This window comes from Paraburkholderia sp. 40, from assembly GCF_050434105.1.
In the GTDB taxonomy this organism is placed as follows: Bacteria; Pseudomonadota; Gammaproteobacteria; order Burkholderiales; family Burkholderiaceae; genus Paraburkholderia; species Paraburkholderia tuberum.
On record NZ_JBNPVY010000004.1, the window covers coordinates 1959391 to 2016931 of the forward strand.

Annotated in this window: 49 protein-coding genes, 1 other RNA gene, 3 pseudogenes and 1 riboswitch (2 of these 54 running past the window's edge); of the genes and pseudogenes, 25 read left to right on the forward strand and 28 right to left on the reverse strand. The window is 66.2% G+C overall.

Translation table 11 applies throughout. From position 1 onward, the window contains the following. On the reverse strand, positions 1-575 hold the start of the coding sequence (gene gyrA / locus OKW28_RS30730) for a DNA gyrase subunit A (protein ID WP_429451167.1). 2056 nt of this gene lie to the left of the window's left edge; the window shows 575 of its 2631 coding nt (coding positions 1-575); the start codon lies at positions 573-575; its stop codon lies beyond the left edge, outside the window. A 475-nt stretch (positions 576-1050) separates the two neighbouring features. Between gyrA and ompA the strand changes: the two genes are divergently transcribed. The 9 genes and pseudogenes from ompA (at position 1051) to OKW28_RS30775 (ending at position 8755) form a co-directional block, all read left to right on the forward strand. After that, positions 1051-1698: an outer membrane protein OmpA gene (gene ompA, locus OKW28_RS30735; RefSeq protein ID WP_026225971.1), complete on the forward strand. Its 648-nt coding sequence runs from the start codon at positions 1051-1053 to the stop codon at positions 1696-1698. Between the two features lie 232 nt (positions 1699-1930). Beyond that, positions 1931-2629 carry a bifunctional 2-polyprenyl-6-hydroxyphenol methylase/3-demethylubiquinol 3-O-methyltransferase UbiG gene (gene ubiG, locus OKW28_RS30740; RefSeq protein WP_429451170.1) on the forward strand — a complete coding sequence of 233 codons (699 nt, stop codon included), beginning with the start codon at positions 1931-1933 and terminating at the stop codon, positions 2627-2629. Positions 2630-2670: 41 nt separating this feature from the next. Beyond that, positions 2671-3384 (forward strand): HAD family hydrolase, encoded by a 714-nt coding sequence (locus OKW28_RS30745; protein ID WP_429451171.1) that lies wholly within the window; start codon positions 2671-2673, stop codon positions 3382-3384. 144 nt (positions 3385-3528) lie between these two features. Then, positions 3529-3898: a transfer-messenger RNA gene (ssrA, locus tag OKW28_RS30750) on the forward strand. 167 nt (positions 3899-4065) lie between these two features. Beyond that, positions 4066-4212, forward strand: a pseudogene (locus tag OKW28_RS30755) (Arm DNA-binding domain-containing protein); the annotation flags it as partial. 224 nt (positions 4213-4436) lie between these two features. After that, positions 4437-5445, forward strand: a pseudogene (locus OKW28_RS30760) (glycosyltransferase). 37 nt (positions 5446-5482) lie between these two features. Next, positions 5483-5842 carry a GtrA family protein gene (locus tag OKW28_RS30765; RefSeq protein WP_429454508.1) on the forward strand — a complete coding sequence of 120 codons (360 nt, stop codon included), beginning with the start codon at positions 5483-5485 and terminating at the stop codon, positions 5840-5842. 89 nt (positions 5843-5931) lie between these two features. Continuing rightward, positions 5932-7713, forward strand: a complete 1782-nt coding sequence (locus OKW28_RS30770) for a hypothetical protein (RefSeq protein ID WP_429454510.1) — start codon at positions 5932-5934, stop codon at positions 7711-7713. Between the two features lie 673 nt (positions 7714-8386). Then, positions 8387-8755 carry a COG4315 family predicted lipoprotein gene (locus OKW28_RS30775; RefSeq protein ID WP_429451173.1) on the forward strand — a complete coding sequence of 123 codons (369 nt, stop codon included), beginning with the start codon at positions 8387-8389 and terminating at the stop codon, positions 8753-8755. A 115-nt stretch (positions 8756-8870) separates the two neighbouring features. Here OKW28_RS30775 and OKW28_RS30780 read toward each other — a convergent pair whose 3' ends face one another. Both OKW28_RS30780 and OKW28_RS30785 read right to left on the reverse strand, forming a co-directional pair. Beyond that, positions 8871-9137, reverse strand: coding sequence for a hypothetical protein (locus OKW28_RS30780; protein WP_429451175.1), 267 nt, complete (start codon positions 9135-9137; stop codon positions 8871-8873). Between the two features lie 130 nt (positions 9138-9267). Continuing rightward, positions 9268-10347 (reverse strand): substrate-binding domain-containing protein, encoded by a 1080-nt coding sequence (locus tag OKW28_RS30785; RefSeq protein ID WP_429451177.1) that lies wholly within the window; start codon positions 10345-10347, stop codon positions 9268-9270. A 133-nt stretch (positions 10348-10480) separates the two neighbouring features. On the opposite strand from OKW28_RS30785, the gene OKW28_RS30790 reads away from it, so the two are divergent. Genes OKW28_RS30790 through OKW28_RS30805 form a run of 4 tightly spaced genes read left to right on the forward strand, consistent with a single transcriptional unit; the run spans position 10481 to position 15794 of the window. Further along, positions 10481-10966, forward strand: a complete 486-nt coding sequence (locus tag OKW28_RS30790) for an NAD(P)H-dependent oxidoreductase subunit E (RefSeq protein WP_184011028.1) — start codon at positions 10481-10483, stop codon at positions 10964-10966. After that, positions 10963-12537 carry a formate dehydrogenase beta subunit gene (locus OKW28_RS30795; protein WP_429451179.1) on the forward strand — a complete coding sequence of 525 codons (1575 nt, stop codon included), beginning with the start codon at positions 10963-10965 and terminating at the stop codon, positions 12535-12537. The genes OKW28_RS30790 and OKW28_RS30795 overlap by 4 nt, the downstream gene beginning before the upstream one ends. Positions 12538-12552: 15 nt before the next feature. Then, positions 12553-15525, forward strand: coding sequence for a formate dehydrogenase subunit alpha (fdhF, locus tag OKW28_RS30800; RefSeq protein WP_429451180.1), 2973 nt, complete (start codon positions 12553-12555; stop codon positions 15523-15525). Between the two features lie 8 nt (positions 15526-15533). Then, positions 15534-15794 (forward strand): formate dehydrogenase subunit delta, encoded by a 261-nt coding sequence (locus tag OKW28_RS30805; protein ID WP_018421400.1) that lies wholly within the window; start codon positions 15534-15536, stop codon positions 15792-15794. An 88-nt stretch (positions 15795-15882) separates the two neighbouring features. Here the strand turns inward: OKW28_RS30805 and OKW28_RS30810 are convergent, their stop codons facing one another. Continuing rightward, a complete protein-coding gene (locus OKW28_RS30810) occupies positions 15883-17607 on the reverse strand; it encodes an FAD-dependent monooxygenase (RefSeq protein ID WP_429451182.1) in 1725 nt (574 codons plus the stop codon). Between the two features lie 211 nt (positions 17608-17818). Between OKW28_RS30810 and OKW28_RS30815 the strand changes: the two genes are divergently transcribed. Beyond that, complete coding sequence (locus OKW28_RS30815; protein ID WP_429451184.1) at positions 17819-19666, forward strand: tetratricopeptide repeat protein; 1848 nt, start codon at positions 17819-17821, stop codon at positions 19664-19666. Between the two features lie 74 nt (positions 19667-19740). Here OKW28_RS30815 and OKW28_RS30820 read toward each other — a convergent pair whose 3' ends face one another. Continuing rightward, the gene (locus OKW28_RS30820) at positions 19741-21042 is read right to left on the reverse strand and encodes an MFS transporter (RefSeq protein WP_184027616.1); all 1302 of its coding nucleotides are present in this window, start codon (positions 21040-21042) and stop codon (positions 19741-19743) included. 322 nt (positions 21043-21364) lie between these two features. Here OKW28_RS30820 and OKW28_RS30825 point away from each other — a divergent pair, with 322 nt between their 5' ends. Continuing rightward, positions 21365-21889, forward strand: a complete 525-nt coding sequence (locus tag OKW28_RS30825) for a GNAT family N-acetyltransferase (protein ID WP_018421404.1) — start codon at positions 21365-21367, stop codon at positions 21887-21889. A 200-nt stretch (positions 21890-22089) separates the two neighbouring features. Next, a complete protein-coding gene (locus OKW28_RS30830) occupies positions 22090-23127 on the forward strand; it encodes a hypothetical protein (RefSeq protein ID WP_429451186.1) in 1038 nt (345 codons plus the stop codon). A gap of 9 nt (positions 23128-23136) precedes the next feature. Here the strand turns inward: OKW28_RS30830 and OKW28_RS30835 are convergent, their stop codons facing one another. The 3 genes from OKW28_RS30835 to OKW28_RS30845 all read right to left on the reverse strand — a co-directional run bounded on the left by OKW28_RS30835 (position 23137) and on the right by OKW28_RS30845 (position 27534). Next, a complete protein-coding gene (locus OKW28_RS30835) occupies positions 23137-23850 on the reverse strand; it encodes a DUF2968 domain-containing protein (RefSeq protein ID WP_429451188.1) in 714 nt (237 codons plus the stop codon). A gap of 346 nt (positions 23851-24196) precedes the next feature. Continuing rightward, positions 24197-25648, reverse strand: a complete 1452-nt coding sequence (locus OKW28_RS30840; RefSeq protein WP_429451189.1) for a gamma-glutamyl-gamma-aminobutyrate hydrolase family protein — start codon at positions 25646-25648, stop codon at positions 24197-24199. Between the two features lie 128 nt (positions 25649-25776). Further along, a complete protein-coding gene (locus OKW28_RS30845) occupies positions 25777-27534 on the reverse strand; it encodes a cation:proton antiporter (RefSeq protein ID WP_429451190.1) in 1758 nt (585 codons plus the stop codon). 209 nt (positions 27535-27743) lie between these two features. Here OKW28_RS30845 and OKW28_RS30850 point away from each other — a divergent pair, with 209 nt between their 5' ends. From OKW28_RS30850 to guaD, 7 genes are all read left to right on the forward strand, one after another. Further along, positions 27744-29123, forward strand: coding sequence for an amidase (locus OKW28_RS30850; protein WP_429451192.1), 1380 nt, complete (start codon positions 27744-27746; stop codon positions 29121-29123). A gap of 90 nt (positions 29124-29213) precedes the next feature. Then, positions 29214-29726 (forward strand): disulfide bond formation protein B, encoded by a 513-nt coding sequence (locus OKW28_RS30855; protein WP_429451194.1) that lies wholly within the window; start codon positions 29214-29216, stop codon positions 29724-29726. A 385-nt stretch (positions 29727-30111) separates the two neighbouring features. Next, positions 30112-31650 (forward strand): xanthine dehydrogenase small subunit, encoded by a 1539-nt coding sequence (gene xdhA, locus OKW28_RS30860; RefSeq protein WP_429451196.1) that lies wholly within the window; start codon positions 30112-30114, stop codon positions 31648-31650. Continuing rightward, positions 31650-34139: a xanthine dehydrogenase molybdopterin binding subunit gene (gene xdhB, locus OKW28_RS30865; protein WP_429451198.1), complete on the forward strand. Its 2490-nt coding sequence runs from the start codon at positions 31650-31652 to the stop codon at positions 34137-34139. The genes xdhA and xdhB overlap by 1 nt, the downstream gene beginning before the upstream one ends. Further along, positions 34120-35136 carry a xanthine dehydrogenase accessory protein XdhC gene (xdhC, locus tag OKW28_RS30870; protein WP_429451200.1) on the forward strand — a complete coding sequence of 339 codons (1017 nt, stop codon included), beginning with the start codon at positions 34120-34122 and terminating at the stop codon, positions 35134-35136. Before xdhB ends, xdhC begins: the two co-directional genes overlap by 20 nt. Before the next feature lie 47 nt (positions 35137-35183). Next, positions 35184-36233 (forward strand): adenosine deaminase, encoded by a 1050-nt coding sequence (locus OKW28_RS30875; RefSeq protein WP_429451202.1) that lies wholly within the window; start codon positions 35184-35186, stop codon positions 36231-36233. A gap of 158 nt (positions 36234-36391) precedes the next feature. Then, entirely contained in the window at positions 36392-37756 is a 1365-nt protein-coding gene (guaD, locus tag OKW28_RS30880; protein WP_429451204.1) for a guanine deaminase, read from the forward strand. A gap of 78 nt (positions 37757-37834) precedes the next feature. On the opposite strand, the gene OKW28_RS30885 is transcribed toward guaD, so the two are convergent. From OKW28_RS30885 to OKW28_RS30975, 19 genes and pseudogenes are all read right to left on the reverse strand, one after another. After that, positions 37835-38209 (reverse strand): hypothetical protein, encoded by a 375-nt coding sequence (locus tag OKW28_RS30885; RefSeq protein ID WP_429451206.1) that lies wholly within the window; start codon positions 38207-38209, stop codon positions 37835-37837. Positions 38210-38220: 11 nt separating this feature from the next. Then, a complete protein-coding gene (locus OKW28_RS30890; protein ID WP_429451208.1) occupies positions 38221-38745 on the reverse strand; it encodes a hypothetical protein in 525 nt (174 codons plus the stop codon). Positions 38746-39181: 436 nt separating this feature from the next. Further along, positions 39182-40426, reverse strand: a complete 1245-nt coding sequence (locus tag OKW28_RS30895; protein WP_429451210.1) for an NAD(P)/FAD-dependent oxidoreductase — start codon at positions 40424-40426, stop codon at positions 39182-39184. Next, the gene (locus OKW28_RS30900) at positions 40423-41703 is read right to left on the reverse strand and encodes a beta-ketoacyl-[acyl-carrier-protein] synthase family protein (protein WP_429451212.1); all 1281 of its coding nucleotides are present in this window, start codon (positions 41701-41703) and stop codon (positions 40423-40425) included. The genes OKW28_RS30895 and OKW28_RS30900 overlap by 4 nt, the downstream gene beginning before the upstream one ends. Next, positions 41700-42926, reverse strand: a complete 1227-nt coding sequence (locus OKW28_RS30905) for a beta-ketoacyl-ACP synthase (RefSeq protein WP_429451213.1) — start codon at positions 42924-42926, stop codon at positions 41700-41702. The genes OKW28_RS30900 and OKW28_RS30905 overlap by 4 nt, the downstream gene beginning before the upstream one ends. Continuing rightward, entirely contained in the window at positions 42926-43651 is a 726-nt protein-coding gene (locus OKW28_RS30910; RefSeq protein ID WP_429451215.1) for a 3-ketoacyl-ACP reductase FabG2, read from the reverse strand. Before OKW28_RS30910 ends, OKW28_RS30905 begins: the two co-directional genes overlap by 1 nt. After that, positions 43648-44136 carry a hotdog family protein gene (locus OKW28_RS30915; RefSeq protein ID WP_429451216.1) on the reverse strand — a complete coding sequence of 163 codons (489 nt, stop codon included), beginning with the start codon at positions 44134-44136 and terminating at the stop codon, positions 43648-43650. The genes OKW28_RS30910 and OKW28_RS30915 overlap by 4 nt, the downstream gene beginning before the upstream one ends. Positions 44137-44141: 5 nt before the next feature. Then, positions 44142-45326, reverse strand: a complete 1185-nt coding sequence (locus OKW28_RS30920) for a beta-ketoacyl-[acyl-carrier-protein] synthase family protein (RefSeq protein ID WP_429451218.1) — start codon at positions 45324-45326, stop codon at positions 44142-44144. Then, complete coding sequence (locus tag OKW28_RS30925; protein ID WP_429451220.1) at positions 45323-47782, reverse strand: MMPL family transporter; 2460 nt, start codon at positions 47780-47782, stop codon at positions 45323-45325. Before OKW28_RS30925 ends, OKW28_RS30920 begins: the two co-directional genes overlap by 4 nt. Then, positions 47782-48492: an outer membrane lipoprotein carrier protein LolA gene (locus OKW28_RS30930; protein WP_429451221.1), complete on the reverse strand. Its 711-nt coding sequence runs from the start codon at positions 48490-48492 to the stop codon at positions 47782-47784. The genes OKW28_RS30925 and OKW28_RS30930 overlap by 1 nt, the downstream gene beginning before the upstream one ends. Next, a complete protein-coding gene (locus OKW28_RS30935) occupies positions 48480-48920 on the reverse strand; it encodes an acyl-CoA thioesterase (protein ID WP_429451223.1) in 441 nt (146 codons plus the stop codon). The genes OKW28_RS30930 and OKW28_RS30935 overlap by 13 nt, the downstream gene beginning before the upstream one ends. Positions 48921-48937: 17 nt before the next feature. Then, positions 48938-49117 (reverse strand): annotated as a pseudogene (locus OKW28_RS30940) (histidine ammonia-lyase); the annotation flags it as partial. After that, positions 49104-50828, reverse strand: a complete 1725-nt coding sequence (locus OKW28_RS30945; protein ID WP_429451224.1) for a glycosyltransferase family 2 protein — start codon at positions 50826-50828, stop codon at positions 49104-49106. The pseudogene OKW28_RS30940 and the gene OKW28_RS30945, both read right to left, overlap by 14 nt. Next, the gene (locus tag OKW28_RS30950; protein WP_429451225.1) at positions 50828-52522 is read right to left on the reverse strand and encodes an AMP-binding protein; all 1695 of its coding nucleotides are present in this window, start codon (positions 52520-52522) and stop codon (positions 50828-50830) included. Before OKW28_RS30950 ends, OKW28_RS30945 begins: the two co-directional genes overlap by 1 nt. Continuing rightward, the gene (locus OKW28_RS30955) at positions 52522-53190 is read right to left on the reverse strand and encodes a hypothetical protein (RefSeq protein ID WP_429451227.1); all 669 of its coding nucleotides are present in this window, start codon (positions 53188-53190) and stop codon (positions 52522-52524) included. Before OKW28_RS30955 ends, OKW28_RS30950 begins: the two co-directional genes overlap by 1 nt. After that, the gene (locus OKW28_RS30960) at positions 53190-53441 is read right to left on the reverse strand and encodes an acyl carrier protein (protein WP_013090186.1); all 252 of its coding nucleotides are present in this window, start codon (positions 53439-53441) and stop codon (positions 53190-53192) included. Before OKW28_RS30960 ends, OKW28_RS30955 begins: the two co-directional genes overlap by 1 nt. Positions 53442-53443: 2 nt before the next feature. Further along, on the reverse strand, positions 53444-53743 hold the full coding sequence (locus OKW28_RS30965) for a phosphopantetheine-binding protein (protein ID WP_429451228.1): 300 nt from the start codon (positions 53741-53743) through the stop codon (positions 53444-53446). Then, on the reverse strand, positions 53718-54512 hold the full coding sequence (locus tag OKW28_RS30970) for a lysophospholipid acyltransferase family protein (RefSeq protein ID WP_429451230.1): 795 nt from the start codon (positions 54510-54512) through the stop codon (positions 53718-53720). Before OKW28_RS30970 ends, OKW28_RS30965 begins: the two co-directional genes overlap by 26 nt. Further along, positions 54496-55221, reverse strand: a complete 726-nt coding sequence (locus tag OKW28_RS30975) for a beta-ketoacyl synthase chain length factor (RefSeq protein WP_429451231.1) — start codon at positions 55219-55221, stop codon at positions 54496-54498. The genes OKW28_RS30970 and OKW28_RS30975 overlap by 17 nt, the downstream gene beginning before the upstream one ends. Before the next feature lie 494 nt (positions 55222-55715). After that, positions 55716-55929: riboswitch (yybP-ykoY riboswitch) on the forward strand. 10 nt (positions 55930-55939) lie between these two features. Here OKW28_RS30975 and OKW28_RS30980 point away from each other — a divergent pair. Further along, a complete protein-coding gene (locus OKW28_RS30980; protein ID WP_429451232.1) occupies positions 55940-56512 on the forward strand; it encodes a TMEM165/GDT1 family protein in 573 nt (190 codons plus the stop codon). Position 56513: 1 nt separating this feature from the next. Here OKW28_RS30980 and OKW28_RS30985 read toward each other — a convergent pair whose 3' ends face one another. Further along, complete coding sequence (locus OKW28_RS30985; protein ID WP_429451234.1) at positions 56514-57212, reverse strand: DUF4136 domain-containing protein; 699 nt, start codon at positions 57210-57212, stop codon at positions 56514-56516. Between the two features lie 326 nt (positions 57213-57538). Here OKW28_RS30985 and pepN point away from each other — a divergent pair, with 326 nt between their 5' ends. Further along, positions 57539-57541, forward strand: partial view of an aminopeptidase N gene (gene pepN, locus OKW28_RS30990; RefSeq protein ID WP_429451236.1) — the beginning only. It continues 2697 nt past the right edge of the window; 3 of the gene's 2700 nt are visible here — the first part of the coding sequence; it begins with the start codon at positions 57539-57541; the stop codon falls past the right edge of the window.

Consider the following 57541-nt stretch of genomic DNA (forward strand, 5'->3'; position numbering starts at 1 on the left):
TCGACGACTTCATTGAGGTTGTGCGGCGGGATATTGGTCGCCATGCCGACCGCGATGCCGGACGAGCCATTGATCAGCAGATTAGGGATGCGCGCGGGCAGGATGGCCGGCTCGTTCTCGCTGCCGTCGTAGTTCGGCACGAAGTCGACCGTTTCCTTGTCGATGTCGGCCAGCAGTTCGTGGCCGATCTTCGCCATGCGGATTTCGGTGTAACGCATCGCCGCGGCGTTGTCGCCGTCGACGGAACCGAAGTTCCCCTGGCCGTCGACGAGCATGTAGCGCAGCGAGAAGTCCTGCGCCATCCGTACGATCGTGTCGTAGACAGCGGTGTCGCCGTGCGGATGGTATTTACCGATGACGTCGCCGACGATACGCGCCGACTTCTTGTAGGCGCGGTTCCAGTCGTTGTTCAGCTCGTGCATCGCGTACAGCACGCGCCGGTGCACCGGCTTCAGGCCATCGCGGACATCGGGAAGCGCTCGCCCTACGATCACGCTCATCGCGTAATCGAGATACGAACGGCGCATTTCCTCCTCAAGGGAGATTGGCAGAGTCTCTTTGGCGAATTGATCCATTATCCGTATCTTTTACGTGCGAAGGCGGGGTTTCGCCGCTTCTTCGCGTAAGCATTGCAGGCGCAACGCATCACACGATTCTAACATGCCACGAATCCACGCCCGACGAAGGTACGTATACATATAGAGGGGCACCCGCCAACACTTCGCCGATCGCACAATTTCGGTCTCCTCAGGCTCGATTCCTGCAGGGGACCGATTCGCCGCTCAGCCAGAGCCGGCGGACCGCTCAGACGAAAACACCTGTTGCGCATGCACCACAATTGGAGGGGGATTTGATCGGGGACGGATTTTTTTTTCGTCGGAAGGGAACGATATGGCAAAATGCCAACGCACAAAGAGTCGAGACGCTGCTCGAAGTCTACACAGACGGTTTTTGTTCCTCACCAATGTTATACTTCGAGCAATGTATGACTGGTCTTCGTCAACAGGCTCGCAGTAAACCTGCGGTAATCTCAATTTCGAGAGGAGAAATATGAATAAACTTTCAAAGCTCGCGTTCATTGCAGCTACCGCAGTTATGGCTGCATCCGCCATGGCGCAGTCGGTGCCGGCATCGCGACAAGCTACCAACGACAACTGGGTGAATGGTACTGGCGAATACGTGTGGATGAACGGCACGAACGAGCTTTGCTGGCGCGATGCATTCTGGACGCCCGCAACGGCTAACGCCAAGTGCGACGGCGCTCTGGTTGCTCAGGCTCCGACCCCGCCGGCACCGGTCGCTCCGGCTCCGGCTATCTCCAGCGAAAAGATTACGTATCAAGCTGATGCGCTGTTCGACTTCGACAAGGCAATCCTGAAGCCGGCCGGCAAGGAACGTCTGAGCGAACTGGCATCGAAGATCCAGGGCATCAACCTCGAAGTCGTCGTTGCTACGGGCCACACCGACCGTATCGGTTCCGTCGCCTACAACGACCGTCTGTCGCTGCGTCGTGCTCAAGCTGTGAAGGCCTTCCTGGTCAGCAAGGGCGTCGAAGCCAACCGTATCTACACGGAAGGCAAGGGTCCGCGCAACCCGGTTACCACCGGTTGCAACCAGAAGAACCGCAAGCAACTCATCGCCTGCCTCGCACCGGACCGCCGCGTGGAAGTCGAAGTTGTCGGTACGCCGAAGCAGTAAGCTGGAAAATTACCGCAGTATCGAAAGCCCCGCTTCGGCGGGGCTTTTTTTATGTGCGGGTGCCGCGACCTGACGTGATGCGCGACGCAGGAGCGTCCCGTTCCGCCACCAGCGGCTCGCAGCTTGCATCAGCGCCCGCTGCCCGACGCGCTTTTGCCGCTCTTTCTCTCGCCCTATATACTGACGGTTTATCCTCGAGCGTCCGCTCACCGCTTTCATCGAGGCAGCCTTCATGACCAACGCCGATCCCCACGAACTACAGAAATTCAGCGACCTCGCGCATCGTTGGTGGGACCCGAACGCGGAATTCAAGCCGCTGCACGAACTGAATCCGATTCGTCTAAGCTGGATCGACGCCCACGCCCATCTCGCCGGCAAAAAGGTGCTCGATATCGGCTGCGGCGGCGGCATCCTGTCGGAATCGATGGCAGGTTTGGGCGCTCATGTGAAGGGCATCGATCTGTCGACGCAGGCACTCGGTGTCGCCGATCTTCACGGTCTCGAAAGCGGTGTAACCGTCGATTACGAAGAAATCGCGGCTGAGGCGCTGGCCGCACGCGAACCGGGCACCTATGACGTGGTCACCTGCATGGAAATGCTCGAGCACGTGCCCAGGCCGGACGCGATCGTCGAGGCCTGCAAGAATCTCGTGAAGCCGGGCGGCTGGGTGTTTTTCTCCACGCTGAACCGCAATGTCAAGTCGTATCTGTTCGCGGTGATCGGCGCCGAATACATCGCGCGAATGCTGCCGATGGGCACGCACGACTACGCGCGCTTCATCCGCCCGTCGGAGCTCGCCGGCTTCGTGCGCGCCGCCCAGTTGCGCACGGCGGACATCAAGGGCATCGTGTACAACCCGCTCAGCAAACATTTCGCGCTGTCGTCCGACACGAGCGTCAACTATATGCTCGCCTGTCGCCGCGACGCCTGAATTACCCGAACCGCCCCGATCCGCCGTATCCGAAACGAACAATGAGCGACCCGACTCCCCTGCCGCAACGCGAAGACAACGACGACACGCTCGGCTTTTGCCTCGCCGTGCTTTTCGACCTCGACGGCACGCTTGCCGACACGGCGCCCGACCTCGCGGCCGCCGTCAACAAGATGCGCCACGACCGGGGGCTCGAGATGGTGCCGCTCGAGAAGCTGCGCCCGCTGGCTTCAGCCGGAGCGCGCGGACTGATCTGCGGGGCGTTCGGCATCGGGCCCGATCATCACGAATTCGCATCGATGCGCGAGGAGTTTCTCGCGAACTACGAAGCAGATCTGTGCATCGAGACGACGCTCTTTCCGGGTATCGCGGAAGTGCTCGACGAACTCGACGCGCGCGACGTGCGCTGGGGCATTGTCACGAATAAGGTCGCGCGGCTTACCGAGCCGCTCGTCGCGCAACTCGGGCTAGAGGAGCGCGCCGGCTGCGTGGTGAGCGGCGACACGACCCCGCATTCGAAGCCGCACCCCGCGCCGTTGCTGCACGCGGCGCGTGAGCTGGACATCGCGCCGGAGCGCGTTGTCTATATCGGCGACGATCTGCGCGACGTGCAGGCCGGTTTTGCCGCCGGCATGAAGACCGTCGCCGCGGCGTACGGCTATTGCGGCAACGACATTCCGCCGACACGGTGGCACGCGCAACACGTCGTAGAATCGACGGCCGAGTTGCAAACCCTGCTGCGCGACATCGGCTGACAAAGTCAGGCTGATCGCCTGAAGGGCCCGTCCCGCACTCTTGTTAACCATGTTGCACCATTCAGCAGCCACCAAAGACGCACGACGCGGCCCTCGATCTATTGTAAAATCTCCTTTGGCTCACATATGTGAGCAACGAACCGCGGGGGCGACCTGGTTTCGACAGGGGTTGCGAAGCGGCTAGGGCATGTCGAGGACCCGTCACCTCGTTAATCAATGGGAAAAACGTAACTGCAAACGACGATACGTTCGCACTGGCAGCCTAAGGGCCGCCGTCCTCTGCCTAGTTCACTGACGGGCTAGTGTCGCAAGACCGGTAGCAATACCGACAGAGGTCATATACGTCAGTTAAGCCTTGGCGGCGTCACGACGTCCGGGTCGAAAATTTAGTGAATCGCCGTAGCGCAGCGTGTTCGTCCGCGTCGCTGCGGTTAAATCAAAAGACAGAACTAAACATGTAGAACTGGTCGTAGAGGACTTCTGGACGCGGGTTCGATTCCCGCCGCCTCCACCATTATTTGTTCCAGCGGTGCCCAACGCCGCCAAAAAACCCGCTAGAGCCTAGGCTTGGCGGGTTTTTTCTTGCCAGCAACCTCCAACGCCCCCCATTGACACCCAGTAGCATCGAGGGGCATTTTACGGAGCACCGCCACTGCGCCAGCCGCCCGTGCCCCTCGCATCATGCCCCTGACCGATATCGTCATTCGCAACACGACGCCCCGCGTCAAACCGTACCGTCTGTTCGACGGCGGCGGCCTGTACATCGAGGTGTCGCCGACCGGTAGCCGCCTCTGGCGCATGAAGCACCGGTTTGAGGGCCGCAAGAAACGGCTCGCGCTGGGCAAGTATCCAACGATAACCCTGGCCGAGGCCCGCCGTCGCCGCGCGCCCACGAATCCGGCGACCTACGCGGGCGCAAATGGGCGACAGCGCTCGCTCTGTTTGCGGGCACGCCGTACGTTTACAACCGGACTGGCGCTGCCTTCGTTGTGCAGGAGCTGCAGGCCCATGCGACTGCCCTATAATCGCGCCAACAATGAACAGGGAAAAACATGGGCCGGTCATCCAGCGCACCGTCGAAACAATCGGAAGGGGTTTTGCGCTCAGTCGGGCAGGCGTCTGCCGATCAACGCATTGCAGTGCTGGTGCCCTGCCATAACGAGGCTGCGACGATCACTGCCGTCGTGCGCGATTTCCAGCGGGCGTTGCCGGAATCAGCGATATACGTGTTCGACAACAACTCGTCCGACGGCACCGCTGCTGTTGCCCGCGAAGCTGGCGCGCTCGTTCGCACGGTATCTGACCAGGGCAAAGGCAACGTGATCCGCCGCATGTTCGCCGACATTGAGGCGGACGTCTACGTGCTGGTCGACGGCGACGGCACGTACGACGCAAAGGCGGCGCCGCAACTTGTACAGACGCTCCTCGCCGGCGGGCTGGACATGGTTGTCGGCACGCGCGTTTCAGACGAGCGTGAGGCATACCGGCGCGGCCACCGGTTCGGCAACCGGATGCTCACGCGATGCGTGGCAACGCTGTTTGGCCGGACGTTCACTGACATGCTGTCCGGCTACCGGGCGTTTTCGCGCCGCTTCGTGAAGTCGTTCCCTGCCCATGCGGCGGGCTTTGAAACCGAAACGGAGCTTACCGTGCATGCGCTGGAGTTGCGTATGCCCGTGGCCGAGCTGGCCACCGCATACGGCGCCCGGCCGGAAGGCTCGGCAAGCAAGCTGAATACGTGGGGCCGATGGCCTGCGGATCCTGCTGATGATCGTGAGGCTCTTCAAGGCGGAGAGGCCATTGCTGTTTTTTTCAGCCGGTTTTTTTGCCTGCACGCTCCTGTCCCTGTTGCTGGCCATCCCGGTGTTCGATGATTACCTGCGCACCGGGCTTGTGCCGCGGCTGCCTACGGCGTTGTTATGCGCTGCGATTATGTTGTTTGGTGCAATCCTGCTCACATGCGGGATCGTGCTGGACACCGTGACGCGTGGACGTGCCGAAATGAAACGCTTCGCTTACCTGTCACTGGCTGCGCCGCGCCCTTCAGCGGAGCAACGCTGACGTGCGCGCCCAGGTCTTGCGTTTCGCTGTCGCCGGCGTGGCCGGCTTTGTCGTCGACGCCGGCGTATTGTGGATCGCGCTGCGGCTGGGGCTAGGGTACTTCGCGGGGCGCGCGGTGTCGTTCCTGATGGCCGTCTGGGTTACCTGGCAGGTCAACCGGCGTTTCACGTTTCCTGACCGCCGCGCGGGCTCAGCGTGGCATGAATGGTGGCGGTATCTCGCCGCCATGTCCGCCGGCGGAGGCGTCAACTACGCGGTTTACAGCGCGGCGGTGCTGACACTGCCCCGCAGTATTTTCCTGCCTTTTTGCGGCGTCGCGCTGGGTTCGCTAGCGGGCCTGGTCGTGAATTTCGCGTCCGCGAGATGGTGGGTGTTTCGTCACCGATCACAACGATAATCATGTCGAGCACTGAACCTGTTTCTCCTTCGACGTCGCCGCATTCGCGAGCGCGCGGGATCAACCTGAACACGCCGCGCGCGCTGGCCATGGCTCGCATACTCGTGCCGCTATGCTTCGGTCTGTACTCGCTCTGGCTCGGGGCCGACTCGAACTTCGACCTGTACAACTACCACATGTACAACCCGTTCGCGTGGCTGCACGGCAAGCTGCAGACCGATCTCGCGCCGCCGGGTATCCAGTCCTACTTCAACCCGCTGCTCGATCTGCTCTTCTACCTGGCTAACACGCATCTGCCGTCGCGGGTGGTCGGTTTCGCGATGGGCGCGCTGCATGGTCTGAGTTTCGTTTTCATTCTGGCCATCGTGCAAAAGGCGCTCCCGGTGCTGCCTGAAGGTGATCGTTATCGCGTTCCGCTGCTTCTCGCGCTGGCCGGTTGCCTGACCGGAAACTTTCTGTCCGGGCTTGGGAATTCGATGGGTGACGACACGACCGCGTTGTTCACTCTGGCGAGTCTGCTCATGCTTCTTTCCGGTTGGGAACGGCTGGGCCTTTGGGCAGGCCGCGCAGTGATCGTTACCATCGCCAGTGGCTTTGTCATGGGCCTCGGCGCCGGTCTGAAGCTGACCAATTCCGTCTACGCGGTCGCGCTGTGCGCAGCGCTGCTGAGTTATCCCGACCGCGCCGTTGTCAGGTTGCGCCTGAGCGTGTTGTTCGGCATCGGCGTGCTGCTGGGCCTTGCCACGACAGGTGGCTACTGGCTGTTCCACATGTGGAAGACATTCGGTAATCCGTTGTATCCACAGTTCGGCATGTACTTTCCGAATCCGCTTGCCCGGACCGACGCAGTTGGGGATGCACGATGGCGGCCGCACGGCTGGTTCGACACCGCGTTCTGGCCGTTCATCTTTACGGCGAATTCGCAGCGCGTCGGCGAGACGCCGATCCGTCAGATCATCTGGCCGATCGCCTATGTTCTCTTCTGGCTGTGGCTCGCGACCAGCGCTATCCGGATGACGATGCGCCGCAAGACCGGGGCGCTCGATCCGCGCGCGCGCTTCGTCGTGCTGTTCGTGGCAATCGGCTATGTCATGTGGATGAAGATGTTCAGCATCTACCGCTATATCGTCGCGGTCGAGGTGCTTGCGCCGTTTGTCATCTGGATGTTGCTGCATCAGTTGTTGCCGTACCGTCCAGCGCGGCGTGCCGCTGGCTCGCTGATTGTGATCGCGACTGCGGTCGTGGTGACCGGCGGCGCCCGCACATGGGGTCACGAAGGGTGGGCCGACCCGCTCTATCATGCAGAGGTTCCGGCCATTGCTCAGCCGGAACGCACGAGCGTCATTATTGCAACGACCCGATACCGGGCATGGCCATGGCTGGCGACGCTGTTTCCTGAAAAGGTCGCATTCATGCAGCTGGAGAGCAGTTTTCCCCGGACGCCGGCGTTCGACGACCGCCTGCGGGAAATCGTCCGGGAACGTAGCGGACCAGCCTTTGCGATTATCGACGGCGAATACAACTGGCGGATCGACAACATCACGGCCATGAACGGACTCGTGGATGGCGCCGGGCTGACGCGCACTCAACGGGGTTGCGATGCCATGCGCTGGACGATCACGCGACTACATCTGCACGCCTCGGTGGTGCCTGTTGCGAGCGGTACCAGACAGTGCAAACTGGGCCTGCGTGCCGACGACATGAGGGATACTGCCGCGGAGAACCGCGCGGATCGTGAGTCGGCGATTCCGATGTTTGAGCGCAACGGTTTCGCGCTGGATCCCGCCTCTTGTGTTCCGTATCCGGCAGGGATCGGCAAGGGGGTGCTCGTCTATCAGTGGTGCCGCGTATCGCTTCGTGACGGACATTGAACGCCGGCATATCGCCCGCCGCATGGCAGCACGTCGGCTGACACGAAGGCTCGGGTGACCGTTGCACCCTTGGAAGCTGCCATTGAAGTGGCGCTGTATGCAGTGGCCGGATCGGGGCCGCTAGCAGGCATTCGCAACTACACTACCGAGCCAGGCTGGAGCGCCGATCGAATCGCGCTCCGCAGCTTAACGTACGTAAAAACCCCCCAATCTTGACGGCCCCCTGTGAGCGCAGACGAGGTTTTTCCAACCTTCCATGGGGGTCGGGTTTCACTGGAAATACGACCCGCCGGAACACCTTTTGCGGAGTGCATCATGGCACGACCGAGATTCGAGCCAACCTCTGAGGGCCGCGCTGCGGTCCGGGCGCTGCTCATCTGCGGCGTGCCGATCGGCCGCTGCCTGGCGCACGTCGTCAATCCGCAGACCCACCGGCCACCAAATACCTGGAACGTTCGCGATGAACAGCCCCGAAAAACCCCGGTAGCGTAACGCTGCCGGGGTTTTTTATTTTCGGCACCGTCCGCGACGCTTTACGGGCCGGCCACACGTCTCCCCTTCACTCAGCGGGGACGCACAACACGCCCCGGTAAATCCGCGGCCGCTGCCTATACTCGTAGCTCGAAACGAGTCGTCACTCGTCAACCACGTCGCCAAAACAGGAGCCTGCGTCATGCGCAAGACCATCGCTCTGCTGGCCCCGCTCGCACTCGCCGTGCTACACGCCGGCGCCTTCGCCGATCCGCCCAAACTGTCCGACGGCCGCTTCGTCACCGCTGACGGCATGACGCTCTACACGTTCGACAAGGACACCACGCCCGGCGTCAGCGCCTGCACCGGCGGCTGCATGAGCAACTGGCCGGCGGCCACGGCGGCGCCGACCGACAAGCCGTCGGGCGACCGGACGCCGATCCCGAGCGCAGACGGTAAGCAACAATGGACGTACAAGGGTCATCCGCTGTATCACTACGCGGCCGACAAGCAGGCGGGCGATGCAAAGGGGGACGGCTTCAAGGAAATCTGGCACATCGCCAGGCCATAAGAAGCCACTCCGGCCGGCAACTGGGGCGCCATCGCCCCCGCCACAAAGCACAACGCCGACCCAAGGGCCGGCGTTGCGTCAAACCTCGAAGCTCGAGCGAAGCCCGAGCCAATTCTTATTCGTCTTTCGGGCACTGCAGATTGCAGCCATTCGGATCGCCGATGTCGCCGCGCTTGCGCGCCTGCGAACGTTGGCCGTGCTGATACTTGTCCGACGGGGCGGACGCGGCGAATGGCATCTGCGGATGCTCGTTAATGCGGAATTCGTCGGTCAGGATGCCACCCGGCACGCCAGGCGAATTTTGCGCGTAAGCGACGGAGACGGTGGCACAGAGCACACCAGCCGCGGCAGCGGCGGCACATGCATGGAGAAGAGCTTTCATGTCGATTCAGCGCAGCTTGGCGCGCGGTAAAGGCGGATACGAAGCCAAGAGAGTAGCCGAAACCGGCGCGCTGCGCAGCCGCGCACGCCGAGCGCCACCGCTTTTCTGGTTACAGGCTCTTACTCCGCCGTTACGCGAGCGCCCCGCCGAGCCCCTCGTCCAGATCGACGAGCCTGCCGCAGTCGCACGGATCGTAGCCGGCGAGTTGCTCGACGCGTTGGTGAAACGCGCTGCCGCGCAACAGGTTGATCACCGTCGCGAGCGGCGCGCGAGAGAGGTGCGCGCGATCGCACGCGAAGTAATAGTCCTCGTCGACGATCGGAATGAAGTCGAGCCCGAAATGATGCGCGGCCGGTTCGACGCCGAAGCCTATGTCCGCCATGCCGCTCGCGACGAACGCCGCGATCGCCGAGTGCGTCAGCTCGGTCGACGCATAGCCGTTGACGCGGTCCGGGTCCACACCGACCTGTCGCAGCGCGAGATCGAGCAGCATCCGCGTACCCGAGCCGGGCTGGCGGTTGACGAAACGGATGTCGTCGCGCGCCAGATCGCCAAGCCCGCCGATCCGCTTCGGATTGCCCTTGCCGATGAACAGGCCCTGCTTGCGTCGGGTCAGATGCACGAGCACATGGCGTTGCGGATCGAGCCAGCGCCGGTAGGTATCGGCGCACACCGCGCGGAACTCGCCGAGCGGCAGATGAAAGCCCGCCAGATCGCACTCGCCGCGCGCGAGCGCACTGACCGCCTCGGCGCTGTCGCGGTACTTGATCTCGACCGGCAGATCGTTGGCGACCAGCGCCGTAACGAGCGCGGCCACCGCGTAACCGTGCGACGCGTGGATGCGCACGTCATCGGCGGGAGGCGCAAGCCAGCGGTTCAGATCGCTCGCCACTTCGCTCGCGAGGGCCTGCAAATTGCCGTCGAGCCGCTCGCCGCAGAGCCGCTGCCCGCGCAGCACCGCGTGACCGAGCTCGGACAACGCCGAGCCGCGCCCACGCTCTTTCGCGATCAGAGGACCACCAAGCCGCTCCTCGATGCTGCGCAGCAAGCCCCATGCGTGCCGATAGGACAAACCCTTAAGCGCCGCGGCCTGCGCAATGCTGCCAGATACATCGACGAGCGCGAGCAGCGGCACCACGTCAGACAGGCTGGCCTCGCGGCCGTCCGCGCCCTTGACCACCAGATCGACCTGACATTCGATCCTGACCATATATGTTTGACTGTTTCCTATTGCGCGCGCCGGTCGGCGCGCCTATCTTTCGGCTATACCATATCGAATAAGCGAAGCATACGTGCATGCATTATGAATAACAAGTGCATATATCGCTTTGGAGGAGCCCCCTTTGGACGATTCTCTCGCCACGGCGCCGGATCAGCTCGTGCAACGTCACGCGCAGCCGGGCCGCACACTCATCACGATCCTGCACGCGATCCAGGACGAACTCGGCTTTGTGCCACCCGCGGCGGTCGGACCGCTCGCCCGCGCGCTGAACCTGTCGCGAGCGGAAGTGCACGGCGTCATCACTTACTACCATCACTTTCGCACCTCACCGGCCGCGCCCGTCACGGTGCAGCTGTGCCGCGCCGAAGCGTGCCGCAGCATGGGCACCGAGGCGCTTGCCCAGCACATCGAGGCGCACACCGGTTGCCGCTTCGACGCCGGTCACCATGACGGCGCAACGGTGGAGCTCGAATCGGTGTACTGCCTCGGCCAATGCGCGCTGTCGCCGGCGATGATGCTCAACGGCACGCTGCACGCGCGCGTGTCGCCGCAAAAATTCGACGCGCTGTTCGCCGCTGCCCGCAAATGCGTGGAGGTGCCGGCATGACGCGCATCTATGTTCCGCGAGATTCGTCGGCGCTCGCGCTCGGCGCCGATGCGCTGGCCGAAGCCATTGCCAGCGAAGCCGCGCGCCGCGGCATTGCGATCGAACTGATCCGCAACGGTTCGCGCGGGTTGCTGTGGCTCGAACCGCTCGTCGAAGTTGCGACGCCCGAAGGCCGCATCGGCTATGCGAATGTCGACGTGGAAGACGTCGCCGCGTTGTTCGACGCGGGCTTCGTCGAGGGCGGCGAGCATGCGCGGCGCGTCGGCGTGGTCGACGAGATTCCGTATCTGAAGAAGCAGCAGCGCCTGACCTTCGCGCGGATCGGCATCACCGACCCGCTGTCCATCGACGATTACGTCGCGCACGGCGGCCTCGAAGGCCTACGCAACGCCCTGCAAACCGACGGCGATGCCGCCTGCGAAGCGCTGATCGAATCCGGTCTGCGCGGCCGCGGCGGCGCGGCCTTCCCGGCCGGCATCAAGTGGCGCACGGTGCGCGGCGCGAAGGCCCCGCAGAAGTACGTCGTCTGCAATGCCGACGAAGGCGATTCCGGCACCTTCTCCGATCGTCTCGTGATGGAAAGCGATCCGTACGTGCTCATCGAAGGCATGATCATCGCCGGCGTCGTGACCGGCGCGAGCGTCGGCTACATCTATGTGCGCAGCGAATACCCGCACTCGATCGCGACGCTTGAAGCTGCCATCGCCCGTGCGCGCACAGCCGGCTGGCTCGGCGACAGCGTGCTCTCGAGCGGGCAGCGTTTCGAGCTGTTCGTGGCGAAAGGCGCGGGCTCGTATGTGTGCGGCGAGGAAACCGCGATGCTGGAATCGCTCGAAGGCAAGCGCGGCATCGTCCGCGCAAAGCCGCCGGTGCCCGCACTCGTGGGTCTTTATGGCCAGCCCACCGTGATCAACAACGCGATCACGCTCGCCACCGTGCCGATCATCTTCGCGCGCGGCGCCGCGTTCTATAAAGACTTCGGCATGGGCCGCTCGCGTGGCACGCTGCCGTTCCAACTGGCCGGCAACATCAAGCGAGGCGGTCTCGTCGAACTCGCGTTCGGCGTGACATTGCGCCAACTGCTCGACGACTTCGGCGGCGGCACCGCGAGCGGCCGGCCGGCGCGCGCGGTGCAGGTCGGCGGTCCGCTCGGCACCTATCTGCCGCCAAGCCAGTGGGACATTCCGATGGACTATGAAGCCTATGCGGCGGTCGGCGCGGTGATCGGCCACGGCGGTCTGGTCGTGCATGACGACACGTCGAACCTTGCCGAACTCGCGCAATACGCGATGCACTTCTGCGCACTCGAATCGTGCGGCAAATGCACGCCGTGCCGGATCGGCTCGACGCGCGGCGTCGAGGTGATCGCGCGGATTCGCAGCGGCGACACGTCGACGCGTCAGGTGCAATTGCTGCGCGATCTGTGCGACACGATGGTAGCCGGCTCGCTGTGCGCGATGGGCGGCATGACGCCCTATCCGGTGCTGTCCGCGCTCGATCATTTCCCTGAAGACTTCGGTCTCGCCGCCGATCCCACTGCCGACCACGCCACCAAAGCGGCCGCGGCCTGACTCCAGGAGTTCACCATGTCCGACCAGTTCAACTCCCCCGCCGGCGCCCCGAAGGAAGTCCCCCTGGGGGGCGGCTGCGGCTCAGGCAACTGCGCATGCAAGTCGCAAGCCCTGGCACGCGCCGCCAGCGCCTTCTCCGACGAGACCGACTACGGCACCCCCGCCCGTAACTCGGACGTCGACGTGACGCTCGAAATCGACGGGCAGGCGGTGACCGTACCGGCGGGCACGTCGGTGATGCGCGCGGCGGCTGAAGCTGGCGTCAACGTGCCGAAGCTGTGCGCGACCGATTCGCTCGAACCGTTCGGCTCATGCCGTCTCTGTCTGGTCGAGATCGAAGGACGGCGCGGCTATCCGGCTTCGTGCACGACACCGGTCGAAGCCGGCATGAAGGTGCGCACGCAGACCGACCGTCTGCAGTCGCTGCGTCGCAACGTGATGGAACTGTACATCTCCGACCATCCGCTCGATTGCCTGACCTGCCCCGCCAACGGCGACTGCGAACTGCAGGACATGGCGGGCGTGACCGGCCTGCGCGAAGTGCGCTACGGCTTCGACGGCGCGAATCATCTGAAGGACAAAAAGGACGAATCGAATCCGTACTTCACGTACGACCCGGCGAAGTGCATCGTCTGCAATCGCTGCGTGCGCGCGTGCGAGGAAACCCAGGGCACGTTCGCGCTGACGATCACCGGACGCGGCTTCGAATCTCGCGTCGCGGCCAGCGAGAACCAGCCGTTCATGGAATCGGAGTGCGTGTCGTGCGGCGCCTGCGTGGCCGCGTGCCCGACCGCGACCTTGCAGGAAAAGTCCGTCGTGATGCTCGGCCAGCCCGAGCACTCGGTCGTCACCACCTGTGCCTATTGCGGCGTCGGTTGCTCGTTGAAGGCAGAGATGAAGGGCAACCAGGTCGTGCGGATGGTGCCGCACAAGAACGGCCAGGCCAACGAAGGCCATGCGTGCGTAAAGGGTCGCTTCGCATGGGGCTACGCGACGCACAAGGACCGCATCACGAAGCCGATGATCCGCGCGACGATCACCGACCCGTGGCGCGAAGTCAGCTGGGACGAAGCGATCTCGTACGCGGCATCGGAATTCCGTCGCATCCAGGCGAAGCATGGGCGCGATTCGATCGGCGGCATCACGTCGTCGCGCTGCACGAACGAAGAGACGTACCTCGTACAGAAGCTCGTGCGCGCCGCGTTCGGCAACAACAACGTCGACACCTGCGCGCGCGTCTGCCATTCGCCGACCGGCTACGGTCTGAAAACCACGATCGGCGAATCGGCGGGCACCCAGACGTTCGCATCGGTCGATAAGGCCGACGTCATCATGGTGATCGGCGCGAATCCGACCGACGGCCACCCGGTGTTCGCCTCGCGTCTGAAGCGGCGCGTGCGCGAGGGTGCGAAGCTGATCGTCGTCGATCCGCGCCGGATCGACATCGTCGATACGCCGCACGTGAAGGCGTCGCATCATCTGCAATTGCGGCCCGGCACCAACGTCGCGATCGTCAACGCGCTCGCGCACGTGATCGTCACCGAGGGCCTGCTCGACGAAGCGTTCGTCGCCGAGCGCTGCGAAACCCGCGCGTTCGAACAGTGGCGCGATTTCGTCGCGCTGCCGGAGAACTCGCCGGAAGCGACCGAAGCGGCGACCGGCGTGCCCGCGCAACAGGTACGCGAAGCCGCGCGCATCTACGCGAGCGCCGGCAACGCCGCGATCTACTACGGCCTCGGCGTTACCGAACACGCGCAAGGCTCGACGATGGTGATCGGCATCGCGAACCTGGCGATGGCGACCGGCAACATCGGCCGCGAAGGTGTCGGCGTGAATCCGCTGCGCGGCCAGAACAACGTGCAGGGTTCGTGCGACATGGGCTCGTTCCCGCACGAGCTGCCCGGCTATCGTCACATCGGCGATCCGCTCGTGCGCACGCAGTTCGAAAACGCCTGGGCCGTCACACTGCAACCGGAACCTGGCCTGCGCATTCCGAACATGTTCGACGCCGCGCTGCACGGCAGTTTCAAGGGTCTGTACTGCCAGGGCGAGGACATCGTGCAGTCGGACCCGAACACGCATCATGTGGCGGCGGCGCTGTCGTCGATGGAATGCATCGTCGTGCAGGACATCTTCCTGAACGAGACCGCCAAGTATGCACACGTGCTGCTGCCCGGCTCGTCGTTCCTCGAAAAGGACGGCACGTTCACCAATGCCGAGCGCCGCATCTCGCGCGTGCGCAAGGTGATGCCGCCGCTCGGCGGCTACGCGGACTGGGAAGTCACGCAGTTGCTGTCGCGCGCGCTCGGCTACGAGATGGACTACACGCATCCGTCCGAGATCATGGACGAAATCGCGCGGCTCACACCGACCTTCCACGGCGTGTCGTACCAGAAGATCGACGAAATGGGCAGCATCCAGTGGCCATGCAACGAGGACGCTCCCGACGGCACGCCGACGATGCACGTCGACACCTTCGTGCGCGGCAAGGGCAGGTTCGTGATCACGAAGTTCATCGCATCGCCGGAGAAGGTCACGCGCAAGTATCCGTTGCTGCTGACGACCGGGCGCATTCTGTCGCAGTACAACGTCGGCGCGCAGACGCGCCGCACCGAGAACTCGCGCTGGCATGACGAAGACCGGCTCGAACTGCATCCGCACGATGCCGAGGAACGCGGCATCAAAACCGGCGACTGGGTCGGCATCGAATCGCGCGCGGGGCAGACCGTGTTGCGCGCGAAGGTGACGGAGCGGATGCAGCCGGGCGTCGTCTATACGACGTTCCACTTCCCCGAATCGGGCGCGAACGTGATCACGACCGACAGCTCCGACTGGGCGACCAACTGCCCCGAATACAAGGTGACCGCGGTGCAGGTGATGCCGGTCGAGCAGCCGTCGCAATGGCAGAAGGACTATTCGCGCTTCAATAGCGAACAGCTCGAACTGCTGAAGCAGCGCGAGCTGGCCAGCACGACGTCGGGCAAGTGAGGCGAGCGATGGACAATCGGAATCTGATCGACATGGCGAACCGGATCGGCGACTTCTTCGAGTCGATGCCCGACCACGAGGAAGCGCTGACCGGCGTCGCCGAACACATCCGCCGCTTCTGGGAGCCGCGCATGCGGCGCGCGCTGCTCGCGACGCTCGACGAAGCGCCGGACACGTATGACATCGCGCTATCGGACTTCACGCGCGAGGCGATCGTCAGGTATCGCGAGAAGTTGACGCCGGCGCAGGCCCAGGCGCCGGCGGCTTAGGCTCGGGCCGTTTCCCCCCAATCAACCAGGCACGGCGGCGCGATCCGCAGCCGCGTGCGTGCCCATGCCAGGCAACAGGCGGCGCCAATCACAACGTCGCCTGTTCCGATATCTCTCCCCCAACCGTAAACCACGCTTCGCAGTGCCGTACGAGACCGTGCAGGGCCGAGCCGGTGCGTCCGCGCGCGCTGATGTAGCCGTCGGGCCGCACCAGATAAAACGACGGCCGCGTGCGCCCATACGATTCGGACAATGCCGGGCCGCCGTCGCCGCTCGTATCGGTGACGCGCCAGATCCGCACCGCGTTCGGCAGCAGCCGCTCGACCTCGGCGGCGAGCTTTTCTACTTCGGGGTCCGGCGGCGGTGCATGTTTCGCGGCGGGATCGAGCGGCGTGCCATCGACGGGCAGCGGCGGCAACAGCAGAAACAGCGAGAAGAACGCCGGATCGTGCAGATCGAAAATGCAGCCGACGCCCGGCGCGCGCCCGAGCGGACCGTCGACGACGTGCACGAGCGCATCGGGTGCGCGCTCGCCCGCGCGCGGGCCGCCGTCGAGCACGCGTTCGAGCGTCAGCGGACTGCGCCGGTATTGGATCGACAGCTCGCTGATCGTCGCGCGTGCGGCATCGCGCAGCGGACCGAGCGTGGCCAGCACCGGCATCACGCGCTCGCGCAGCAGCTTCATCGGTCCATGATCGGCCTCGGCCATCTGCGTGATGAAACCGGTCTGCCGCAGCACCTCGCGCTCGATCGGATGTCGCTCGGCGTGATACGTGTCGAGCAGACGATCCGGCGCCGCGCCGCCGATCACGCGCGCGAGCTTCCAGCCGAGATTGAGCGCTTCCTGGATGCCGGTGTTCATGCCCTGTGCGGCCGCGGGGCTGTGTACGTGCGCGGCATCGCCGGCGAGGAAGATGCGGCCCACGCGCAGCCGATCGACCATCCGGCTGTTCACGTGGAAGTACGCCGACCACGCCAGATCCGACACGTCGACGCGCTCGCGCACGCGTCGCGCGATCAGCGCCTTGCATTGTTCGAGCGACGGCGCCGGCGCCCGCTCCAGCGGCGGCTCGCCGAGCACCGCGGGGGCCGGCGGTGCGGCGCTGCCCGACGGCTCGACCGCATGATCGGCGATCAGACGATGGCGGCCGTGGCCCATCGGAAACAGCGCGACGAGACCGTCGCCCGACGCGAAAATGTGGAACTCGTCGTCGGGCCAGTCGGTTTCGGCGTGCAGGTCGGCGAGCAGAAAGGTCTGGTCGAAGGTCTTGCCCTCGAAGTTCAGGTCGAGGCGATGGCGAATCGAACTGTGCGCGCCATCGGCCGCGATCAGATACGACGGGCGCATGGCTTCCGTGCGGCCGTCCGCGCGGCGCAAGGTCGCCTGAACGCTCGCGGAGCCTTGCATGAACGCCACGAGCTCGACGCCGCGCTCGACCTTCACGCCGAGCGTCGCCAGATGCTCGGTCAGGAGCCGCTCGGTCACCGACTGATCGAGAAACAGCAGATAGGGATAGCGCGTGTGCAACGGGTCGAAATCGAGCTGCGCAAGCCGCATGCCGTTCGAAAACAGATTCGCCACGCGCGCGCGATGGCCGAGCTCGAGAAACGGTTCGACCAGCCGATGCTGCTCGAGCAGTTCGAGCGTACGTGCCTGAATGCCGATCGCGCGCGAGTAAGGCTTCGGCTGCGGTGCCTTGTCGATCAGGCGCACGGGGATGTGGGCGCGCGCGAGACTCATCGCTGCGGCAAGTCCGGTGGGACCGGCCCCGACGATCAGCACCGGCGACGCGTCGTAGGCGGCAGCGTCCATGCGGAACTCCGGAGGCAACAATGCGTTCTAGTGTACGCCGCCGCTCTTGCGCACACGGGTGCGCTGCATCAATCGCGCGTCGGCAAGACGGGTCGCGCGGGGGTTCCATCCGTCGTTGCCCATGAACTCACGCTCCGCGCAAATCCGGGCCGCTTGCGCAAGTATGGGAAAATGCGCCCTCAGTCTGATTGATCCAAATGCCCTCCCCGTCATGCAACCTGTATTTGACCGCGCATTCGCGGCGCATCGTGACGGCCGCCTCGACGACGCCGAACGCGGCTACCGCGCCACGCTCGACCACGACCCCAGCCACGTCGACGCGCTGCATCTGCTCGGCGTGCTGCGCCACCAGCAGGGCCAGCACGCCGAAGCGGCGGCGCTGGTGCGGCGCGCGGTCGATCTGCGCCCCGAAGACGCGGCGCTGCAGCTGAACCTCGGCAATGCGCTGAAGGCGCTCGGCCAGATCGACGCCGCGATCGAGCAGTTCCGCAACGCGCTGACGCTCGCGCCGAGCTTCCCGATGGCGCACTACAACCTCGGCAACGCGTACGCGTCGCTAGGCCGTCACGAAGACGCCGCCGATGCGTTCGAACGTTCGCTGCGCCTGCAGCCGAACGACGCGTCGTCGCACAACAATCTCGGCAACGCGCTGCACGCGCTCGGCCGTCACGCGGACGCGATCGAGTCGTTCCGGCGCGCGCTCGAGCTGCGCCCCGGTCACGCGGGCGCGCTGAACAACATGGGCATGTCGCTGAACGCGCTCGATCGGCCGAACGAGGCGGTGCCCTGCTTCGAGGCCGCGCTCGCCGCCGAGCCGCGCTTCGTCGCCGCGCACTTCAATCTCGCGAATACGTTCGATGCGACCGGCCGCCATGCGCAGGCAGTCGCGTCATTTGAAGCGGCGCTGCGTCTGCAGCCGAACCTGCCGCCCGCGATCTATGGCATAGGCAACGCGCTCGCGGCGCTCGGCTGTGCCGAACAGGCGCTGCCGTATCTGGAGCGCGCGGTCGGGCTCGATCCGCAATTCGCGCTCGCGTGGCTTGCGCTCGGCACCGCGCACCAGGCGCTCGGCGCGCACACGGCCGCGGTGCGCGCGCTCGATCAGGCGTTGCGGCTGCGCCCGGATCTCGCGTCCGCGCATATGAACCGCGCGCTCGCGTGGCTCGCGATGCGCGACTTCGAGCGCGGGTTGCCCGAATACGAATGGCGCTTGCAAACCGTCGCGCAACCGGTGATCCAGACGTTGCCGCGCTGGCACGGCGAGTCGATCGAAAAATACACGCTGCTGATCCATGCCGAACAGGGTTTCGGCGACACGCTGCAGTTCGTGCGCTTCGTACCGCGCGCAGCGCTTCGCGCCGCGCGCGTCGTGCTGGAAGTGCAGCCGCACTTGGTGCCGCTCTTCGCGCCCGTCGCGCAGGAATGGCGCGTCTCGCTGATCGCGCAGGGCCAGCCGCGCCCCGCCGCCGATCTGCAGATTCCGCTCTTGAGCCTGCCGCTAGCGCTCGGCACGCGCTACGACACGATTGACGCGCGCACGCCCTATCTGAGCGTGCCGCCGGCCTATGGCCGCAAATGGCGCGGCTCGCTCGGCGGTCAGGCGAAGCGCAAGATCGGGATCGCATGGTCGGGGCGCATCCAGCGCAACGAAACCCGCACGATGCCGCTCGCCGCGCTGGAGCCGCTGTTCGCACTGGATGGCATCGACTGGATCGTGTTGCAGCCCGATCTGTCCGAGGACGACCGCGCGGCGCTCGATGCGCATCCGCGCGCGGCCGCGATCCATCGCTTCGACCACCGTATCGATGATTTCGCGGATACCGCGGCGATCGTCGAGCGGCTCGACGCGGTGGTGTCGATCGACACGTCGATCGCGCACCTCGCGGGCGCGCTGCGCAAGCCGCTGTGGCTGATGCTGCCGTTCGCCGCCGACTGGCGCTGGTTCGACGGCGATACGCGCAGCCCGTGGTATCCCGGCGCGACGCTCGTGCGTCAGCCGCGGCCGGGCGCGTGGGATGAAGTCGTCGAGGCGGTCGCTAACGAATTGCGGCACGGGTAGCCACAGACCACACGCCGCAAACAAAAGACCCCGCTATCGCGGGGTCTTTTGTTTTCAGAACACGAAGTGAACCGTCAGGCCGCCCGATACTGATTGCGTGACTCCGGCGTGCGATACAGGAACAGCGTCGCGAGCAGACCGCAGATTGCCGCCACGCCGAGGACCAGGCCCGGCGCCGCCTTGTTGCTGGTCACGTGGATCAGCAGCGTGGCGATGGCCGGCGTGAAGCCGCCGATCGTCGTCGCGAGACTGTACGCGAGTGAGAAGCCAGCGGTTCGCACTTCGACCGGCATCACTTCGGTCAGCGCGACGACCATCGCGCCGTTGTAGCAGCCGTACAGGAACGACAACCACAGCTGCACCGCGAGCAGACGCGCGAACGACGGTTCGGCGACGAGCCATTGCAGCGCCGGATACGCGGTGAGGATCGTCAGGATCGTGAACGCGAGCAGCACCGGACGGCGGCCGATGCGGTCCGACAACGCGCCGGACAACGGCAGCCAGATCAGATTTGAGATACCGACGCAGACGGTGACGACGAGCGCGTCGATCGCCGACAGCTTCAGCACTTCCCTGCCGAAGGTCGGCGTGTAAGCGGTGATCATGTAGAACGACACGGTCGTCATGACGACCATGCCCATGCCGCCCAGCACGATCGGGTAGTTCGCGAGCATCGACTTCAGGATCTCGCCCACGCTCGGACGATGCTTGCGCGCCGTGAACTCCTCGGTTTCCTGCAGCGAGCGGCGGATGATGAACAGGAACGGCACGATCAGACAGCCGATCAGGAACGGCACGCGCCAGCCCCACGCGAACATCTGCTCGGCGGGCAGAATCTTGTTGAGCATCACGCCGATCAGCGCGGCGAATACCACCGCGACCTGCTGGCTGCCCGATTGCCACGAGCAATAGAAGCCCTTGTTGCCCTTCGTCGCGATCTCCGACAGATACACCGACACGCCGCCGAGTTCAGCGCCGGCGGAGAAGCCTTGCAGCAGCCGGCCGAGCAGCACCAGCACGGGCGCCACGAGCCCGATGGTCGCGTAGCCCGGTATCGTTGCGACCGTCAGGGTGCCGAGCGCCATCAGGCTCAGTGTGAGGATCAGGCCTTTGCGACGGCCGTGATGGTCGATGTAGGCGCCGAGCACGATCGCGCCGAGCGGACGCATCAGGAAGCCCGCGCCGAACACGGACAGCGACAGCATCAGCGACGCGAAATCGCTGCCGCCAGGAAAGTAGGTCTTGGCGATCGCGGAAGCGTAGTAGCCATAGACCATGAAGTCGTACATTTCAAGAAAGTTGCCGCTGACAACGCGGAACACTGTCTTGACCTTGGATTCTTCGGTGGTGGAAGCGGCGTGGGTCGCTGTAGACATGACACTCTCAGATGGGCCCGCCGCCCTGTCGGACGGATCGACGCGGACGGTGACGAGCGGGCAGTTGAAACGATCCACTGCGTTTGGCAAGCGGATGCTGCAGGCGGACGCACAGGTATAAGCAAGTGCGTCCGGGGGCGCCGCATTTTGCTGCTCACGGGGCTCATTCGATATGAGGGTAAACGCTGAGCTCGATGTCGGGCCGAAGCCACGTAATGTTACTGCTGATAGGGTCGACGCGAAACGCATACAGTCTGCTTACGCGCGACACCCGCGGGCGGCGGTAGACTGTCCGCGCGAGGCCATTCAGTCGATTACTCGGATGCGAACCACCCCTGCTCTTTCCCTGCGCCCCGCCACGCTCGAGGACGCCGCGCTGATTGCGTCGATCCACAGCGCCAGTTGGCAGGCGACCTATCGCGGTCTGTTGCCCGACGCGTTCCTCGACGGCGAAGTCACGCGCGAACGCGCCGCCTATTGGGAAGCACGTCTCGGCGCGCCGGGCGGCGAGCGCCGCATCGTGCTGATCGCCGAGCTGGCCGGCGAGCCGGCCGGCTTCGTGTGTGTCGAGCGCCAGCCCGAGTCCGCGTGGGGTGTGCTGCTCGACAACCTGCATGCGCTGCCCGGTTATCAGGGCATCGGCGTCGGCAAAACACTGATGCACGCGGCCGTAGACTGGACGCGCGCGCAAGGCGAGGCACAGCTGTATCTGTACGTGCTCGAGGGCAATACGGCGGCGATCGGCTTTTACGAGCGACACGGCTGGCAGTTGGTCGGCGCGGAGCCCGATCAGATGGGCGGCGTGGATATCACCGCGTTGCGCTACGTGTACCGGTTGAAGGCTTGAACGCCGTGGTTGAGTGTGCGTGAAGCGCGTGGCGTCGCGGGGACGGCGCGCGCCGGCAGCGTCCCTGTTTTCGGAGTCATCTGAACGGTGGACGACGTAGTTTCGAGGCATGATTTTCTGTTGCCGATGGCTTCATCGGCCCCCTACAGATTCCGTCACTGCCGCACCGGTGAGCCTGTCCGAGACACCGGAAGAAACCGATGACCAGCACGCCGCTCATCTTGATCGAAGGCGCATTTGCGCTTCCCCCTCTCCGTGCGCTCGACCACCTGCCCGAACCGTTCGGCCGCGACTGGGCGTTGCTGTCCGGCGCTCAGCGCTGGCGAACCGGGCTCGATTCGCTGTATGCCGCGCTGCTGCGCACCATGTGCGTCAGAGATCAGCAGTTGCTGTCGTATGGGCAGTGGGTGTCGATCGACGGCGTGCTGACCGGCGTGCTAACTGACATGAAGCGGCCGGCAGAGACGCCCGTCGCGAACGCCACGCAGCCTGCCGGGGAACCGTCGAATACCGCGACGGCGGCGCATCCCGCTATGCAACGGAAGGTGCCTCAGGGTCCAATGCGAATCGCGCTCAAGGCCCGCTCGCCGCGAATCGCGCAGCGGCGCACTGTGCGGCATCGGCGAACGGTCGCGGCGAGTGCCGGCGTAATCGGCTGCGTCCTGGTGCTGGCGTGGTGGATCGTCGATCAGCCTCCGGCGCAGCGGCATATGACCTCCGACATGCTGAAATCGGCGCAAGCTCTGATGCCCCGTCGTGATGCGCCGGCGCCGCTAGAAAAGCGTCGTGCGCAGCATCTGGTTGCGAGTGCCGAGGCACCGGTGATTGCGGAGGCCGTCACACCGGCTCCTGGGCTTCCGCCATTACCTGTCGACGTGGCCGCCGCCGCACCCGCGCGCATCGTGGCTTTGCCTCAGCGCACCGCCACGCGACATGCGCCCACCCCGCGTGACACGATTCACTCATCGCCTCCGCGTCGTGCGCTTCGCGTGCAAACGCATCCGCTTCCGGTAAATCGCCATGCCGCGAATGACCCATCGCATGAAGCGCGCGTTCGTACCAGGTTCGGCGAAGACGGATACGCTGATGTAACGACGTTCGCCATGATGTCTTTGCGCGACGTCGCGCCGCTGCCGCGCTCCACCGTGTCGAACAATCTGCCGGCAAATAGCACCGAGTGGATGAACCACATATCGCAGCGTCGCGTCACCGAAATCCCGGAACAATTCGCGCAATGAGCGCCGCCGTTACTTCGACGCAGGCAAACCCGCTTCCGTCTGCTGCTGCAAGCGCGTGACCGCGCTTTGAAGCTGACGCAATTGCGCCTGCGCGTTGTCGCGCTCCGCGCGCAGCGCGAGCGCCTCGTCGCGCGTCTGCCGCTGCCGGTCGTCGACCTTCGCCTGCTGCGTGCGGGCGACGTCGAGATCGGTCTGCAGCCGTTGCGCCCGCTGCTGCGATATCGCGATGCTGCCCTGCAGATACGCATTCTGCGCCTGCAACCGCGTGCGATGAATCTCGACGTCCGCGAGTTGCTGCGTCTGCTGCGCGAAACCGGCGTAGATCGCTTCCGCGCGCTCTGCCGAATCGCTCCTGATCACGCGCCAGAAATGCTTGTTCTGAAACAACGCGACGTAGTACGTCATCCGCGGCGGATGGAAGAACAGGCTCGCACCGTAGCTGCCGTTGTAGGTCGTGCGCAGTTCGCTGAGGTTCGCGTCGTGGATCAACTGGATCAAATCGGCGACGTCGCCGCGCGCGGCGGAGGGGGTATTCGCGGACACCTCGGGCTCAGCGACGGACTGGGGGCCAGCCTCTCGCGGCGCCAACTCCCCTGGAGCCGGCCGCGTGCCCACCAGCGGCGCGCTCACGCTGTCCTGCTGTGCCACCGCAACACCCGTATGCCATAACGCATAGACACCGGCGAGCAACATAGCGCGCCGGATAACCAAGGAGTACTTCATATGCCTGCTCCACGCCGATCCAGAATGACGTTGGATTATCGCGCGGATTTATCGCGACGCGAAGCTCGTGGGCACTGTATGGACACGCTCGAAATCGAGATAGATGGTTGGTGCAGCGAATCACTCCATCCCGAAATCACAGTCGCAAAATAAAGACGCCACCCATCTCGCACTCCTGATTATTTCGAGAGAAGAAAACGCACTGCCACATAACGTGACAGTGCGTCAGATGGATGGAATGGCTCCGTCGGGCTGGGGAAAACAGCGAAAGCGCGGGACCGATGCGCAACCACGCCGCGGACTCAACCTCGACCGCGCACGCCGCGCCAACGCAAACCCGCCATGCTTAAAACCGCGTCTCGCGCGCGACCCGCAGGAACGTATCGAGCAACGGTGTGCAATCGAGCAGCTCCGGGCCGCCCGCGCGATGAAACTCGGGGTGCCACTGCACGCCCATCACGAATGGCGCGCGCCGGTAGCGCACTGCCTCGATGATGCCGTCCGACGCCGACACCGCCTCGATATTCAGATCGCGGCCCAGCGTCTTTACCGCCTGATGGTGGATCGAATTGACGATCGCGTCGCGTCGTCCGGGGAACATGTTCAGCAGCGTCGAGCCATCCGGAAAATGCACGCCGTGCCGGTGCTGATCGTAGTTTTCGTTGACGTGGGCGTTCGCGGTGGGCACTTCGGTCGCGATGTCCTGATATAGCGTGCCGCCGAACGCGACATTGATCAGCTGACAGCCGCGGCACACGCCGAGCACCGGCTTGCCCGATTCGACGAACTCGTGCAGCAGCTCGAGCTCGTACATGTCGCGCACGCGGTCACCGGGCCATTCGTGGCTGGTCGCCGATTCCGCATACGTCTGCGGCGACACGTCGGCGCCGCCTTGCAGCAGCAGGCCATCGAGATGCTTCGCATAGTCGCGCAGGCGGATGTTGCTCGGGTGCAGCATGCCCTGATGACCAACGGTCGGGATCATGAACACCAGCACGTCGCGCGACATCACCCAGTGCGCGATCGACTCCTCCAGATACTGCAGCGTCTTGCCGCGCAAGCCCTTCGCGCCCGGTTCCGGATGGAAGATGCGCGCCGACACGCCGATGCGCAGCGTGCGCTGCGTGATCCGCTGCCCCGCGCGATCGAACAGCTGCCGCGCGCGCGCCGCGATGATGCGGCCGAACACGCTCCACGCGGAGTCGCTCTGCTTCAGATAACGCGGTGGCGACGGCGGAAGCGCGTTGGGTGGCGGCGGGTTCGTGGCGCTGAAATCGGGTGCCGCGCCGAAACCGGGCGGCGGCGAGCCGGGCGCGCGCGCCGCGGGTGCGGCGGCTGCCTCGGTGGCGATTTCGTCGTCGGTGGCGATGTCCGCGGCGCTAATGCCCCCCGCGTGCGGCTTGCCGGCGGCCGCCGTCGGTTTGACGACTGGCTCGGGTTTCACCATGGTCGCGCCGCCGGCGTACGTACCAGCGCGCCGCGCTTCGCGCTCGTGCACCTTGGCTTCCTGCCGCGCGGTCGATTCGGCGGCGGCGCTGCGCGCCTCGGCCGCGTCGCGCAGCCGCGCCGTTCGCGGATCTTCGGGCGTGACCGACGATGCGCTGAGCGGATCGTCGCTCGACGACCTCGCGATCGCCTCCTCGGCCGCCGGGCTCGTGTCTTTGGCGGCCGACCGGGTGGCATCTTCATGCGACGGAGGAAGCGAGGCGGCCGGTTCGGCCGGTGCGCTGCTCGGCGCGGGGGAGGCCGGCTGCGGACTGCCGGTCGTGCCGGCGTTTTCGGGTTTGTTTTCGCTCATGACTGTCGGACGGGCGCCTTACACGCGAACGAATGAATATGCCCTGATTATCCGTCAGTGCTGCAGGCCCCGCAAACCCGCACACAATTGCTCACATTGTTGCGAAGCGTTACACCGACCCCGATGAGTCAAGGATCCGGCCGCTCTTCGAAGGTTTCCCGCAACGCGATCTGCATCGACGCATGAATCTTCACGCACCAGCGCCACACGAGCGCGAGCAGCAGCGCGGCGCACACGAGCACCGCGACGAGCAGGCCGGTCGGCGGCAGGATGCTGCCCGACAGCGCCGCCACCAGCAGAAACACGCCGATCATCGACACGATCGGCACGAGATCGGCGATCGCGTGACGCAGCGCGCTCGTGAAGCGTCCCGCGGTGGTCGGCTGCACGCTGACTTCGGCGAGCAGCAGCGCGAGCGACTTGGTCTTGCGATACACGGCCACGAGAAACGGCAGCGAAACGACGAGCGCGACGCTCCACTGCACGACGCGTTGCAGCGGCTCTTCGTCGAGCCAGTGCGCGAGCAGCCGGCCGCTATGCGGCGCGCTATACGACACGGCCAGGAAAATGGCCGCGACGAGCGCGAGATTCACCGCGATCTGCAATACGATCCGCCGCGTCATGCTGATGAGCGTCGGCTCGCCGCGCGCCGTGATCAAACTGCGCAGCCATTGCCCGTACATGCCGAACACGTTGGACAACGTGGCGGGCATCGCCTGCCCGATGCGGCGCGTGAGCGGATCGGCGACGCGGATCAGATATGGCGTCGTCAGCGTCGTCAATGCCGACACGGCGACCGCGATCGGATACAGAAACCCGCTCGTCACCTTCAACGTCAGACCGAGCGTCGCGATGATGAACGAGAACTCGCCGATCTGCGACACGGTCATGCCGACGCGCATCGAGGTGCGCGCGTCCTGCCCCGACAGAAACGTGCCGAGCCCGCACGACACGATCTTGCCGACGATCACCGCGAGCGTGATCACGGCGATCGGCCATCCGTAGTCGAGCATCACGGCCGGGTTCAGCATCAGTCCGATCGTCACGAAGAAGATCGCGGAAAACGCGTCGCGCAGCGGCGCGATCAGATGCTCGATCCGATGCAGATGGCGCGACTCGGCCATGATCGCGCCGATCAGGAACGCGCCGAGCGCGATGCTGTAATCGAGCTTGACGACCAGCAGACAGAAGCCGAAGCAGAAGCCGAGCACGGACACGAGCATCATCTCGTCGCTGCCCGTGCGCGCGACGTAGTTCAGCGCGCGCGGCACGAGCAGCACGCCGACCAGCAGCGACACCGTCATGAACAGCAGCAGCTTGCCGAGCGTGACGGCCGCGAGCCCGGCCGACAGCTGCCCGGTCTGCGCGATGCCGGTCAGCAGCACGAGCATCGCGATACCGAGAATGTCCTCGACGATCAGAATGCCGAACACGAGCTGCGCGAAGCTTTCGCGTTTGAGTCCGAGATCGGACAGCGCCTTCACGATGATCGTCGTCGACGAGATCGCGAGGATCGCGCCGAGGAACAGCGAGTCCATCGGAGTCCAGCCGAACGCGCTGCCGATCTCGTAGCCGATCCACAGCATCAGCACGATTTCGGAGAGCGCGGCGACGATCGCCGTCGCGCCGACCTTGAACAGCTTGCGCAGGCTGAATTCGAGGCCCAGCGAAAACATCAGGAACACGACACCCAGCTCGCCGAGCGTCTGGATCGTCTGTTCGTCGTGGATCAATTGGAACGGCGGCGTGTACGGTCCGATGATCACGCCGGCCGCGATATAGCCGAGCACCACCGGTTGCTTCAGGCGATGGAACAGCACGGTGACGACGCCGGCCAGCGCCATCACGACGGCCAGATCCTGGATGAAGCCGATGCCATGGTGCATGAGCGCCTTCCTTACAAACAGTAATCTCGGAAAGCGCAGTGTAGCAAACGAACCAGCCATCTTTTTGGCGAATTCGCGCGCCGCGCCGCCAGTAGCAGGCCGCTCGGCCGCAAAACCTTGCTCTACAATGCGGACGGACCTTTCCCTTTGGCTCCGCACTGCCTCGCTCATGCGCCCGCGCTGCGCTCAACCGGATTTCTACCGACATCATGGCCACTGAATTCGCCCCCTTCCCGCCGCTTGCCCAGCTTGCCGCCGATCTCGCCGCCGGCCGCACGACGAGCCGCGCGCTCGTCGAAACCGCGCTGGACCGGATCGCCGATCCGGCTGGCCAGGGCGCCGCCGTCTTCATGCACGTCGACACCGACGCCGCGCGCGCCGCCGCCGACGCGCACGACCGCCTGCGTGCGGCCGGCACCGTGCTGTCGCCGCTCGCCGGGATTCCGCTATCGGTCAAGGACCTGTTCGACATCGAAGGCCAGCCGACCCGCGCGGGCTCCGTCGTGCTCGCCGACGCGCCCGCCGCGAAGGCCGACGCGGTCGCGGTCGCGCGTCTGAAGCGGGCCGGCGCCGTGATCGTCGGGCGGACCAACATGAGCGAGTTCGCGTTTTCCGGACTCGGCCTGAATCCGCACTACGGCCATCCGCTGTCGCCGTACCGGCGCGGCGTGAAGGGCGACGAGCGGATTTCGGGCGGCTCGTCGTCGGGCGCGGCCGCGTCGGTCGCCGACGGCATGGCCGCGGTCGCGCTCGGCACCGACACCGGCGGCTCGATCCGCATCCCGGCCGCCTTGTGCGGGCTGACCGGCTTCAAGCCGACCGCCGCGCGCATCCCGAAGCAGGGCGGCGTGCCGCTGTCGTCGACGCTCGATTCGTTCGGGCCGATCGGCGTGTCGGTCGCATGCTGCGCGCTGGTCGACCGGATGCTCGCCGGGCTCGAGCCGCGCATCCCGGCCGCGCGGCCGCTCGAAGGCGTGCGCCTCGGCGTGCTGACCAATTTCGTGACCGACGGCGTCGAGCCCGAAGTCGCGCGCGCGATCGATACCGCGCTCAAGCATCTGGAGGCGGCCGGCGCGATCGTCAGCGAGGTGCGCTTCGCGCCGCTCGACCGGCTGCCGGAGATCAACCGCTTTGGCTTTTCGTCGATCGAGGCGTATGCGTGGCATCGTCCGCTGCTCGACAAGCATCGCGAGCAGTACGATCCGCGCGTGCTCGTGCGCATCATGAAGGGGCAGCCGGCCAGCGCGGTCGATTATCTGGACCTCGTCGCCGAGCGCGACGCGATGCTCGACGAAGCCGCGCGCACGCTGTGGCAGCGTTTCGACGCGGTCGTCGCGCCGACCGTGCCGGTCGTGCCGCCGCGCCTCGCCGACCTGCTCAACGACGACGACGCGTTCGGCCGCACCAATGCGCTGATCCTGCGCAATCCGAGCGCGTTCAACTTCCTCGATAGCTGCGCGCTGTCGCTGCCGTGCCATCTGCGCGGCGACGCGCCGGTCGGCCTGATGCTGGCGGGCGCACCGCACGCCGACGACGCGCTGCTCGCGATCGGCCGCGCGGCCGAGGCAGTGCTGAAAGCGATCCGGTAAAGAACGCCGGGGTTTCCCGCCCGGCGCGGCCGGGGTTCGCGCTAGAATCGCGGGCACCCGCCCTTTCGTCTTCAGACCAATCGATGATCCATGACTAACGACTCCGCAATGCTGCGCCGCGAGCGCACCCTGCTGGTTCTGCTCGGCCTGATCTGCCTCGCCCTCGTGGGCGGTGCGTTGTATCTGCAGTTCGGCCTGCGCGAAGACCCGTGCCCGCTGTGCATCATCCAGCGCTATTTCTTCCTGCTGATCGCGATCTTCGCGTTCCTCGGCGCGTGGTTCAGGCACTGGCGCGGCGTGCGCCTGCTCGAAGTGATGGCGGCGCTGTCGGCGCTCGCCGGCATCGCGACCGCGGCGCGCCATGTGTACATCCAGGCGAATCCTGGCTTCAGCTGCGGCTTCGACGCACTGCAGCCGGTGGTCGACAGCCTGCCCCCCGCGCACTGGCTGCCGAGCGTGTTCAAGGTCGCGGGCCTGTGCGAAACCGCATATCCGCCGATTCTCGGGCTGACGCTGCCGATGTGGTCGGGCGTCGCGTTTATCGTCGCGTTCGTCGCGCTGGTGCTGAGCCTGGTGCGCAATCGCCATCGTCGGGTGTCCTGACGGCGGGCAAGCCTGGTCGAGCGAGCTTCGATCGCCGCCTGAAGCGCCGCACTCGCCGCCAGGGTGCTTACCGATTCGCATCGCCAATGACGCCGAACTTGGTGTTGCCCATGCTGGGCACCGAAGTCCGGCGTTTTTTCTGCGCGACGTTCCGCGATCGCGCGCCGTTCCTCTCGGCCCCCGCTCCGCGCAGGCAACTTCTCGCCTCGGCGCGAATCGTACGGGGATCATGACCGCCGCCGCATGAGCTTCATGCGACACGGGAAATATTTTCTGGCCGGGGTAGTGCTATCTTCGGGTATGGATGGCGATCTACGTGCGCGAGGCCGGCTTTTGCGACCCCATGCGTAACGCGCGCCCGGTCCGCACTGTCTTCCGATTCGCCATGACAACGCAAACCATCCGCTTCTACCACCAGGGGGCCGTCCGCGAGGTCGCGGGCGTTCCCGCGACGCGCACCGTGCTGCAGCACCTGCGCGAGGACTTACGCTGCACCGGCACCAAGGAAGGCTGCGCGGAAGGCGACTGCGGCGCATGCACGGTCGTGATCGGCGAACTCGATGCGCGCGGCGACCTCACGTTGAAGGCGGTCAATGCCTGCATCCAGTTCCTGCCGACACTCGACGGCCGCGCCCTCTTCACCGTCGAAGACCTGCGCGCCGCGAACGGCGCGCTGCATCCGGTGCAGCAGGCGTTGGTCGACTGTCACGGTTCGCAATGCGGCTTCTGCACACCTGGCTTCGTCATGTCTATGTGGGCGCTCTACGAGAACCAGCCCGTCAGCGCCGGCCTGCCGACCCGCCATGAAATCGACGCCGCGCTGTCCGGCAATCTGTGCCGATGCACGGGCTACCGGCCGATCATCGACGCCGCGCAGAAGATGTTCGACTACGCGCAGCATCCACGCGTCGCGCTCGATCGCGAGGCAATCGCGGCCACGCTGCGCACGCTGCAACGCGAAGACACGTTCGAATACAGCGCGCCCGGCACCCGCGGCGCCGCCTTCGGCTCGCCCACCTTCCACGCCCCGCTCACGCTCGACGCGTTCGCGAGCCTGCGCGCGCAGTATCCGGACGCGCGCATCGTCGCGGGCAGCACCGACGTCGGCTTGTGGGTCACCAAGCAGTTCCGCGATCTCGGCGACCTGCTGTACACCGGCAACGTCGCGGAACTGAAGACGATCGCGCGCGACGCGCAAACGCAGACCATCGGTGCGGCGGTCACGCTCGAGGACGCATACGCGGCGCTCACCGCCGACTACCCCGAACTCGCCGAACTATGGACGCGCTTCGCATCGCTGCCGATCCGCAATGCGGGCACGCTCGGCGGCAACGTCGCGAACGGCTCGCCGATCGGCGATTCGATGCCGGCACTGCTCGCGCTCGGCGCCGCCGTCGAGTTGCGCCGCGATCGCACGACCCGCACCGTGCCGCTCGACGCGTTCTACCTCGGCTATCAGAAGACCGCGCTCGCGGAAGGCGAATTCGTCAGCGCGCTGCGCGTGCCTCGGCCGGCCGGCGCGCTGCGGTTTCGCACCTACAAGGTGGCGAAGCGTTACGACCAGGACATCTCGGCGGTGTGCGCGGCGTTTGCGCTGCACGTCGCGGAAGATGGCACGATCCGCGCGGCGCGGGTCGCGTTCGGCGGCATGGCGGCGACGCCGAAGCGGGCCGCGCATGCCGAAGCCGCCCTCAACGGCGCGGCGTGGGACGAACCGACGGCCCGTCGCGCGATGGACGCGCTCGCCGCCGACTATCAGCCGCTCACCGACATGCGCGCGTCGAGCGCGTATCGGCTGAAGATCGCGCGCAATCTGCTGTGGCGCTTCTACCTCGAAACGCGCGACGACGCGCCGCTCGCGCTCTGCGACGTGAACGCGTTCGCGTTCGAGGCGGACGCAGCCGTCGTGAAGGAGTCGCCGTGATGAACCGCACCGATGCCTTTATCGAACGCGCGGGCGCGCGTGCCGATCAACGCGAGGACGCGTCGATCGGCGTACCGCTGCCGCACGAATCCGCCGCGCTGCACGTCAGCGGCGAAGCGACCTACACGGACGACATCGCCGAGCTGCACGGCACGCTGCACGCGGCGCTCGGCCTGTCGCGCCATGCGCATGCGCGCATCGTGTCGATGGATCTCGACGCGGTGAGAAACGCGCCCGGCGTGATCGCGGTGCTGAGCGCCGACGATATCCCCGGCGAAAACAATTGCGGCCCGGTGCTGCACGACGATCCGATCCTCGCCGACGGCGAAGTGCTCTATCTGGGCCAGCCGGTCTTCGCGGTGATCGCCGAGAGCCACGAACTCGCACGTCGCGCCGCCGCGCTCGCGAAAAGCGACGACGTGATCCGCTACGAGCCGCTCGACGCGATCCTCACCGCCGCCGATGCGAAAGCCGCGAAACAGTTCGTGCTGCCGCCACTGCATCTGCGGCGCGGCGACCCCGACGCGAAGATCGCCGCCGCGCCGCATCGACTGGCTGGCACGTTCGAGGTCGGCGGCCAGGAGCAGTTCTATCTCGAAGGCCAGATCGCCTATGCGGTGCCGAAGGAAATGGACGGCATGCTCGTCTACAGCTCGACGCAGCATCCGAGCGAAATGCAGCAGGTCGTCGCGCACATGCTCGACTGGCCCGCGCATAACGTCGTCTGCGAATGCCGGCGCATGGGCGGCGGCTTCGGCGGCAAGGAATCGCAATCGGCGCTGTTCGCGTGCGTGGCCGCGCTTGCGGCGCAACGCCTGCGTCGCCCGGTCAAGCTGCGCGCCGATCGCGACGACGACTTTCTGATCACCGGCAAGCGCCACGATGCGGTCTACGAGTACGAAGCGGGCTTTGACGAGCAAGGCCGCCTGCTTGGCGTGCGCGTCGAAATCGCATTGCGCGCCGGCTATTCCGCGGATCTGTCCGGCGCGGTCGCGACGCGCGCGGTGTGCCACTTCGACAACGCGTACTACCTGTCCGACGTCGATATCGTCGCGCTGTGCTGCAAGACCAATACCCAGTCGAACACCGCGTTTCGCGGCTTCGGCGGACCGCAGGGCGCGCTCGTGATGGAGGTGCTGCTCGACGGCATCGCGCGCGAGCTGCGGCTCGATCCGCTCGACGTGCGGCTCGCGAATTACTACGGCGTCGGCGAACGCGATACGACGCCGTACGGACAACGCGTCGAAGACAACATCATCGCGCCGCTGACCGACGCGCTGCTAGATTCGAGTGACTACCGCGCGCGTCGCGCGGCACTCGCCGAATTCAATGCGAAGAGTCCCGTGCTCAAACGCGGCCTCGCGTTTTCGCCGGTCAAGTTCGGCATCTCGTTCAACGTGCCGTTCCTGAATCAGGCCGGCGCGCTCGTGCACGTGTACAAGGACGGCTCCGTGCTCGTCAATCACGGCGGCACCGAGATGGGCCAGGGGCTCAACACGAAAGTCGCGCAGGTGGTCGCGAACCAGTTCGGCTTGCCGTTAGCGCGCGTCCGGGTGACCGCGACCGACACCTCGAAGATCGCCAACACGTCGGCAACGGCGGCCTCGACCGGCAGCGACCTGAACGGCATGGCTGCCGAAGCCGCCGCGCAGACGATCCGCGCGCGGCTCGCGGAACTCGCGGCACGCCAGCTCGGCGGCGACGCGAACGACGTGCAATTCGCGCGCGGCAGCGTGTCGGTGAACGGCGGCGCGCTGCCGTTCGAACAGCTCGTCAACGCCGCGTATCTCGCGCGCGTGCAGTTGTGGTCGGACGGCTTCTACGCGACGCCGAAAGTGCATTGGGATGCGAAGTCGCTGACCGGTCATCCGTTCTATTACTTCGCGTATGGTGCGGCGGTGTCGGAGGTCGTCGTCGATACGCTGACCGGCGAGTGGAAGCTCCTGCGCGCGGACTTGCTGCACGACGCGGGCCAGTCGATCAATCCGGCGATCGATCTCGGCCAGATCGAAGGCGGCTTCATTCAGGGCATGGGCTGGCTCACCACTGAAGAGCTATGGTGGAGCCGCGACGGCCGCCTGATGACGCACGCGCCGTCGACGTACAAGATTCCCGCGGTCAGCGACACGCCCGCCGCGTTCCACGTTCGGCTCTACGACAACAGTAACGCCGAGCCGACCGTGTTCCGCTCGAAGGCGGTCGGCGAGCCGCCGTTGCTGCTGCCGTTTTCGGTGTTTCTCGCGATTTGCGACGCGATCGCGGCCGCAGTGCCGGGCGCGCGACATGCTCCGCCGTTGCGCGCGCCGGCGACGCCCGAGGCGATACTCGATGCGCTGGACACGTTGAGTGCGATGAACGCGTCGCAGACCGCAGATCGGACCGAAGCCGCCGCGCACCCCGATAGCACCGACACAAACACGCAACCCGCCGCGGAAACGCCCCACGCGGCCCCCCACGGAGAATCGCCGGATGCAAGCCTGGCTCACTGACCTGCAACATCTGCTCGCGCATGGCGACGCCGCCGTGCTGGTGACGGTCGCGCGCGTCGAAGGTTCGGCGCCGCGCGAAGCCGGCACGAAGATGATCGTCACGCGCGAGGCGGCCAAGCATACGATTGGCGGCGGCCACCTCGAATGGAAGGCGATCGATACCGCGCGCCAGGTGCTGCGCGACGGCATGCGCGCGCCGCACATGCGGCGGCTCGAACGCTTCGCGCTGGGGCCGAGCCTCGGCCAGTGCTGCGGCGGCGCCGTGATCCTCGCGTTCGAGCGGCTCGACGTCGGCGATCTCGGCTGGCTCACGTCGCTCGCCAAGCGCCTCGCGGCGGGGCAATCGACGGTGCGTAGCGTATCATTCGGCCCCGCGCCGGATGCGGTGATGCTGTCCGAGCCCGAGCCCGGCATCGACGGCGCCGACTGTCTGCTGTGGGACGGCGCCGGTTTCGACGACAGCAGCGCGCTCCTGACCGAAACCATCGCACCGGGCGAATTCGCCGTCGTGCTGTTCGGCGCCGGTCACGTCGGCGCGGCGCTCGTGCGCGTGCTGGCGACACTGCCTTGCACGGTGCGCTGGGTCGACGAGCGCGACGCGCAGTTTCCGTCGCTCGATGCGCTGCACGCGGCGAACGTGACGATCGACGCGAACGACGCACCCGACGAGGCGATCGATCAGGCCGCGCCGAACACGTACTTCGTCGTGATGACGCACAACCACGCGCGCGATCTCGAACTGGCCGAACGCATCCTGCGGCGCGGCGACTTCGCGTTCTTCGGCATGATCGGCTCGCATACCAAGCGCAAGCAGTTCGAGCATCGGCTCGCGGCTCGCGGCATCGATCCGGCGCGGATCACGCGGATGAAGTGTCCGCTCGGTGTCGACGGCATCGTCGACAAGTCGCCCGAGGTCATCGCGATCTCGGCGGCCGCGCAGGTGTTGCAGGCCGTCGAGGCGAACGCGGGTGCGCGCCACCCGACGCAGGCGGTTTGATACGCGGCCTGCGCCGCTCGTTACCCACCACACAATTCCAAACCACGATGAACCCGACAACCGCTACCCCTGTTTCCCCCGTTACGCTCGCCGACAAAACCGCGCGCGCACCGAAGGCCGAGCTGCATATCCACATCGAAGGCTCGCTCGAACCCGAGCTGATTTTCGCGCTCGCGCAACGCAACGGCGTGAAGCTCGCCTACGACTCGGTGGAAGCCTTACGCGCCGCCTATGCGTTCACCGACCTGCAATCGTTCCTCGACATCTACTACGCGGGCGCGAGCGTGCTGCTGCACGAGCAGGACTTCTACGACATGACGATGGCCTACGTCGAGCACTGTCTCGCCGACAACGTCGTGCATAGCGAAATCTTTTTCGACCCGCAGACGCATACCGAGCGCGGCGTGCGGATCGCGACCGTCGTGGCCGGCATCGAACGCGCGCTCGCCGACGCGGAGAAGCGCGGCATGTCGAGCAAGCTGATCCTGTGTTTCCTGCGCCATCTGTCCGAGGACGATGCGCTCGCCACCTTCGACGAAGCGCTGCCGCTGTTCGAGCAGTACGAGCATCGGCTGATCGGCGTGGGGCTCGATTCGTCGGAACGCGGCCATCCGCCGTCGAAGTTCGAGCGCGTGTTCGCGAAGGCGCGCGCGCTCGGTCTGAAGCTCGTCGCGCATGCGGGCGAGGAAGGCCCGCCGTCCTACATCTACGAGGCGCTCGACGTGCTGAAGGTCGACCGCGTCGATCACGGCGTGCGCAGCATCGAGGACCCGGCGCTCGTTACGCGTCTCGCCGATACGCGCGTCGCGCTGACCGTGTGCCCGCTGTCGAACCTGAAGCTGTGCGTGTTCGACGACCTGACCAGGCACACGCTGAAGGACCTGCTCGATCGCGGCGTCGCGGTGACCGTCAATTCCGACGATCCGGCCTATTTCGGCGGCTACGTGAACGCGAACTATCTGGCGACGATCGACGCGCTGAAACTCGACGACGCCGAGGTCTACACGATCATCCGCAACGGCTTCGAGGCCTCGTTCGTGACGCCCGAGGAACGCGCCATGCTGATCGGTAAGCTCGACGCGCATTGGCGGCACTGAGCCGCGCGCCGACGGATTTCAACCGACGGGCCTCGACCGACGTCGGCGGCCGGCGGCTTCGCTTCGTTCGGGCAAACGGCAACGACCCGAACCGGGAAGCCGCTGCCGCTGCGGCTGCCTGCGCCGCCCAGCTTTCAACATTCGGAGACAGCTTTTCCATGACTGAATCGGCTCATACCGCGCAAGCGGCGCAAGCGGCATTCCGCGCCCCTCTGCTGACCTTCAACGGCGATCCGGCGCACGCGCCGAACGCCGTGGTGTTCCACGAGGACGGTCTCCTGATCGTGGAAGACGGCCGCGTCGTCGCGGCGGACGCGTATGCGGCGCTCGCGTCGCGGCTCGCGCCCGGTACGCAGGTCGTGGAGCGGCGCGACAAGCTGATCGTGCCGGGCTTCATCGATACCCACATCCACTATCCGCAGACCGACATGATCGCGTCGCCGGCGCCGGGTCTGCTGCCGTGGCTCGACACGTACACGTTCCCAACCGAGCGCCGCTTCGCCGACATCGCGCACGCCCGCGACACGGCGAGCTTTTTCCTCGACGAACTGCTCGCCTGCGGCACGACGACCGCGCTCGTGTACTGCACGGTGCACAAGGAATCCGCCGACGCCCTCTTCGCCGAGAGCGAAGCGCGCAATCTGCGCATGGTCGCGGGCAAGGTGCTGATGGACCGCCACTGCCCCGCGTTCCTGCGCGACACCGCGCAATCGGGCTACGACGACAGCGCCGAGCTGATCGGCCGCTGGCACGATCGCGGCCGCCAGATGTACGCTCTGACGCCGCGCTTCGCGCCGACCTCGACCGAAGCGCAGCTCGAAGCATGCGGCGCGCTCGTGCGGCTGCATCCGGACGTGTTCATTCAAAGCCACGTGGCCGAGAACACCGATGAGGTGAAATGGGTCGCCGAGCTGTTCCCCGGCCACCGCAGCTATCTCGACATCTACGATCACTATGGGCTCTTGCGTCGTCGCGCGGTGTACGGCCATTGCATCTACCTCGACGACGAGGACCGCAAGCGCATGGCGCAAACCGGCGCGCTCGCGTCGCACTGCCCGACATCGAACCTGTTCCTCGGCAGCGGCCTGTTCGACTTCGACAAGGCCGACTCGGCCGGCATGCCGATCGCGCTCGCGACCGATGTCGGCGGCGGCACGTCGTTCTCGATGCTGCAGACGATGAACGAAGCGCACAAGGTTGCGCGCCTCGGCGGCCATCATCTGACGGCGACGCGCATGTTCTATCTCGCGACCGCCGGCGCGGCCGAAGCGCTCGATCTCGGCGACAAGATCGGCACCCTGAGGGACGGCTCGGAAGCGGACTTCGTCGTGCTCGATCCGCAGGCGACGCCGCTGCTCGCGCGCCGCACCGCGCGGCGCGAATCGCTCGAGGAGCTGCTGTTCGCGTTCGCGCTGCTCGGCGACGATCGCGCCGTGTATGAAACGTATGCGGCCGGCAAGTGCGTGCATCGCCGCGACGACGCGCGCCAGCGCGTGCCGGGGCGCGCGAAGATCGCGGCTTGACACCAGCTTCGGTTGAGACGCCCCAATTGCAGAAGAAACGCTAGTGCGCGTCCTGGTCCGCGAGTGCTCACAAATTGGCTATTCAGTGTCAATTTCGAGCGCCTCAAATTCGACGGCAATCTCAGCGCCAACCGTTGAGAAAACGTATGCGATATGGTCGGCACGGCGCTTTCCAAAATGCGCGGATTTCTTGAGTACCTCGATTGCCGCGGCGTATGCCTTATCACCGGGTTTCAACACCTCGATCGAATTGACGATGTTCAACAATCCACCATCAATGATGCTCGCGCGCGTCACTCCAAGAAAGGTAACGGTTGCGCGCCGGCTCTCATCGTACAACCCAAGTGTTAGTACGTTTGGTGTATTGGCGCCACCTTCCTTGCTGGTCGCAATCGCATCCAGGTGCCAGTCATGAAAACCGCCGAACTGTTCCAGTGCATCTGTGATGGTCATGGTGGCTTGTCCTATGGAAGTATGGAGACCGGCCAGCCGTGATCGCGGCCCTGGTCGTCCCAGTTGTGGGCGTGCGGATTTGGCTGACCATGATGGTTGTCGAAGTCAATATCAATGGTCGGCGTCCCTTGTGAACCGTACATCCGCCGTTGCTTCTTTTTCCCCGGCGCGTTCTCAACCCACGTGTTGGGCATACCCTCAAACGGGATTCCAGCCAGTTCCGTCGAGTCCCGCGACAAGTCGTTAGCGTGGTATGCGAACGGCTGGGCATCGCCGAGCAGTGTTGAGGCGCCCGCATCGTGGGCCAGATCGCCGTCGCTGCTGCTGACTGCCGTGGCCGCGTGTGGAGCAATCAGCCCGGTTTGCCGGGTGGCTGGATCAGCCCGGCCGGATAGCATGAGTTCCCCGCTCGGGAGACCGACGGCCCTCGCCGCGAGATTGCTCAACGGTGTGCTGTGGGGGGCATGGAAACAGGTCAGCCCGAGGGCCTTTAATGGCAAGACGAGCACCTCTGCGCAGATCGTCGAGAAGCGCATTAATGATCCACCAGCCATCGGTGTTGGGGTTCCAGTTTCGCACACCATCAAACGCCAGCAACTGACGATCAATGAGACGCCTGACCAGCGTTAGGTCCTCCTCCCACTTTCTCTGATTCAATGTGGCAATACTGAGAAATTCCTGGGTCTCCGCCTTGGCCTTCTGAAGGTCTGCGGCCCTTCCGAGGCACGCCTTGTAGTGCCGCTCATCGCAGATGACATAACAGGCACCGAGGGGCCTTTGACAGCGCAGCTCCACGGAGTGCATTTCAAATACGGACAAGGACATAGGCGTGTCGACGATCTATTTGAAGTTGCTGCCCGGATTGGCAGCATCCAGATAGATACCGTGCTCGGGGTTGTCCGTATATGGGCGACAGCCCAAAACCTCAACTGCCCTCGATCCCCTGGGACACGCCCAAAGCGGCGGCCCGCCTCAGCCCGCCTTGCACACCTCGTGCAACGCGTTGAGCCGCCGCACCGGGTCCGCGACATACGGATTCGACTCGTCCCACGCATAGCCGGCGAGCACCGCGCAGATCATGCGACAGATCGTCGGCGACTGTTCGGGGTAGTAGATGATGTCCTGCAGCTCGCCCGTGTACCAGCGCTCGACGAATGCGCGGAACGTATCGATGCCCTTGCGCAACGGCCCGTCGTAATCGGCTGACCAGTCGACCGTCGCGCCGTCGAGCTGCCGATTCAGCGCGCGCGCCGCCAGATGCGCGGAGCGCAGCGCGATCGTCACGCCCGACGAAAACACCGGATCGAGAAACTCGCCCGCATTGCCGAGCAGCGCATAGCCCGGCCCATGCAGACTCGTGACATTCGCCGCGTAGCCGCCGATCTGCCGCACCGGCATCAGGAACGGCGCCTGCCCGATCAGACGGTTCAGCGTCGGCTCCTGCCGGATCAGCGCGCGCAGCGTCGCCTCGCGCTGTGTTTCGGGCACCTCGAGAAAACTCGCCTCGGCGACACATCCCACCGAAGAACGGCCGCCCGCGAGCGGAATCATCCAGAACCACACGTCGCGACGCTCGGGATGCGTCGCGATGCAGATCTTGTTGCGATCGATGTCGTCGAGCGCGAGCCCGTCGCGCACGTGCGTGAACAATGCGGCGCGCGTCGGCATGCGCGTCGGCGCCTCCAGCTTCAGCAGGCGCGGCAGCACGCGCCCGAAGCCGCTCGCATCGAGCACGAAATGCGCTTCGACCCGATACGCGCAGGCACTTTCATCGACGACGTCGAGCACCGGTGCCGCGCCCGTGCGCACCGCGCTCACCGTGTGGCCGAACCGCACGTCGGCACCCTGCGCGGCCGCGCAGCGAATCAGCACGTCGTCGAACACCGCGCGCTCGACCTGGTACGTGGTGCCCCAGCCCGGCGAATGCTTGTCGCGAAAGTCGAACGACGAGCTCTGGTCGCGATATACGAAGTGCGCGCCGTTCTTGTACTGGAAGCCCGCCTCGACGACGGCCTGCAGCATGCCGGCCTCTTCGAGGTACGCCATGCTTTGTGGCAACAGGCTCTCGCCGATCGAGAAGCGCGGAAAGTGCTGACGCTCCAGCACCAGCACCGAGCGGCCCGCCTTACGCAGCAGCGCAGCGGCCACCGCGCCGGCGGGACCCGCACCGATGATCGCGACGTCGACCGCGGTCCGCTTTGAAGAATCGCTGTTCAAATCACTCCTCCAACGGTTTGCGTGCGTTGCCGCGCCGTATGCGAGCCTCGCCACGCTTCGAACATCAGGCTCGCGCAACTCCCGCCGAACCCGAAAGAAACCGACATCGCCGTGTCGATGCGCACGTCGCGCGTCACGCGCACGAGCGGCATGTCCCGCACTTGCGGCTCCGGCGTATCGACCAGCGCGGTCGCCGCGATGAAGCCGTCACGCATCATCAACAGCGTATAGATCGCTTCGTGCGCGCCGCACGCGCCGAGCGAATGTCCGGTCATGCCCTTGGTCGACGAAAACGCGGGCAACCCTTGCGCCGATGCACCGAACACGTCGCGCAACGCGTGCAGGTCTTCGAGATCGCCGAGCGGCGTCGACGGCGCATGCGTGTTCACGTAATCGGGACGCTGGCCCGCCTGCTCGAGCGCGCCGCGCATCGCGCGCGCGATGCCGGCCGCACGCGGCGCGACCATGCCCGCGCGATCGGTGCAATCGCCGAAGCCGCTCAGTTCCGCGTAGATGCGCGCGCCGCGCGCGAGCGCATGATCGAGCGCTTCGAGCACGAGCACACCACCGCCCGATGCGATCACGAAACCGTCGCGCTGCGTATCGTACGGTCGCGACGCGCTCCGGGGCATGTCGTTGAAGCGGCGCGACAACGCGCCCATCGCGTCGAACATCAGCGTCGTGTTGTCGTGCAGCGCTTCGCTGCCGCCCGCGAGCACGATCTGCTGGCGGCCGGTCTGGATCAGCTGCATCGCCTGCCCGATCGCGAGCGCCGACGTCGTGCATGCCGATGACGGCGAATAGCTGACGCCTTCGAGCCCGAACATCTGCGCGACGTTTGCCGACGCGGTGCTGCTCATCGTATGCGGCACCGTGTACGGCGGCACCCTGTCGACGCCGCGCGTTTGCGCGATCGCGAGCGCCGCGTCGTAGCTCGCCATCGTGCCGACGCCCGAGCCGATCACGACACCCGCGCGCGGCGACTGCAATGAAGCGAGGTCGAGCCTTGCATCGTCGATCGCGCGTCGCGCCGCGTGGCATGCAAAGCGCGCGGTGTCGCCCATGAAGCGTTCGAGCTTGCGCTCGAACGGCGCCTCGTGCGCGACCGACGCCACGCCCGCGACTTGCGACGCAAACCCGCGCTCGCGCCACGCATCGATACGTTCGATTCGCGAGTGCCCCGCGCGCAACGCCGCGCAGACCTGGTCGAGCGTATTGCCGAGACACGACACGATGCCCATGCCGGTCACGACCACGCGTTGCAGGCCTGTACTCATCGAACGCGCCGGAAGATCAGCGACGTGTTGATGCCGCCGAACGCGAAGTTGTTGCTCATCACGTACTCGGCGTCGATCTCGCGCGCGCCGCCGACGATGTAATCCAGCGGCGCGCAAGCCGGATCGAGGTGGTCGAGATTCAGGGTGGGCACGTACCAATTGCGCTTCATCATCTCGATCGTCCACCACGCCTCGATCGCGCCGCACGCGCCTAGCGTATGGCCCACATAGCTTTTCAGCGAGCTGATCGGCATGCGCGCGCCGAAGGTCTGCGCGGTCGCATGGCTTTCGGCGATGTCGCCGCGATCGGTCGACGTACCGTGCGCGTTCACGTAGGCAATCGCTTCGGGTGGCAATTGCGCGTCGCGCAGCGCGAGTTGCATCGCGAGCGCCATCGTGTCGGCGGTGGGTTGCGTCATGTGCGCGCCGTCCGAGTTGCAGCCGAAGCCGACCACTTCCGCGTGAATCCGCGCGCCGCGCGCCAGCGCATGCTCGTATTCTTCGAGGACGAGCGTCGCCGCGCCCTCGCCGACCACGAGGCCGTCGCGCGCGGCATCGAACGGACGCGGCGTCAGATGCGGCTCGTCGTTGCGCGTGCTGGTCGCGTACAGCGTGTCGAACACGGCGACCGCGGGACCCGACAGCTCTTCCGCGCCGCCCGCGAGCATCAGCGTCTGTTTGCCGGACTGGATCGCCTCGTACGCATAGCCGATCGCCTGGCTGCCCGACGCGCACGCGCACGAGGTCGGGATGATGCGGCCTTTGAGGTCCCAGAACAGGCTCACGTTGACGGCCGTCGTGTGCGGCATCATCTGCACGTAGCTGTTCGACGTGACGTTGCTCATCAAGCCGGTTTCGAGCATCGTGCCGAACGCGCGGATAGGCTGCACCGAGCCCGACGACGAACCGTACGCGACGCCCATGCGGCCGTCGGCGATGCTCGTGTCGTCGGCGAGGCCCGCGTCGGCGAGCGCGAGTTCGCTCGCGCGCACCGAGTACAGCGACACCGGGCCCATCGAGCGCACCTTCTTGCGCGGATAATGCGCGGGGGTCGTGAAGCCGGGCAGCGGACACGCGAGCCGCGTATGCAGCGACTCGAAAAAATCCCACCCGGTCATGCGCCGCACCGCGTTCTCGCCGCGCTTCAGGCGCGCTTGAACCGCGTCCCAGCTATCGCCGAACGCAGTCACGCCGCCCATGCCGGTGATGACGACGCGCTTCATCAGACCATCCCGCCGTTCACGCCGATCACCTGGCGCGTCACATACGACGCGCCATCCGACATCAGAAAGCTCACCACCGACGCGACCTCCGCCGGCTGGCCGACGCGGTTCATCGGCACGGTCTTCAGCGCGTGATCGAGCGTCACCTGTTCGAGCATGCCGGTTTCGATCAACCCCGGCGCGACGCAATTGACGGTGATGTTGCGCGACGCGAGTTCGACCGCGAGCGCCTTGCTCGCGCCGATCAGTCCCGCTTTCGCGGCGCTGTAATTGACCTGGCCGCGATTGCCCATCACGCCCGACACCGACGCGATCGTGACGATACGGCCGCCCTGGCGCGCGCGCACCATCGGCATCGTCAGCGGATGCACGACGTTGTAGAAGGCATCGAGGCCGGTTTCGATCACGACGTCCCAGTCTTCTTCGGTGAGCGCCGGAAACGCCGCGTCGCGCGTGACACCCGCGCTGCACACGATGCCGTAGTAAGCACCGTGCGCGGCGACGTCGGCTTCGAGCGCCTCGCGGCACACGGCGCGCTCGCGCACGTCGAATTGCAGCACGCGCGCCGTGCCGCCCTGCGCGGCGATGCCCGTCGCGACCGCGTCGGCTTCGCTGCGTCCGGTGCGGCAATGCACGGTCACGGCGAAACCGTCGGCGGCCAACTTGTACGCAATCGCGCGGCCGATGCCGCGGCTTGCGCCAGTAACGAGAACTCGCCGGCTCATGAACTGATACTCCCTTCGATGAATGACTGGAAATCGGGCGGTTGAAACACCTTGATCACCGCTTCGGCACAGCGCGCGTCGCCGTCGTCGATCGTGCATTCGTAGGCACTGTGGCCTGCGTCGCTGCGCAGCAGCTCGCTCACGTGAACGCGCAAACGCGCGCCGCTCTGGAACACCGGCTGCAAGGCCTGATAGCTGCGCGAGCCGAGCAGCACGCCGGGACGCGCATGGCCCCCGCCGCGCATCGCGACGAGCGCGATGTGCGCGGCGATCGCCTGCGCCATCAGCTCGACGCCGATCCACGCGGGCATCGCGCCGGCGGCGTCGGCATACCATGCGTGCGGGTCGACGTTGGCGAAGGCGCTCAGCGTGGTGTCGGCGAACGTGTCGATCGCATCGAGCAGCAGCATGCTGCCGCGATGCGGGATGATCGCCTCGATCGGCTCACGCACGAGTTGCTCGACAGTGAGTGGCGGAGTCGTCATGCGCTTTACCGGGCGAGAATCAGGCTGACATTGCTGCCGCCGAACGCGAACGAATTGCTCATCGCGTACTGCGTGCCCGTGCCGCGCGGCAGATGGCGCGCGCCCGCGACGAGATCGAGCGCGGGCAGCGCCGGATCGGCCTCGCCGTCCCATAGATGCGGCGGCAGCGTCGCGTTCTCGCGCGCGAGCGTGAGCCACGCGAAGCCGAGTTCGGTCGCGCCGGCCGCGCCGAGCTGGTGGCCGGTCAACGGCTTGGTGCCGCTCGCGGCGACGCCGCCGGGGAACACGCGCGCCATCAGATGCGCTTCCATTTCGTCGTTTTTCTGCGTGGCGGTCGCGTGCAGATTCACATAGCCGACCGCCGAGGCCGCGATGCCCGCGTCCGCGAGCGCTTCGCGAAGCGCGAGTTCGCCACCGACGCCCTGCGGGTCCGGCGCCGAAATATGATGCGCGTCGCTCGATTCGCCGAGGCCCGCGAGCCGCACCGCCGCTTCGTCGCGGCTCATCAGGAACACGGCCGCCCCTTCGCCGACGTTGATGCCGCGGCGATTGCGGCTCATCGGATTGGTGCGCGCGCTGCTGGTCGATTCGAGCGACGCAAAGCCCTGCACCGTCAATTCGCATAGCGAATCGACACCACCGACGACAACCGCATCGCATAGCTGCAATTGCAGCAGCCGACGCGCCGACGCGAGCGCCTTCGCGCTCGACGTACACGCGGTCGAAATCGTAAACGCCGGCCCGTGCACGCCGAGCGCGGCGGCAGCGAACGGCGCGGCGGTGCCGATTTCCATTTGCCGATAGTTGAAGTTGGCCGGCAACGCGCCGGCTCGTGCGTGATAGACGAACGCGGTTTCGGCCGCCTCGATGCCCGACGTGCTGGTGCCGAGCACGATGCCGATGCGCTGTGGGCCGTAGCGCTCGCGCGCGGCTTCGAGCGCCGGCGCGATCTGCGCGAGCGCCGCGAGCAGCAGCCGGTTGTTGCGGCAGTCGTAGCGCGCGAGGTCGGCGCGCGGCGCGAGATCGAGCGGCGCGAGCACGCTGCCGACGAACGCGTCGCCGATGCCGGTATGCACATTGCCCATGCCGGGCGAGCGCGCGGCGGCGAGCGCCGGCACGATCTCTTCGACGTCGCCGCCGAGCGCGTTGATCATGCCTAGCGCGTGCAAATAAACTGTTGGCGCTTTCATGCCGCCCCCCGTGGTTCCGATGACTTGCCCGAGCGCGCTGCCGATGGCATGCCAAGAGGCGCGAGCAGCACCGCCACCGCGATGCCGAGCGCGAGCGTGGCGCCGAAGCTTTTGAGCGCGGGCATCGCGCTCATGCCGAGCATGCCGAACGACAACAACGTGGTCGCCGCCGACAGCAGCACGCCGGTCCACACCGCGCCGAGATCCGCCTCTGCGCGCGCGCAGCCTTCGCGCAGGAACACCGCATAGTTTGCGCCGACGCCAAGCACCAGCATCAGCGCGAGCCAGTTGAACAGATTGAGCGGCACGCCCGCGTAGCCGAACACCGCCAGCGCGACGCCGACCGCGAACAGCACGGGCAAGGTCGTGGCGATACCCCCGCGCGCGCCGTAGCGCAGCATCAGCAGCACGCACACGAGCACGAGCGCGCCGCCGAGCCACCAGCCGCTATCCACGCGATACGCGCCGAACAGCCTCGACACGCTCGCGGCCTTATCGACGAACACGACGCCGGGCAGGCCGCGCGCGAGCGCGATCAGCGCGGGCTCGTTGCGCGGCGTCACGCCTTGCGGGATCACGACGGCCGCGTAGCCAGGTTGATGAGCCCGATTCTTGTCGTTCGATCCCACCGCGCCGAGCCACAGATGCCGATACGGCTGCGACCACGGCGCCGCGATCCAGCGCTCGACGGTCAGCGGCGCGGGCGGCTGAGCGAAGCCGGCGAGCCACGCATCGGCGACTTCGTCCTTGAAGCCCGCTTGCAGCAGCGTCGCACGCAACGCGGCGGAGTCGCCGAACACATGCTGCGCGAGCAGCGCGCGATCCTCGCGCTGACGTTGCGCGGACGGCACGAACTGCGCGACCGACTGGTAGCCGCCGACGCTATCGGCGCTGCCGTTCAGCGCATCGAGCTTCGCACCGAGCGCTTCGGCGCGTTGCAGCACCGCTTCCTGGGTCGCGCCGCGCACGACGAAAAACTGCGCGCTGTTATCGACGCCGACCGCCTCGCGCACCGTGTCTTCCTGCGCGGCCAGCGACGCATCGCGCTGGATCAGCAGATGGATGTCGTCGTCGCTGCTCAGACGCAGCCAGCCGGGCACCGACGCGATCAGCAGCAGCGCGGCGACCAGCCAAGCGCGCTTGCCGCCGAGCGCATGCTGCCAGCGCGCGAGCAGCCGCGCCGCGCCCGCGAACAGGCGCCGAGGGCTGTGCTTCGGGGCGCGCGTGAGCAGCGCGGGAAGCAGCCACAGCACCGACGCGAACGCGGTCGTAATGCCCACCATCGCGAAGCACGCGATCTGCTTCAACGCGGGGAACGGCACCCACATCAGGATCGCGTAGCCGAGCAGGCTCGTCGCCAGCGCAACGCCCAGCGCGGGCCGTACCCTCCGCGCGCCGAGCCGCGCATCCCAGTCGCGGCCCGCGCCGAGATAGACGACGAAATACTGGATCGAGTAATCGACAGCCTCGCCGATCAGGCTCGCGCCGAACACGAGCGTCAACAGATGCAGCTTGCCGAAGACCAGCAGCGTCGCCGCGAGCGCGCAGACGATGCCGAGCGCGGTCGATACGAAGCCGAGCAGCAACAGACGCGGCGAGCGGAACACCCACATCATCAGCAGCGCGATGCCGGCGAGCGACGCGATGCCGATCACGTGCACCTCGCGTTCGGAAGCGCTGCGCGCGGCCTCGGCGTAGAACACGGCGCCCGTGCGTGCAACCGATACGTCGGGGAACGTCTGACGCAACGCGCTTTCCGCATCGGCGAGCGCCGCGTGTACCGCGCGCTGCGTCTTCGTTTCGTAGGCGGAGCCCGGCAGCGTCGCGATGACCAGCACGCTGGTCATGTCGCCATGCGCGTCGTGACGATGCGACACCAGCAGGTTGTCCTCGACTTCGAGATTCGACGTCGCGAGCGGCAGATTGCCGAGCCAGCGTTCGAGCCAGCCGAACGGATCGTCGGCGAGTTGCGTACTGAGGCCGCCTTGCAGCGGGCTGTAGATGCGCTGCGCGAGCATGTCGTGCAGCGTCGTCGCACGCGCGGTCGCGAGCGCGGTGCGATCGGCCGGCGCGAGCAGGCCGAAGCGGTATGGCAAATACAGCGCCGAGATCTGCGACAGGTCGAACGGCGGCAGTTCGGCCGTCACCGATGCGAATGCGCCGCTCTTTTGCAGCGACGCGCCCAGCTGCTTCGCGGCCGCTTTCGCGTGCGCATCGTCGCGGCTCGTGACGAGCAGCACGGTGCGATCGCCGAGCGCGCTCGCGAGCGTGTCGACCGCTTTCTCGGCGACCGGGTCCGCTTCGGTCGCGGGCAGCAGCGCGAGCAGATCGGTTTCGAGCGGCGACGCTCCGACGAAGCGCCAGCCGCAATACAGCGCCGCCAGCAGCGCGAGCACGAGCCATGTGGCGCGCACGCCCCACGCATGTTTCGCGGTTCGCTGCTGCGGCATGTCCATCACGGCGCTCCGAACAGGCTGCGCTCGTCCGGCGTCGGCTCGGCAACGGCCGTGCTGTTCGCGAACTCGAGCTTCGTCACGTCGCCGTTCGCGAGCGTGATGCGCAGGTTTTGCAGATAATCGCCGCCGCTCATGTCGAGGCCCTTGATCGATTGCGCGAGCTGCGGTTGATTCGGCGTGAGTCGCATGCGCCATTGCGCGGCGCTGCCTTCGGCGCTCACGTCGAACTGCGAGTACAGCGCCGACAGATCGCCGCCGAGCATCGCGCGCATCATCTTCGACACTTGCGCGACGCCACGGGTGCCCTGCGCGCTATGCGTGCTCACGCGGCGGCCGCTGGCGTCGACCTGCGCGACGCCAGCGTCAGTGATCACGTAGGTGGCCTTGTATGGCGTATCGATCCGCCAGATCACGCCGCGCTCACGGAAGAACAGCAAGGTGCCGTTGCTGACGAGCGGCTGCTTCATCGCGGCAAGCGTCTGCGTCTGCGTGAATTGCGCGCGCACGCCCTTCGGCTGCGCGAGATGCGCGGCGATCTGCGAGACGAGCGCGGCGTTGGCGTTGTTGGCGGCGTTGGCGGCTGGAGCCGTATTGCTGGCGGTGGTCGCATCGGCCGACGCCGCTGCCAATGCAAGCGCCCCTATTGCGACGATCGCCCCCGCCAGCCGCGACACGAGCGCTCCCAGCGCGCACCGGTTCACCGTCCCCATACGCGCTCCAGTTTTTCGAATACGACCGGCGGCGACACGAACTGCAATTCCTCGGTGGCGGCATCGACGGCGACCTGGATCGTATAGCCCTTCGTGAGCCGCGCGCCCGATGCGCAATCGACGATTTCATAGCCTATTTTCAGGCGGTTTTCGTATTCGAGCAGTTGCGCGCGCACTTCGATCTTCTGTCCGTACACGGCGGCCCGCACGTACCTCAGATGCGCCTCGACGATCGGCCACAGATAGCCGGACGCCCGCATCTGGCGATAGTCGTAATCGAACGCTCGCAACAGCGCCGCGCGGCCCAACTCGAAGTACTTCAGATAGTTGCCATGCCAGCACACGTTCATCGCGTCGACGTCGTGAAACGGCACTTCGACGGTCGCGCTCGCGGCTAGCACGTGCTGCGTTTTCGCGGACTCGCTCATGCGTTGACTCCCTGGCGATCGTCACCCAGCGCGACGCACGCACGTTGCCGCGCAATCGCGACAACCTCTTCTATCGTCAGTCGGCGTGCACCGACGACGACCGGCGCGCGATCGGCAGCGGCACCGGCATCCACATGCGCCGCGGCACTCGTAACAGCGCGTGCGTGCCGCACATCGTTCAGGTCATGGTCGGCCATTTGCGCCTCGCTCGGGGCTGGCCCAGAAATCGAAGAAATTGAACCATTGGTAAGGGGCCTTGCGGCAATAGTGTTCGAGGCGCAGCGCGTAGCGTTGCGCCCACGCTGCCAGATGCTGCGCGCGTTCGCGGCGCGGCAGCTCGATGCGCTCGGCGAACGGCTCGAAATACATGCGGTAACCGTCGCTTTCCTTCAGGCAGAAGAACAGGTAGACCGGACAGCCGAGCGCATGCGCGAGCACGTAGGGTCCTTGCGCGAACGGCGCGCTCGCGCCGAGAAATTGCGCGTCGGTGGTGCGTCCCGCCTCGCGCGCTGGCACCCGATCGCCGACGATCACCAGCAGTTCGCCGGCATCGATGCGCTGCTGCATCAGCACCGCCGTCTCGGGACCGAAGTCGCCGACTTCGAGGAGATGCCGCGCGAAGTCGCGATTCGACGACGCCAGCACCTCATTGAAGCGGCGCGCGTGCCCGGTGTAGACGACCGCCGTGACCTTCGCGTGTTCGCCGCGGATGGCGAGCGCGCGCATCATCTCCAGATTGCCGAGGTGCGCGCCGATCACGAGCGCGCCCTTGCCGCTCGCGATCAGTGCTTCGAACGCCGCAGGATCGTCGAACGTGACGTCGGTGTCGTCGACGCGGCCGGTCCACGCGGCGAGCTTGTCGAAGCCCGATTGCGCGAACGCGAGCATATGGCGATACGCGGACAGCCAGCCCGGGCGCGGCGTTTCCACCGACGGCGCGGCCGCGTTCAGATGCGCGAAGTAGTTGTCTGAAGCGGCGCGCGCCGCGCGGCCCGTCAGCAGAAAATACGCGACGACTGGATGCAGCCACAGCGCGGTGAAGCGGCGGCCGAACAGCTTGCAGCTCAACGCGAGCAGGCTCATGCCGAGGCGGCTGCCGCGTTCGGCGATGCGCCACCAGGCTTCGGGCCGGGGTTCATCGGCGGCGTCGGCCAGCGCGCCGCGGCGCGGCATCAGCTTGTGCGCGAGCAGCATCGGCAGACGCCACAACATCCCGAACACGAGCCGCGTATGGCTGCGGCTGATTCGGATGTTGTCCCACAGCACGTCGAAATGCGACACGCCGTCGGCCGCGTAGGTCACGCGCGTCGGGATCGAGCGGAACGCGGCGCGGCGCCAGTAGAGACGCACGAGGATCTCGATGTCGAAGTCCATGCGCGTGGGCAGTCGCACGCTGTCGATCAGTTCGCACGCGAGCGCGAGCGGATATAGACGAAAGCCGCACATCGAATCGCGAATCGTCAGCGACAGCGTCTCGATCCACACCCACACGTGGGTCAGATAGCGGCCGTACAGACGTGCCTTCGGCACGCTGTCGTCGTAGATCGGACGGCCGAGAATCACCGCGCCGGGTTCGGCGCGCGCGGCATCGATGAAGCGCGGCACGTCGGTCGCATCGTGCTGGCCGTCGGCGTCGATCTGCAGCGCGTGCGTGTAGCCCGCGGCGCGCGCCGCGCGCAGGCCCGCCATCACTGCCGCGCCCTTGCCGCCGTTTGCCGGCAGACGCAGCAGGGTCATCTGCTGTGCGTATTGCAGCGCGAGCGCGGCGAGTACCCGCTGGGTCGGCGCGTCGCTGCCGTCGTCGACGACGAAGATCGGCAGGCCGTGCACCGCGAGATGCGCGACGCTCGCACCGATCGCGTCCTTGTGGTTGTAGATCGGAATGACGATGCAGGGCGCGAACGTCATCACGCGTCCTCCCGATGCACGAGCAAGCCCGACGCGCATTCGCGTCCGTCGAGCCGGTACGCGAACTGCACACGCCGGCGCGCGGCATCATAGGCGAGCGTGAGCTCGAGCACCGCACCGGGCGACACCGGCGCCATGAACTTCAGGCGGTCGACCGACGCCACCTCTCGCACGCGCGGCCAATGCCCGGCCGCGAGCCGCGCTGCCCAGTCGACCTGCACGACGCCCGGCAGAATCGGCAGACCCGGAAAGTGGCCGGCGAAATGCTGGAGTGACTGCGGCACGCGCAGCACGTAGTGCAGCGTGTCGCCGACGCGCGTTTCGGCGAGCACTTCCATGCCCTCGGCGAGCGGCGCGAACGCGGCCGCAACCGCGCTCGCGGGCAGCTTGCCGCGCGCGTCGAATGGCAGGCTCACGCGAAAACGCCAATGACGCGGCAGCACGACCGCATCGAAGTAATCGGCCAGATGCCGGCGCAGCGCTTTCGCCAGCGCGACGCGGCCTTCGTCGCACAACGCAGCGCCGCCCGCTTCGGTCAGCGCGACCACCGCGCCGACGCGTTCGCGCGACGCGCCTATGAGCGGCACCAGCGCCGCCTGCGCGACATACGGATGCAGCGCGAGACGCGCCTCGAGTTCCGGCAGCGAGACGCGCTTGCCGCCGAGCTTCAGCACGCGGTCAAGGCGCCCTTGCAAGCGGAAGCGCCCGTCGGCATCGAACGCGATGCGATCGCCGGTGCGATGCCAGCCGTCGTGGTCGAGATGCGGCGAGCGCACGCACAGCGCGCCGTCGTCGTCGCGGCGCACCTCGGCGCCGGCGACCGGCTGCCACGCGTCGCCCTGATCCTGACGCCGCCACGCGATCCCGCCGGTTTCCGTGCTGCCGTAGATTTCGAGCGGCGCCGCGCCGTAGCTCGCCGCATAGGCCAGCGCGGCGTCGGCCGCGAGCGGGCCACCCGACGAAAAGAACGCGCGCGGCGCGGACGTAAGCGCGGCGAAGCCCGGCAACGCGGGCCAACGCGACAGCTGCGCGGGCGTCGACACCACCGCCGTCGCGCCGCATTGCGCGATGCGCGCCTGCAGTTGCAGCGGCTCGACGCCGATCGCGCGATCGAAGGCGCGGCCGGCCGCGAGCGGCCACAACACGCGAAACAGCAAACCGTAGATGTGGTGATGCGGCACGCTCGCGAGCATCGTCGCGTCGCCGAGCAATGCGCCCCATTGCCGTTCGAGCGTGTGGACTTCGGCGTTGAATTGCGCGAGCGTCTTGCGGATCGGCTTCGGCGTGCCGCTGCTGCCGGATGTGTAGAGCGTCATCGGCGCGTGGGCGTCGATCGGGTGGGCGGTGTGAGCCGTGCGATGCGTCGCTGCGACGAACGGCGGCAGATCCGCATCCGTCAGCAGGAAGTCGTAGGCGTCCGCGAGATCGGCGAGATAGCCCGGCGTTGCATTGGCCGGAATCACCGGCTCCTTGCCGCAGGCGAACAGCGCGAACAATGCGCAGGCGAACTCGAACGGATCGTCGATGCAGAGCGCGCAGCGCCGCGCGTCGGGCGTTCGCACGAGCTCGATCAAGCGCTCGACGCGCGCGCGAAATGCCGCGCGATCGAGCAGCACGGCGCCATCGCGGCACACCGGTGCGGCGGACGTCGCAAGGGCGGCATCGGCCGACAACAGATCATGCAACGCGAGCATCAGGCGGCCTCCGAATCCGCTCGCGCGGCGCGCGGCAGCACGAACAGACGTCGCCATACGTATTCGCCCGCCAGCAGCGCGCCGATCAGTGCATAGGCGATCGCGCCGTTGTACAGCGACCAGGCCGCGCGGCTCCAATAGAGCGCGGTGTAGACGGAAAACGCGCCGTTCAGCACGAAGAAAACGCACCAGACCTGGGTCACGCGCCGCGTATAGCGCACCGCACCCGGCGGCAGATCGGGACTGCCGAGGCGCGCAAATTTTTCGATCATCGACGGCCCGCGCACGAGCGTCGCGCCGAACGCGATCAGCAAACCGAGATTGACGAGCGACGGATAGAAGCGCAGCAGCAGCTCGCTATCGGTGACGACGATCGTCGCCGATGCGCAGCTCAGCATCGCCACCACGCTCCAGTCGAGCGTGGAAAGCTGCCGCAGCGACATCGCAACCGGACCGCCGCCGGCCCAGCGCTGCAGCCACAAAGTCACCAGCAGCATGCCGCCGACGAGACGCGGCGCGTCCCAGCGCCATGCGCACAAGATCAGCGCGGGGTAAGCGAGTTTCAGCAGCACCTGCAGGACGGTCCTGCTCCAGTGAGGCCGCGCGCCGGATTCGCTTGCGGCGGGACGTGGCTGCGACATCTGCGTGCGCGGGTGCGCGACCGGCATCAGCCTTGCGCCGCGAGCAGCGATTCGACCGCGCCGATCACGTCGCCGACCGTGCGCACGGATTTGAAGTTCTCCGGCTTGATGCGGCGGCCGGTCATCTCCTGCAGCTTGATCGCGAGATCGACCGCGTCGATGCTGTCGAGATCGAGGTCTTCGAACAGGTGAGCGTCGGGCGTCACGCGCTGCGGCTCGATCGCGAAGTTTTCCTGAAAGATCGCGCGAATGCGCTCAAGAATCTCAGTCTCGGTCACGATTAAACCCCCTTCCTTGCGGTTTCGTTCGCAGCGTGCGCCGCTTCGCGCCGACTCTCGACCAACGCGGCAAGCGTGTTGATCGAGCGAAAGTGCTCGCGCGTGCGTTCGTCGTTCGCCACGATGGTCAATTGGTATTGTTTGCGCAGCACGATGCCGATTTCGAGCGCGTCGATCGAATCGAGACCGATGCCGTCGGAACCGAACAACGGGGCGTCGTCGTCGATATCGGCGGGGCTCAGGTCTTCGAGATCGAGGGCTTCGATCAGAAGCTTTTTAATTTCCAGTTTTAAAGAATCCATAGTCGAACAGGTGCTGGGTAATGTGGGCTTCTACGGCATTCGTCACACTGCGCGCCGCAATGGCCGCGGTGGTGTCGTGCGCGGCCAGCTCGTCGACGCCAAGCGGCGCGAGCACGTTCACGCGCATCCGGAAAGCGCGCGCCGGCACGTCGTACCAGCGCATCTGCCGCGTGAACGCGGGCGGATCGCAATCCATCAATACCGGCACGATCGGCGCGCCGGCCTTCAGCGCCATGTGCGCGAATCCGCGCGAAAACGCGTGCAGCCGGTTCGGCGCCGGGCTGCGCGCGCCTTCCGGAAAAATGATCATCGTATAGCCGGCCGCGAGCTGCTTCGCGCCGGCCTCGACGAGCGCGATCGCGTCCGCGTTGCTCACGTATTCGGCCGCGCGCACGACGCCCCAGAAACACGGGTTGTGCCAGTGCGCGTGCTTCACGACGCAGCACGCGCGCGGCGACAACGACAGCAGAACCATCACGTCGAGGTAAGTCGGGTGATTCGCGACGACGATCGCCGGCCCGCCCGCGCACAACGCCTCGGCGCCGGTCACTTCGAGTTCCATCACGCCGAGACCGCGCAGCACCGCGACGAGCGCGCGGAAAAACCGGTGAATCACGACGGTCACCGCGCGCTGCCGCGATGCGCGATGCGGCCACAGCCACGCGAGCGGAAACACGAGCACAGAAAACAGCACGCCGCACACGCCGAACGCGACGAAAGCGAGGCCAGTCGCGCAAAAACGCCACGCGTAATCAAGCCGCGCGCTCATCCCACCTCCAGTGCCACAGCGCGCCCGCGCGCTGCCAGCGCGCGGGCTGGCCGGTTTCGAGGCAGTGCAGCATCGCCTGGCTCTGGGTCGGAAAGCTCGGGGCGTCGCTCAACGCGGATCGCGGGTCGCCGCGTTGCTCGGCCACCTCCTCGTCCGCGCGGGTCAAAGAGCAAACAACGCGCCCAGCCGACGCATCTTTGTCGAGCAACACCGCGATCGCACCGCCGTGCACTTCGTCTTCGATCGTGCCGTACGCGAGATCGGCCGGTTCGTCGGCATACACCAGCAGCACCGGCGCATCCGGTTGCGTCGCGTATTGCGCGTACGCTTCGAGCAGCGCATAGCCGAGCGTCTGCGCTCCAGCCGATACCGCGCTCGCGGCCGAGCGGTCGCCGCGCGCAATCCCGAACACGCCGGTCATCGCGTTCAACACCGACAGGCTGAAGGCGGTCGGCGACACCGGCTCGCCGGCGCTGATGCTGCGCAGGATGTCGGTGGTACGCCGCAACTCCCCGTGCCGCGAAGCGAACACCACGCGCGCGGGTTCCTGCGCGACGCAGTCGTGCGCGACCTTGAGCGCCACCTTGGACAGCGTGCTGAGACGCCGCCGCACGATCGGCTCTATGAAGCCGATATCGGGCGCGGCAGACGAGGTAGCCGGCCAGCTAGACCAGCGACCGACCGGAATGGTCCAGTGCAGATCGGGCATATAGGTGTTCGCGCGTGGAAACGGGGAAGGGGCTCAAGCGCCTGACGGAATACACAGCCGTCACGGCGAGCGCCGCCGCGCGGATCGGGAAGTTCCAACCCGGGACCGACCAGTCTGCCTGTCAGGGAATGCAGCACCGGCGATCGGGCCCGATTTGTCAGGCGCCCCTGACAATCGGTGTAGTGGATAGCGGCTCGGGCTCCTTTTGTGGCCGAATAGTACCAAGTATTTTGAATCAGATCGGCGAGGAAAGACGTATCCATCTGTATCCGCGCCTGTCACGCAACACATTGTTAGACGGTTTGACAAGACCGGCCGCGACGACGCACCGGAAGGCGATCTCGTGCGTCGGCGCTGGCGCGACAATGCCGCCGGAACCGACGAAAAACCTTTCATTCGTCTTTCTTCGAATAAGACGCAGAGCGAAAACACCGACGCCGCGTCGTCCGGGCAAACAACATTCGTGGCAACGATGCGCCCGCGCCTGCTATACTCCGGCCCTCATTGGGGAGTAGCCGCCCCGCGGCACGTCCGCACCGCTTCGCCGGTGCGTCGCACGTGTGGTTCGCGGGGGCGACTGTCAACAGACTTGGCCTGCACGGCCATGGCAGTCGCAGCCTCTGGCCTGGCGAGACCGATGATCCACACGCGCCGCAACAGGGCCCGGCGTGTCGTGGGTCGTCGCTCGTTCATCTTCGGCCCGAGGAATCCATTCAACGTGAATCAAGCTTTTCTGATTTCGACCGGAGCGGTCGCGCTCGCCGAGATCGGCGACAAGACGCAACTGCTGTCGCTCGTGCTGGCCGCGCGCTATCGCAAGCCCGTGCCGATCATTCTCGGCGTGCTCGCAGCGACGCTGATCAATCACGCGGGAGCCGGCGCGCTCGGCGCGTGGCTCGGCTCGATGCTGACGCCGACCATCATGCGCTGGGCGCTGGCGGCGTCGTTTATCGGCATGGGGCTGTGGATTCTCGTGCCCGACAAGCTCGACGACGAGGAAGCCAACACGAACCGCACGCACTTCGGGGTGTTCGGCGCGACGGTCGTCACGTTCTTCCTCGCGGAAATGGGCGACAAGACGCAGATTGCGACGGTCGCCCTCGCCGCGCGCTTTCACGATTTCTTCGGCGTGGTGGCCGGCACGACGCTCGGCATGATGATCGCGAACGTGCCGGCGATCCTGCTCGGCGACCGCTTCGCGCATCGCCTGCCGACCAGGCTCGTGCACGGCATCGCCGCGGTGATGTTCGTCGTGCTGGGCGCGATGGCGTTGTTCGGGGTCGGGGTCTGAGCTACTGCGCGGCCTTCGGCGCCGACGCCGCGCCCGCGGGGGGCGTGGCCGCCGGCAGCGACACTTCGTTGGCGTCGCCGCCGCCACCGCCGCCGCCGAGCGGAATCTTCACGGTGTGCACCGCGCCGTTGGCCAGCGGGAAAGCAGCCAGCGCGCTACGCGCCAGATATGGCATCGCCCGCACCAGCGACGACTCCTCGTCGACATTGCGCGCCGTGACGTTGTAGACCTCCCGGCCGCTTACGCGCTCGGTGATCCGGATGCCGAGCAGATGCGTGAACACCGGGTAGCTCTGGTTCACGTATGTCGCCGGGAAAGGCCCCCACGGTCCCCACGGATCGAACGGCCGGCCCCAGTAAGGACCGGGCCACGGGTTGTAGTAGACCGGCTGCGCGACGCTCACGATGTCCGAGCGGATGCCATAGGCGAGCTCGACCAGATAGCGCGCGTCGTCGTGCGAGACTTCGCGGAACGCGTGCAAGGCGAGCTCGTTCGCGACAATCCGCTCGTACGCGCTCAGTTCGAGATTGTTCTTCTGATCCTCGTGCCGCGTGAACGCATAGGTGCGCGTCGCGTCGCTTGCGCTCCAGTCCGAGAACGCCGTGACCTGCGTGGTCACGTAGGTCGTGCAGCCGGACAGCAGCGCCGTCAGCGCGACGAACAGCAGCGCGATGCGGCGGGTCCATCGATCGATGTTCATGGTCTGCCTCGTGATGCCTCTGATTGCATCTATTCTGCTTCAGTTAAAACTCTGCTTGAGTCGAGATTATTCCGTCGCGCGATCGATCCGCTGCCCGGCGGACGATCCCGGCGCTCCGCCACGCGCGGCGCCCGATAATACGCTGACTGGCCAGCCGGTAAAAGGTTCTTCCCCTGTCCGTCGAAAGCGGCAGCGCTACCCGGCGCCGAGACTCGGCCCCCTTCCCTTCCGCACGATTGCCCGAGGCTTTGTACAATGAGCCGACCAAGCCCGGCTCGCGCGCCGTTTGCGCGCCCGACCGCTCGAGTACACCACCACAGAACGCCATG

Excerpts from the sequence above, each read along its gene's own strand:
- ompA (WP_026225971.1), top strand. The coding sequence starts at position 1,051 with ATGAATAAACTTTCAAAGCTCGCGTTCATTGCAGCTACCGCAGTTATG.
- ubiG (WP_429451170.1), top strand. The coding sequence starts at position 1,931 with ATGACCAACGCCGATCCCCACGAACTACAGAAATTCAGCGACCTCGCG.
- OKW28_RS30745 (WP_429451171.1), top strand. The coding sequence starts at position 2,671 with ATGAGCGACCCGACTCCCCTGCCGCAACGCGAAGACAACGACGACACG.
- OKW28_RS30770 (WP_429454510.1), top strand. The coding sequence starts at position 5,932 with ATGGCTCGCATACTCGTGCCGCTATGCTTCGGTCTGTACTCGCTCTGG.
- OKW28_RS30775 (WP_429451173.1), top strand. The coding sequence starts at position 8,387 with ATGCGCAAGACCATCGCTCTGCTGGCCCCGCTCGCACTCGCCGTGCTA.
- OKW28_RS30780 (WP_429451175.1), bottom strand. The coding sequence starts at position 9,137 with ATGAAAGCTCTTCTCCATGCATGTGCCGCCGCTGCCGCGGCTGGTGTG.
- OKW28_RS30785 (WP_429451177.1), bottom strand. The coding sequence starts at position 10,347 with ATGGTCAGGATCGAATGTCAGGTCGATCTGGTGGTCAAGGGCGCGGAC.
- OKW28_RS30795 (WP_429451179.1), top strand. The coding sequence starts at position 10,963 with ATGACGCGCATCTATGTTCCGCGAGATTCGTCGGCGCTCGCGCTCGGC.
- fdhF (WP_429451180.1), top strand. The coding sequence starts at position 12,553 with ATGTCCGACCAGTTCAACTCCCCCGCCGGCGCCCCGAAGGAAGTCCCC.
- OKW28_RS30805 (WP_018421400.1), top strand. The coding sequence starts at position 15,534 with ATGGACAATCGGAATCTGATCGACATGGCGAACCGGATCGGCGACTTC.
- OKW28_RS30810 (WP_429451182.1), bottom strand. The coding sequence starts at position 17,607 with ATGGACGCTGCCGCCTACGACGCGTCGCCGGTGCTGATCGTCGGGGCC.
- OKW28_RS30815 (WP_429451184.1), top strand. The coding sequence starts at position 17,819 with ATGCAACCTGTATTTGACCGCGCATTCGCGGCGCATCGTGACGGCCGC.
- OKW28_RS30820 (WP_184027616.1), bottom strand. The coding sequence starts at position 21,042 with ATGTCTACAGCGACCCACGCCGCTTCCACCACCGAAGAATCCAAGGTC.
- OKW28_RS30825 (WP_018421404.1), top strand. The coding sequence starts at position 21,365 with ATGCGAACCACCCCTGCTCTTTCCCTGCGCCCCGCCACGCTCGAGGAC.
- OKW28_RS30830 (WP_429451186.1), top strand. The coding sequence starts at position 22,090 with ATGACCAGCACGCCGCTCATCTTGATCGAAGGCGCATTTGCGCTTCCC.
- OKW28_RS30835 (WP_429451188.1), bottom strand. The coding sequence starts at position 23,850 with ATGAAGTACTCCTTGGTTATCCGGCGCGCTATGTTGCTCGCCGGTGTC.
- OKW28_RS30840 (WP_429451189.1), bottom strand. The coding sequence starts at position 25,648 with ATGAGCGAAAACAAACCCGAAAACGCCGGCACGACCGGCAGTCCGCAG.
- OKW28_RS30845 (WP_429451190.1), bottom strand. The coding sequence starts at position 27,534 with ATGCACCATGGCATCGGCTTCATCCAGGATCTGGCCGTCGTGATGGCG.
- OKW28_RS30850 (WP_429451192.1), top strand. The coding sequence starts at position 27,744 with ATGGCCACTGAATTCGCCCCCTTCCCGCCGCTTGCCCAGCTTGCCGCC.
- OKW28_RS30855 (WP_429451194.1), top strand. The coding sequence starts at position 29,214 with ATGACTAACGACTCCGCAATGCTGCGCCGCGAGCGCACCCTGCTGGTT.
- xdhA (WP_429451196.1), top strand. The coding sequence starts at position 30,112 with ATGACAACGCAAACCATCCGCTTCTACCACCAGGGGGCCGTCCGCGAG.
- xdhB (WP_429451198.1), top strand. The coding sequence starts at position 31,650 with ATGAACCGCACCGATGCCTTTATCGAACGCGCGGGCGCGCGTGCCGAT.
- xdhC (WP_429451200.1), top strand. The coding sequence starts at position 34,120 with ATGCAAGCCTGGCTCACTGACCTGCAACATCTGCTCGCGCATGGCGAC.
- OKW28_RS30875 (WP_429451202.1), top strand. The coding sequence starts at position 35,184 with ATGAACCCGACAACCGCTACCCCTGTTTCCCCCGTTACGCTCGCCGAC.
- guaD (WP_429451204.1), top strand. The coding sequence starts at position 36,392 with ATGACTGAATCGGCTCATACCGCGCAAGCGGCGCAAGCGGCATTCCGC.
- OKW28_RS30885 (WP_429451206.1), bottom strand. The coding sequence starts at position 38,209 with ATGACCATCACAGATGCACTGGAACAGTTCGGCGGTTTTCATGACTGG.
- OKW28_RS30890 (WP_429451208.1), bottom strand. The coding sequence starts at position 38,745 with ATGCGCTTCTCGACGATCTGCGCAGAGGTGCTCGTCTTGCCATTAAAG.
- OKW28_RS30900 (WP_429451212.1), bottom strand. The coding sequence starts at position 41,703 with ATGAGTACAGGCCTGCAACGCGTGGTCGTGACCGGCATGGGCATCGTG.
- OKW28_RS30905 (WP_429451213.1), bottom strand. The coding sequence starts at position 42,926 with ATGAAGCGCGTCGTCATCACCGGCATGGGCGGCGTGACTGCGTTCGGC.
- OKW28_RS30910 (WP_429451215.1), bottom strand. The coding sequence starts at position 43,651 with ATGAGCCGGCGAGTTCTCGTTACTGGCGCAAGCCGCGGCATCGGCCGC.
- OKW28_RS30915 (WP_429451216.1), bottom strand. The coding sequence starts at position 44,136 with ATGACGACTCCGCCACTCACTGTCGAGCAACTCGTGCGTGAGCCGATC.
- OKW28_RS30920 (WP_429451218.1), bottom strand. The coding sequence starts at position 45,326 with ATGAAAGCGCCAACAGTTTATTTGCACGCGCTAGGCATGATCAACGCG.
- OKW28_RS30925 (WP_429451220.1), bottom strand. The coding sequence starts at position 47,782 with ATGGACATGCCGCAGCAGCGAACCGCGAAACATGCGTGGGGCGTGCGC.
- OKW28_RS30930 (WP_429451221.1), bottom strand. The coding sequence starts at position 48,492 with ATGGGGACGGTGAACCGGTGCGCGCTGGGAGCGCTCGTGTCGCGGCTG.
- OKW28_RS30935 (WP_429451223.1), bottom strand. The coding sequence starts at position 48,920 with ATGAGCGAGTCCGCGAAAACGCAGCACGTGCTAGCCGCGAGCGCGACC.
- OKW28_RS30945 (WP_429451224.1), bottom strand. The coding sequence starts at position 50,828 with ATGACGTTCGCGCCCTGCATCGTCATTCCGATCTACAACCACAAGGAC.
- OKW28_RS30950 (WP_429451225.1), bottom strand. The coding sequence starts at position 52,522 with ATGCTCGCGTTGCATGATCTGTTGTCGGCCGATGCCGCCCTTGCGACG.
- OKW28_RS30955 (WP_429451227.1), bottom strand. The coding sequence starts at position 53,190 with ATGCCGGTCGCGCACCCGCGCACGCAGATGTCGCAGCCACGTCCCGCC.
- OKW28_RS30965 (WP_429451228.1), bottom strand. The coding sequence starts at position 53,743 with ATGGATTCTTTAAAACTGGAAATTAAAAAGCTTCTGATCGAAGCCCTC.
- OKW28_RS30970 (WP_429451230.1), bottom strand. The coding sequence starts at position 54,512 with ATGAGCGCGCGGCTTGATTACGCGTGGCGTTTTTGCGCGACTGGCCTC.
- OKW28_RS30975 (WP_429451231.1), bottom strand. The coding sequence starts at position 55,221 with ATGCCCGATCTGCACTGGACCATTCCGGTCGGTCGCTGGTCTAGCTGG.
- OKW28_RS30985 (WP_429451234.1), bottom strand. The coding sequence starts at position 57,212 with ATGAACATCGATCGATGGACCCGCCGCATCGCGCTGCTGTTCGTCGCG.